This is a genomic window from Streptomyces sulphureus DSM 40104 (genome assembly GCF_000381025.1).
Lineage (GTDB): Bacteria > Actinomycetota > Actinomycetes > Streptomycetales > Streptomycetaceae > Streptomyces > Streptomyces sulphureus.
The window spans coordinates 229093-286763 of sequence record NZ_KB905818.1 but is presented as its reverse complement, the minus strand read 5'-3'; the positions used below and the strand labels follow the sequence as shown (position 1 = coordinate 286763).

At 71.7% G+C, this 57671-nt stretch carries 43 protein-coding genes and 2 pseudogenes (1 of these 45 running past the window's edge); 17 read left to right on the top strand and 28 right to left on the bottom strand.

Going from position 1 to position 57671, the window contains the following annotated elements; genetic code table 11:
- A protein-coding gene (hemG, locus tag F603_RS32365; protein WP_019547462.1) for a protoporphyrinogen oxidase crosses the window boundary here: on the bottom strand, window positions 1-57 show its 5' portion. It extends 1380 nt beyond the left edge of the window; only the first 57 of its 1437 coding nucleotides appear in the window; it begins with the start codon at window positions 55-57; its stop codon lies beyond the left edge, outside the window.
- 106 nt (window positions 58-163) lie between these two features.
- On the opposite strand from hemG, the gene F603_RS0118455 reads away from it, so the two are divergent.
- Window positions 164-1582 carry an FAD-dependent oxidoreductase gene (locus tag F603_RS0118455; protein ID WP_019547461.1) on the top strand — a complete coding sequence of 473 codons (1419 nt, stop codon included), beginning with the start codon at window positions 164-166 and terminating at the stop codon, window positions 1580-1582.
- A 6-nt stretch (window positions 1583-1588) separates the two neighbouring features.
- On the opposite strand, the gene hemE is transcribed toward F603_RS0118455, so the two are convergent.
- Window positions 1589-2665 carry a uroporphyrinogen decarboxylase gene (gene hemE / locus F603_RS0118450; RefSeq protein ID WP_026328531.1) on the bottom strand — a complete coding sequence of 359 codons (1077 nt, stop codon included), beginning with the start codon at window positions 2663-2665 and terminating at the stop codon, window positions 1589-1591.
- A gap of 106 nt (window positions 2666-2771) precedes the next feature.
- Here hemE and F603_RS0118445 point away from each other — a divergent pair, with 106 nt between their 5' ends.
- The 3 genes from F603_RS0118445 (at window position 2772) to F603_RS0118435 (ending at window position 5801) form a co-directional block, all read left to right on the top strand.
- Window positions 2772-3467 (top strand): DUF3000 domain-containing protein, encoded by a 696-nt coding sequence (locus F603_RS0118445; RefSeq protein ID WP_019547459.1) that lies wholly within the window; start codon window positions 2772-2774, stop codon window positions 3465-3467.
- A gap of 240 nt (window positions 3468-3707) precedes the next feature.
- Entirely contained in the window at window positions 3708-4385 is a 678-nt protein-coding gene (locus tag F603_RS0118440) for a response regulator transcription factor (protein ID WP_016908281.1), read from the top strand.
- Between the two features lie 153 nt (window positions 4386-4538).
- Entirely contained in the window at window positions 4539-5801 is a 1263-nt protein-coding gene (locus F603_RS0118435; protein WP_019547458.1) for a ribonuclease D, read from the top strand.
- A gap of 148 nt (window positions 5802-5949) precedes the next feature.
- Here F603_RS0118435 and F603_RS33520 read toward each other — a convergent pair whose 3' ends face one another.
- Both F603_RS33520 and F603_RS36570 read right to left on the bottom strand, forming a co-directional pair.
- The gene (locus tag F603_RS33520) at window positions 5950-6192 is read right to left on the bottom strand and encodes a BTAD domain-containing putative transcriptional regulator (protein WP_078503690.1); all 243 of its coding nucleotides are present in this window, start codon (window positions 6190-6192) and stop codon (window positions 5950-5952) included.
- Between the two features lie 311 nt (window positions 6193-6503).
- Window positions 6504-7172: pseudogene (locus F603_RS36570) on the bottom strand (NAD-dependent epimerase/dehydratase family protein); the annotation flags it as partial.
- 650 nt (window positions 7173-7822) lie between these two features.
- Between F603_RS36570 and F603_RS0118410 the strand changes: the two are divergent.
- From F603_RS0118410 to F603_RS0118395, 3 genes are all read left to right on the top strand, one after another.
- Window positions 7823-8128 (top strand): hypothetical protein, encoded by a 306-nt coding sequence (locus tag F603_RS0118410; RefSeq protein WP_019547454.1) that lies wholly within the window; start codon window positions 7823-7825, stop codon window positions 8126-8128.
- Between the two features lie 722 nt (window positions 8129-8850).
- Window positions 8851-10068, top strand: coding sequence for a thiolase family protein (locus F603_RS0118400; RefSeq protein WP_019547452.1), 1218 nt, complete (start codon window positions 8851-8853; stop codon window positions 10066-10068).
- Complete coding sequence (locus F603_RS0118395; protein WP_019547451.1) at window positions 10065-12194, top strand: 3-hydroxyacyl-CoA dehydrogenase NAD-binding domain-containing protein; 2130 nt, start codon at window positions 10065-10067, stop codon at window positions 12192-12194. The genes F603_RS0118400 and F603_RS0118395 overlap by 4 nt, the downstream gene beginning before the upstream one ends.
- 533 nt (window positions 12195-12727) lie before the next feature.
- On the opposite strand, the gene dxs is transcribed toward F603_RS0118395, so the two are convergent.
- The 14 genes from dxs to ngcE form a co-directional block, all read right to left on the bottom strand.
- On the bottom strand, window positions 12728-14689 hold the full coding sequence (dxs, locus tag F603_RS0118390) for a 1-deoxy-D-xylulose-5-phosphate synthase (protein WP_106431350.1): 1962 nt from the start codon (window positions 14687-14689) through the stop codon (window positions 12728-12730).
- A 208-nt stretch (window positions 14690-14897) separates the two neighbouring features.
- Window positions 14898-15233 (bottom strand): putative quinol monooxygenase, encoded by a 336-nt coding sequence (locus F603_RS0118385; protein ID WP_019547449.1) that lies wholly within the window; start codon window positions 15231-15233, stop codon window positions 14898-14900.
- Between the two features lie 230 nt (window positions 15234-15463).
- Window positions 15464-15694 (bottom strand): hypothetical protein, encoded by a 231-nt coding sequence (locus tag F603_RS0118380; RefSeq protein WP_019547448.1) that lies wholly within the window; start codon window positions 15692-15694, stop codon window positions 15464-15466.
- 43 nt (window positions 15695-15737) lie between these two features.
- Window positions 15738-16409 carry a haloacid dehalogenase type II gene (locus F603_RS0118375; RefSeq protein WP_019547447.1) on the bottom strand — a complete coding sequence of 224 codons (672 nt, stop codon included), beginning with the start codon at window positions 16407-16409 and terminating at the stop codon, window positions 15738-15740.
- 117 nt (window positions 16410-16526) lie between these two features.
- A complete protein-coding gene (locus tag F603_RS0118370; RefSeq protein WP_019547446.1) occupies window positions 16527-17894 on the bottom strand; it encodes a sugar ABC transporter permease in 1368 nt (455 codons plus the stop codon).
- Window positions 17891-18679, bottom strand: a complete 789-nt coding sequence (locus tag F603_RS0118365) for an ATP-binding cassette domain-containing protein (protein ID WP_078495669.1) — start codon at window positions 18677-18679, stop codon at window positions 17891-17893. The genes F603_RS0118370 and F603_RS0118365 overlap by 4 nt, the downstream gene beginning before the upstream one ends.
- A gap of 139 nt (window positions 18680-18818) precedes the next feature.
- Complete coding sequence (locus tag F603_RS0118360) at window positions 18819-19931, bottom strand: substrate-binding domain-containing protein (RefSeq protein WP_019547445.1); 1113 nt, start codon at window positions 19929-19931, stop codon at window positions 18819-18821.
- A gap of 292 nt (window positions 19932-20223) precedes the next feature.
- Window positions 20224-21504 (bottom strand): ROK family transcriptional regulator, encoded by a 1281-nt coding sequence (locus F603_RS0118355; protein ID WP_019547444.1) that lies wholly within the window; start codon window positions 21502-21504, stop codon window positions 20224-20226.
- 316 nt (window positions 21505-21820) lie between these two features.
- A complete protein-coding gene (locus F603_RS0118350; RefSeq protein WP_019547443.1) occupies window positions 21821-22705 on the bottom strand; it encodes a carbohydrate ABC transporter permease in 885 nt (294 codons plus the stop codon).
- Window positions 22702-23634 (bottom strand): carbohydrate ABC transporter permease, encoded by a 933-nt coding sequence (locus F603_RS0118345; RefSeq protein ID WP_019547442.1) that lies wholly within the window; start codon window positions 23632-23634, stop codon window positions 22702-22704. Before F603_RS0118345 ends, F603_RS0118350 begins: the two co-directional genes overlap by 4 nt.
- A gap of 54 nt (window positions 23635-23688) precedes the next feature.
- Entirely contained in the window at window positions 23689-24951 is a 1263-nt protein-coding gene (locus F603_RS0118340) for an extracellular solute-binding protein (RefSeq protein ID WP_019547441.1), read from the bottom strand.
- A gap of 167 nt (window positions 24952-25118) precedes the next feature.
- Window positions 25119-26033 (bottom strand): carbohydrate ABC transporter permease, encoded by a 915-nt coding sequence (locus F603_RS0118335; protein ID WP_019547440.1) that lies wholly within the window; start codon window positions 26031-26033, stop codon window positions 25119-25121.
- 22 nt (window positions 26034-26055) lie between these two features.
- Entirely contained in the window at window positions 26056-27060 is a 1005-nt protein-coding gene (locus tag F603_RS0118330; protein ID WP_019547439.1) for a carbohydrate ABC transporter permease, read from the bottom strand.
- Between the two features lie 127 nt (window positions 27061-27187).
- The gene (gene ngcE, locus F603_RS0118325) at window positions 27188-28615 is read right to left on the bottom strand and encodes an N-acetylglucosamine/diacetylchitobiose ABC transporter substrate-binding protein (RefSeq protein WP_019547438.1); all 1428 of its coding nucleotides are present in this window, start codon (window positions 28613-28615) and stop codon (window positions 27188-27190) included.
- A 647-nt stretch (window positions 28616-29262) separates the two neighbouring features.
- On the opposite strand from ngcE, the gene F603_RS0118320 reads away from it, so the two are divergent.
- The 3 genes from F603_RS0118320 (at window position 29263) to F603_RS0118310 (ending at window position 34423) form a co-directional block, all read left to right on the top strand.
- A complete protein-coding gene (locus F603_RS0118320; protein WP_019547437.1) occupies window positions 29263-32586 on the top strand; it encodes a GH92 family glycosyl hydrolase in 3324 nt (1107 codons plus the stop codon).
- 100 nt (window positions 32587-32686) lie between these two features.
- Window positions 32687-33127, top strand: a complete 441-nt coding sequence (locus F603_RS0118315; protein ID WP_019547436.1) for an RrF2 family transcriptional regulator — start codon at window positions 32687-32689, stop codon at window positions 33125-33127.
- Window positions 33128-33229: 102 nt separating this feature from the next.
- Window positions 33230-34423, top strand: a complete 1194-nt coding sequence (locus F603_RS0118310; protein WP_019547435.1) for a globin domain-containing protein — start codon at window positions 33230-33232, stop codon at window positions 34421-34423.
- A 276-nt stretch (window positions 34424-34699) separates the two neighbouring features.
- Here F603_RS0118310 and acnA read toward each other — a convergent pair whose 3' ends face one another.
- Window positions 34700-37426, bottom strand: a complete 2727-nt coding sequence (gene acnA, locus F603_RS0118305; protein ID WP_019547434.1) for an aconitate hydratase AcnA — start codon at window positions 37424-37426, stop codon at window positions 34700-34702.
- Window positions 37427-37719: 293 nt separating this feature from the next.
- Window positions 37720-38499 (bottom strand): class I SAM-dependent methyltransferase, encoded by a 780-nt coding sequence (locus F603_RS0118300; protein WP_019547433.1) that lies wholly within the window; start codon window positions 38497-38499, stop codon window positions 37720-37722.
- Window positions 38500-38652: 153 nt separating this feature from the next.
- On the opposite strand from F603_RS0118300, the gene F603_RS0118295 reads away from it, so the two are divergent.
- Complete coding sequence (locus F603_RS0118295; protein WP_019547432.1) at window positions 38653-40182, top strand: helix-turn-helix domain-containing protein; 1530 nt, start codon at window positions 38653-38655, stop codon at window positions 40180-40182.
- Window positions 40183-40706: 524 nt separating this feature from the next.
- On the opposite strand, the gene F603_RS0118290 is transcribed toward F603_RS0118295, so the two are convergent.
- Window positions 40707-41993, bottom strand: coding sequence for an MFS transporter (locus F603_RS0118290; protein WP_019547431.1), 1287 nt, complete (start codon window positions 41991-41993; stop codon window positions 40707-40709).
- A gap of 100 nt (window positions 41994-42093) precedes the next feature.
- Between F603_RS0118290 and F603_RS0118285 the strand changes: the two genes are divergently transcribed.
- Both F603_RS0118285 and F603_RS0118280 read left to right on the top strand, forming a co-directional pair.
- Window positions 42094-42699 (top strand): CGNR zinc finger domain-containing protein, encoded by a 606-nt coding sequence (locus tag F603_RS0118285; protein WP_026328526.1) that lies wholly within the window; start codon window positions 42094-42096, stop codon window positions 42697-42699.
- A 48-nt stretch (window positions 42700-42747) separates the two neighbouring features.
- The gene (locus tag F603_RS0118280) at window positions 42748-43650 is read left to right on the top strand and encodes an alpha/beta fold hydrolase (protein WP_019547429.1); all 903 of its coding nucleotides are present in this window, start codon (window positions 42748-42750) and stop codon (window positions 43648-43650) included.
- Here F603_RS0118280 and F603_RS0118275 read toward each other — a convergent pair.
- Entirely contained in the window at window positions 43647-44885 is a 1239-nt protein-coding gene (locus tag F603_RS0118275; RefSeq protein WP_019547428.1) for a PucR family transcriptional regulator, read from the bottom strand. The genes F603_RS0118280 and F603_RS0118275 overlap by 4 nt on opposite strands.
- A 61-nt stretch (window positions 44886-44946) precedes the next feature.
- Here F603_RS0118275 and F603_RS0118270 point away from each other — a divergent pair, with 61 nt between their 5' ends.
- On the top strand, window positions 44947-47070 hold the full coding sequence (locus F603_RS0118270) for a hypothetical protein (RefSeq protein WP_019547427.1): 2124 nt from the start codon (window positions 44947-44949) through the stop codon (window positions 47068-47070).
- A gap of 301 nt (window positions 47071-47371) precedes the next feature.
- On the opposite strand, the gene F603_RS36565 is transcribed toward F603_RS0118270, so the two are convergent.
- The 4 genes and pseudogenes from F603_RS36565 to F603_RS0118255 form a co-directional block, all read right to left on the bottom strand.
- Window positions 47372-47935 carry an ATP-binding cassette domain-containing protein gene (locus F603_RS36565; protein ID WP_425426995.1) on the bottom strand — a complete coding sequence of 188 codons (564 nt, stop codon included), beginning with the start codon at window positions 47933-47935 and terminating at the stop codon, window positions 47372-47374.
- A gap of 483 nt (window positions 47936-48418) precedes the next feature.
- A pseudogene (locus tag F603_RS36560) lies at window positions 48419-49024 on the bottom strand (ATP-binding cassette domain-containing protein); the annotation flags it as partial.
- A 326-nt stretch (window positions 49025-49350) separates the two neighbouring features.
- Window positions 49351-49749, bottom strand: coding sequence for a RidA family protein (locus tag F603_RS0118260; RefSeq protein WP_019547425.1), 399 nt, complete (start codon window positions 49747-49749; stop codon window positions 49351-49353).
- Window positions 49746-50903 carry an acyl-CoA dehydrogenase family protein gene (locus F603_RS0118255; RefSeq protein ID WP_019547424.1) on the bottom strand — a complete coding sequence of 386 codons (1158 nt, stop codon included), beginning with the start codon at window positions 50901-50903 and terminating at the stop codon, window positions 49746-49748. Before F603_RS0118255 ends, F603_RS0118260 begins: the two co-directional genes overlap by 4 nt.
- A gap of 292 nt (window positions 50904-51195) precedes the next feature.
- Between F603_RS0118255 and F603_RS0118250 the strand changes: the two genes are divergently transcribed.
- The 3 genes from F603_RS0118250 (at window position 51196) to F603_RS0118240 (ending at window position 54089) form a co-directional block, all read left to right on the top strand.
- A complete protein-coding gene (locus F603_RS0118250) occupies window positions 51196-52836 on the top strand; it encodes an AMP-binding protein (protein ID WP_019547423.1) in 1641 nt (546 codons plus the stop codon).
- Between the two features lie 39 nt (window positions 52837-52875).
- Window positions 52876-53724 (top strand): PaaX family transcriptional regulator, encoded by an 849-nt coding sequence (locus tag F603_RS0118245; RefSeq protein WP_019547422.1) that lies wholly within the window; start codon window positions 52876-52878, stop codon window positions 53722-53724.
- Between the two features lie 86 nt (window positions 53725-53810).
- Complete coding sequence (locus tag F603_RS0118240) at window positions 53811-54089, top strand: DUF3099 domain-containing protein (RefSeq protein WP_078503689.1); 279 nt, start codon at window positions 53811-53813, stop codon at window positions 54087-54089.
- A gap of 12 nt (window positions 54090-54101) precedes the next feature.
- On the opposite strand, the gene F603_RS0118235 is transcribed toward F603_RS0118240, so the two are convergent.
- Together F603_RS0118235 and F603_RS0118230 are read right to left on the bottom strand one after the other, a co-directional pair.
- Window positions 54102-56426, bottom strand: a complete 2325-nt coding sequence (locus F603_RS0118235; protein ID WP_019547420.1) for a bifunctional salicylyl-CoA 5-hydroxylase/oxidoreductase — start codon at window positions 56424-56426, stop codon at window positions 54102-54104.
- A gap of 1 nt (window position 56427) precedes the next feature.
- Window positions 56428-57255 (bottom strand): enoyl-CoA hydratase family protein, encoded by an 828-nt coding sequence (locus F603_RS0118230; protein WP_019547419.1) that lies wholly within the window; start codon window positions 57253-57255, stop codon window positions 56428-56430.
- Between the last annotated feature and the right edge of the window lie 416 nt (window positions 57256-57671).

Here is a 57671-nt window from a genome sequence, read left to right as displayed (position 1 = left end):
GAGTCTGTGGGCAGCGGCGAGGCCCGAAATGCCGCCTCCGATGACAAGAACGTGCATGTGCCGCAGTCTTCCAGACGCCGTCCCGCGCCCGGCGCCCGGCCTCCGCACGGCGCCCGTGAGGCAGACTCGCCCTACGGACACCCACGCGAAGGGAGCGCCCTCGATGGCGGGCAGGGAGCGGATGGTCGTCGTCGGCGGGGACGCCGCGGGCATGGCAGCGGCGTCGCAGGCCCGACGGCTGCGCGGCGAGGACGAGTTGGAGATCGTCGCGTTCGAGCGGGGACGGTTCACCTCGTACTCGGCCTGCGGCATCCCGTACTGGGCCGGAGGGCTCGTCGACGGACCGGACGCGCTCATCGCGCGGACCGCCGACGAGCACCGCGAGCGCGGCATCGACCTGCGCCTGCACACCGAGGTCACGGAGATCGACACCGACCGGCAGCGGGTGCGGACCGCCGCGCCCGGCACGGAAGGCGGCGCGTGGACGGAGTACGACGCGCTCGTGGTCGCGACCGGGGCCAGGCCCCTGCGCCCGCCGCTCGAGGGCATCGAGGCGCCCGGCGTCTTCGGCGTGCAGACGCTCGACGACGGGCAGGCGCTCCTCGACGGCCTGGAGCAGCAGGAGCGCAGGCCGCGTCCGGAGGGCGGGCGCCGTGCCGTGGTCGTCGGCGGCGGGTACATCGGCGTCGAGATGGCCGAGGCGATGGTCCACCGCGGGTACCGGGTGACGCTCGTCGACCGCAAGCCGCAGCCGATGGCGACCCTCGATCCGGACATGGGCGCACTCGTCGGCGAGGCGATGGAGGGCTTCGGCATCGAGACGGTCAGGGGTGCCGAGGTGACCGGCATCGTCACCGACGCGGAGGGGCGGGCGTGCGCCGTGGCCACCGCGGAGCGGGAGTACCCGGCCGACGTGGTCGTGCTGGGGCTCGGCGTACGGCCGGAGGCGGGGGTGGCGAAGCGCGCGGGCATGCCCGTCGGCGAGCACGGCGGCATCCTGACGGACCTGTCGATGCGGGTCGAGGGGTACGGGAACGTGTGGTCGGCCGGCGACTGCGTCGAGGTGCTCGACCTCGTCTCCGGACGCCAGCGTCACCTACCGCTCGGTACCCACGCCAACAAGCAGGGACAGGTCGTCGGCAGCAACGTCGGCGGCGACTACGCGACCTTCCCCGGCGTCGTCGGCACGGCGGTGAGCAAGGTCTGCGACCTGGAGATCGCGCGTACGGGGCTGCTGGAGCGCCAGGCGGCCGACGTCGGGCTTCAGTTCGAGACCGTGACGGTGGAGTCGACGAGCCGGGCCGGGTACTACCCCGGGGCACGCCCGATGCGCGTGAAGATGCTTGCCGAGCGGCGGTCGGGGCGGCTCCTCGGGGTGCAGATCGTCGGCAGGGAGGGCGCGGGCAAGCGCGTCGACGTCGCAGCCGTCGCGCTCACCGCGGGCATGACCGTCGAGCAGATGACCGCCCTCGACCTCGGCTATGCGCCGCCCTTCTCGCCCGTCTGGGACCCGGTGCTCATCGCGGCACGCAAGGCGACGGCGGCGGTGCGGGCCGGGCAGGCGCCCGGCCGCAGCGGGTAGGCGGCCTCAGGACGCCGAGCGCTCGTGCACGTGCTCGACGAGTCGGGTGAGCGCGTCCGGGTCCGTCTGCGGGAGGACGCCGTGGCCGAGGTTGAAGACGTGCCCCTCCAACCCGGCGGCCTCGGCGAGAATCCGGTCGGCCTGCTCCGCGACGACCTCGCCCGGCGCGAAGAGCACCGCGGGGTCGAGGTTGCCCTGCACCGCCTTGCCCGCGCCGATGCGCCGTGCCGCCTCGTCGAGCGGAACCCGCCAGTCGACCCCGACGAGGTCGGCCCCCGCCTCGCCCATCGCGCCGAGGAGTTCGCCGGTGCCGACACCGAAATGGATACGGGGGACCCCGTACTCGGCGACGGCCGAGAAGACCTGCGCCGAGTGCGGCTGGACGCGGCGGCGGTAGTCGTGCAGGGAGAGCGCGCCCACCCAGGAGTCGAAGAGCTGCACCGCGTCGGCGCCCGCCTCGATCTGGACGGAGAGGAAAGCGGAGGTGATCCCGGCGAGGCGGTCGAGAAGGTCGGCCCATAGCTGCGGGTCGCCGTACATCAGCGCCTTGGTGTGCTCGTGGTTGCGGGAGGGCCCGCCCTCGACGAGGTAGCTGGCGAGGGTGAACGGGGCGCCGGCGAAGCCGATCAGCGGCGTCGTGCCCAGCTCGCTCCGCAGGATGCGCACGGCTTCGGCGACGTAGGAGACGTCGTCGGGCTCGAGCGGACGGAGCCGCTCCAGGTCGGCCCGCGTCCTGATCGGCTGCTCGACGACGGGGCCGACGCCCGGCTTGATCTCGAGGTCGATGCCGATCGCCTTGAGCGGGACGACGATGTCACTGAAGTAGATCGCCGCGTCCACACCGTGCCGCCGCACGGGCTGGAGGGTGATCTCCGCAACGAGGTCGGGCCGCATGCACGCCTCCAGCATCGCCGTGCCCTCCCGGACCTTCCGGTACTCGGGGAGCGAGCGGCCTGCCTGCCGCATGAACCACACGGGGGTGTGCGGAACCGGCTCCCGCCGGCAGGCGCGCAGGAACGCGGAGTCCGCGGCGGGACTGGGTCGGAGGGACGGCGCGGCGCCGTCGGCGGGGTGGGAGTTCACGCCGGAAAGTCTCGCACGCGCGCCGCGCCGGACGACGGCCGAGTCCGGCATCGCGGCGGGGTGTCCTGCGGGCGCGGAGCGGCGCGGCCGCCTACTCTTTCGGCCTATGACAGCGGCTCAGGCATCGACGGCGGGGGGCGCCTCCGGCGCAGACGAGACCGGCAGCGAGGCCGTACCGCCCGCGTTCGCAGCGGCGGTCGGCGCGCTCCGGGACGCGGCACCGCGCGCGGGGGTGGCGTTCGCCCCGCTTCCGGCGCCGCGCCGACTCGCGCCGTACGCGCACGCGTTGGAGGCGTCGGTCACCGACCCGGACGGGGAGCCGGGCGAGGACGAGGAGCCGGCCGAGCTCGCGGACGGGAGGTTCGTCCTCCTCCACGACCCGGCCGGACGCGAGAGCTGGCAGGGCGGTTTCCGCGTCGTGACCCTGGCACGTGCCGAGCCCGAGCCGGAGATGGCGAGCGACCCGCTTCTCCCCGAGGTCACCTGGTCCTGGCTCACCGGAGCCCTGGAGGACCGCACGGCCGGCCACGCCGCGGCGAGCGGGACCGTCACCCGCTCCGACTCCGCCTTCTTCGGCGACCTCGCGGAGAAGCCGCAGCAGACGGCGCTGGAGATCCGCGCCAGTTGGACCCCGCTGCCCACAGGCGACGACGGCCCTCCCGACGTCGCGGCGCACCTCGCCGCCTGGTGCGAGCTGCTCGCCCAGTGCGCCGGCCTCCCCCCGGAGACCTCGGCGCCCGGCACCGACTGCGGCGCCTCCGTCGTGCAGCTCCCGCAGCGCCGCGGACCGCAGCGGCACTGACGGCTCACGTCAACTCCCTTTTCGGGCAAGGGGATCGGGCGACGGGCACGTCCCCGCGGCTCCCGCAGGGGATACGCACGCTCCCCGCAGAATTGCGCTCACCGAATCGTGATCTTCCTCTAAAGGCCACGAGGAGAGCTGCCGAAGGAGTCAGTGACCCTTCCGCACGGAGCACCGGCTCACCCCGAGACTGCCAGGAGCCGCGCCCCGTTCTCCCTCCACTCCCCCTCAGGAGGCCCGGTGTCTGTTCTCCTAGAGCACCCCACAAGCCTGGTCGCCTACCGTCCCAACAAGCCCACCGCCATGGTGGTCGTGGCCGATCCGCGCGTGCGGTCGACCGTGACGAGACACCTATGGGCGCTCGGCGTACGGGACGTGATCGAGGCCTCGTCCATCGCGGAGGCGCGTCCGCGCGTCTCCAATCCCCGCGACATCTGCGTCGCCGACGTACACCTCCCCGACGGCTCGGGGCTGACGCTCCTCTCCGAGACCCGCGCCGCCGGCTGGCCCAACGGCCTCGCCCTCTCCGCAGCCGACGACATCGGCGCCGTCCGCAACGCCCTCGCCGGGGGCGTCAAGGGCTACGTCGTCACCGGCACCCGTACCAACCTCGGCGGTGCGCTGCCCACCCGGCACGGTGCCGCGCCCATCGGCGCGGCGGCGGCCCGGATGCACCGGCGGCCCGGAGGCGGACCCGGCGGGCCCGGACACCCGGGCGGGCAGCGCGAGCTGTCCGGGCGGGAGGTCGAGGTGCTGCGGCTGGTCGCCGAGGGCCAGTCGAACAAGGCGATCGGCGTCTCCATGGGGCTCTCGGCGCTCACGGTCAAGAGCCACCTCGCGCGGATCGCGCGGAAGCTCGGCACGGGTGACCGGGCCGGCATGGTCGCGGTGGCGCTCCGTACCGGCATCATTCACTGAGGCACCCGCCTCGCCGTCCGCTCTCCCCTTCCGCAAAGCATCCTCCGCCCAACGAAGAGGCCGTGCGCCAGCGCCGCGGCCGCACGGCGCCCGTCGAGGTAACGTTCCGTCGGCGGGCGCTTCGCATTGTGTGTACGCGGATACCCTTTACAGGTGACCGACGCCCAAGAGACCGCATCAACGAAGGCAGCTCAAGCCACCTCCGAGGCACCGGGCTCCGGTCCCGTCCCCCTGCTGGCGCCGCGCGAGGGCGTTCCCCCCGTGACCACCACCGCCGAGGGTCTGGCCGAAGCAACCGGTTCGTTCGCAGAAGCATCTGGCCCCGTCGCCGTCGACGCCGAGCGCGCCTCCGGCTACCGCTACGGGCAGCGCGCCTACCTCGTCCAGTTGAGACGCGGGGGCGCGGGCACCGCACTCATCGACCCCGTCGCCTGTCCCGACCTCTCGCACCTCGGCGAGGTGCTCGCCCCTGCCGAGTGGGTGCTCCACGCCGCGACGCAGGACATCCCCTGCCTGCGCGAGATAGGCATGCTCCCGCACCGGATCTTCGACACCGAGCTCGCCGGGCGCCTCGCCGGCTTTCCCCGCGTGGGGCTCGGCGCCATGGTGGAGAGCGTCCTCGGCTACACGCTGGAGAAGGGCCATTCGGCGGTCGACTGGTCGACGCGCCCGCTCCCCGAGCCGTGGCTGCGGTACGCCGCGCTCGACGTCGAACTCCTCGTGGACCTGCGCGACGCGCTGGAGAGCGAGCTGGCGCAGCAGGGCAAACTCGACTGGGCGCGGCAGGAGTTCGCGGCGATCGTCGCGGCGCCCGTGCCGCCGCCGCGCAAGGACCCGTGGCGGCGTACGTCCGGCATGCACAAGGTGCGGCGGCGCCGTCAGCTCGCCGCGGTCCGCGAACTCTGGTCGGCGCGGGACACCGTCGCACGCCAGCGGGACCTCTCGCCCGGCAAGGTGCTCACGGACGCGGCGATCGTCGAGGCGGCGCTCGCGATGCCGACGAGCATGCGTGCCCTTTCGGCGCTGCCCGGGTTCGGGCAGCGGATGGGGCGCCGTCAGCTCGAGGAGTGGTACGCGGCCGTCGAGCGCGCGCGGGGTATGGCGGAGGGCGAACTCCCGCAGCAGGCGCAGCCGTCGGGCGGTCCGCCGCCGCCGCGGGCGTGGGCCGACAAGGACCCGGTGGCGGCGGCCCGGCTGACCGCCGCGCGGACGGCCGTCAGTGCGCGGGCCGAGGAACTGGGCATGCCGCAGGAGAACCTGCTGACGCCCGACACCGTGCGCCGGCTGTGCTGGGAGCCGCCCTCCGAGGGCTCGGCCGAGGCGGTCGGCGCCTTCCTGCGGGAGCACGGTGCCCGCGAGTGGCAGGTCGAGCAGACCACGCCCCTGCTCGTCGAGGCGCTCCAGCACCGCGAGTGAGCCCGGCTGCCGCGCGGCGCTTCGGGAGACGGCGCGCGGCGCCCCTCGCTCCCTCCGTACGGCACACCGACTCGACGCGCACGCAAGGGCGTTGGCGCCCTCGAGGAAGGGCTCTCCCTGCCGTGTCGGACGGAGAGAGCCCTGGCGGTTACGGCACCTCGATGGACGAGTTGGAGGCGAGGACCGCCTGATGCAGGGTGTGGACCCAGGGCGAGGTCTCCAGGCCGAGGTCGCGCCGCAGGGCGCGGTGCAGTTGCTGTAGGACGTCGAGTGCCTGCACCCGGCGTCCGGAACGGTAGAGGGCGAGCGTGAGCTTGGCGTGGAGCTGCTCGCGCGTCGGGTGTTCCTCCGCCAACGCGCTGAGTTCGCCGACCGGACGACGACTTCCCACCGCACGGGGCCCGGTTCGCCCGCAGGCGGTTCAGCGCGCGCTGAGTTCCGCCGCGAAGCCCTCGCGCCAACTCGCGTACGACGGCTTCCAGTCGAGCTGCTGCGCCGCCAACGCGCGTTGCTCGCGCCCTGGAGTTCGTTCATGAAGGCCACCCCGTAGGGCCCGACCACGGGGCGCACCAGCCAGGGGGGCACGCGCATCGGTGCCTTGGCACCGATGAGGCGCGCGAGTTCGGGCAGCCAGACCGACACCGGCGAGGGATCGTCGTCGACGATGTTGTAGGCGCTGCCCCGCACCGTGTTCGCGTCCGCCTCCAGAGCCTTGGCGACGGCCGCGGCTGCGTCCCTGGCGTGGACGAACGAGAAGACGGCCGCGCCTTCGCCGACCTGGGGCAGCACCCGCTTGCGGATCTGCTGGACGAAGTTGCCCCGATGGCCGAAGGCGGACCCGGGGCCGTAGAGGTGGCCGAAGCGCAGCACGCTGCCGCCCTCGCCCGTCGTCCGCTCCTCCAGTTCCCGCAACGCTTCGACGACGGGGCGGAACTGCACGGGCCCGTCGGTCCACCAGGGGGCGCTCTCGTCGGCGAGCGAACCGTCGGACGTCGGCCGGTACCCGAACGCGACGCTCTCACCGACGAGTTGGCTCGCACCGGCCTCCTTCGCCGCCTCGACGAGATTGCGGGTGCCCCGGGTGCGCAAAAGGTTGGTCGCCGCGAAGCTCCGGTCGAGCCGGCGGCTGTCGACCCGCTGCGGGATCGCGGTGAGCAGGTTGACCACCGCCTCCGGCTCCGCCTGGGCGACCGCGCGGGACAGCCCCTCGGCGTCGAGGGCGTCGGCGCGGACGTACCGCACGCCGATGCCCGAGGCACCCGCGCGTTCCGGGCTGCGGGAAAGGGCGATCACCTCGTGACCCTTCTCGGCCAGCAGCCCGACGAGTTGCCGGCCGATCACGCCGGTGGCACCGGCGATCAGAACGCGCATGTCTCTCCTTCACCTCGTGCATTCAGGCTCGGGAAGCGTTCACCACACGGGGGCGAAGCCACGTTCCGACGGCTCCGGTCACACCCACCGGAGCAACAGTCCGGCGCCTCCTGGGCTCTCTTACCAGTAGAACAGCCGCGGCCCACGGCTTTCTCGGACGTCTCACCGTTTCGAGCCGTTCTTCAGGGCATCGTCCAGCGAGTCTCCAGCGGACCGGTCACCCCGCGGCCGAGGACCGCAAGGAGCTGGAGGAGCTGCTCGACCTGGCGCTGCCCGGATGGCAACGCCACCTGCTCGGGGGACGGTTCATGCCCCGGATGCGGACGACGAGCGCGCTGCCGCACCCGTCCACGGGCGGTCTGCACGGCAGGCCGGGCCCCGCGACCGGCGTGCCAGGCGTCTTCCGCACAGGCGACTGGATCGGGACCGAAGGGATTCTGCTGGACGGCGTCGCCGCGAGCGTGCGGCAGGCACTCGCCGACTGCCGTTCCCCCTGCACGGCCGGGAGTGAGACTTCCGGCCAATGTGCGCGACCCGCACCACCGAGGACTGTCCGTTCAGGAACCTGGGAACGCCCAACCTCACTCAACGAAGGGGCAGTTGTAAGGTTCGCCGCACTCGCACAGCTTCACCGCCGACGCCGACGGGCGGTGCTCCTGCTTGCGCTGGTCGTCGCCGCGCTCGCCGGGTCCTTCTCGTGGGACGTGACCACCAGGATGTCCAACGAGACGACGATCTCCGAGGATGCCGCACGCCCCGGCGTCACCGCTCGCCACGCCATCAGCGAGGCCACGGGGGCCGACCCCTCGCAGGGCTACGTCATCGAGGTCCGCACCGAACGGGCGCTGACGGCCCAGGACCCCGCGCCCCCGCCGTCGAGAAGGCGCGCGCGGTGCTGCGCGAGCGCCCCGAGACCGTGGCCGTGTCCGACTACACCACGCGCGGCCCCGGTCTGATCTCCGACGACGGCCGCGGAACCGTCGTCGTCGCGGCGTTGAAGCCCCTGACGGTGTTGCTCGTCGCGTGGATGACGAAGAGCGAGCCGGAGCCCGCGGCGAGGGCGATGAGGCCGCGTCGCGGAAAGACCTTCTCGCCGCGCGGCCGGTCCGGGGAGGAACACCGGGCCCGTGAGATCCGCAGGCGGTCGTGCTCGCGTCGGCAGTCGGGAGGCCCTTCCCGCAGGCCGCGGCGTGAGAAGCAGGCCGCAACCACCGGACGGGGCGCCAGAACGGCACCCGCACCACGCCGACGAGCGCCGTACGCACGGGAGTTCGGCCTTCCCTCGGCGCCGCGACCGGCCCGGGGCGCGGCGGCTCGGCACCCTGCGTGCGGGCTGGTCCGCATCGGACCACCACGGGCGCGCCTCACCGCCGACTTCAACGCCCCCTGGGAGGCCGAGAGTGACACGAAAACGGACCCCGCCGGCCACGCCCAGGCACCGGTAAGCCCGCCTGCGTCGCCGAGCGGCCGACGGAGCGCGCACCGGGCGCCCGCACTCCACCGGCAGCCCTCCGGAAGGCGCTCCGGTGTGACGTGCGCCGCCTCGGGGAGGCGGCTCTTGCCTCGTGGTTACCCACAAGTAGCATGAACGGTGGGAAGCGCACCGTCCGGCGGCGGGCTGCTTTCTTCCGGGGAGAGACTCCCCCGGACCCCCGGCCGCACCTGGAGGAGAGCCAACGTGCCTCGTACCGCTAGGGACGTCGTCTTCGTCGACGGCGTCCGCACCCCGTTCGGCAAGGCGGGCCCCAAGGGCATCTACCACGAGACGCGCGCCGACGACCTCGTCGTCAAGTGCATCCGTGAGCTGCTGCGCCGCAACCCTTCGCTCCCGCCCGAGCGGGTCGACGAGGTCGCCCTCGCCGCGACCACCCAGATCGGCGACCAGGGCCTGACGCTCGGCCGTACCGCCGGCATCCTCGCCGGGCTGCCGAAGTCGGTGCCCGGTTACTCGATCGACCGGATGTGCGCCGGTGCGATGACCGCCGTCACCACCACCGCGGGCTCGATCGCCTTCGGCGCGTACGACCTCGTCGTCGCCGGCGGTGTGGAGCACATGGGCAGGCACCCGATGGGCGAGGCCGTCGACCCGAACCCGCGCTTCGTCTCGGAGAAGCTCGTCGACCAGTCGGCGCTCTTCATGGGGATGACGGCGGAGAATCTCCACGACAGGTTCCCCCACCTCAGCAAGGAGCGCGCGGACAAGTTCGCCGTCGCCAGCCAGGAGAAGGCGGCGAAGGCGTACGCCAACGGGAAGATCCAGGAGGACCTCGTCCCGGTCTCGATCCGGCGCACCAACCCCGAAGGCGGGGAGACCGGTTGGGGCCTCGCGACGGAGGACGAGCCGATGCGGCCCGGCACCACACTGGAGAGCCTCGCCGCCCTCAAGACACCGTTCCGTGCGCACGGCCGCGTCACGCCCGGCAACGCCGCCGGCCTCAACGACGGCGCCACCGCCTCGCTCCTCGCCGCCGAGGACGTGGCGGGGGAGCTCGGCCTCCCGGTAAAGATGCGGCTCGTCTCCTACGCTTTCGCCGGTGTGGAACCGGAGGTCATGGGCGTCGGACCGGTGCCGGCGACCGAGAAGGCGCTGCGCCAGGCCGGGCTCTCCATCGACGACATCGGCCTCTTCGAGGTCAACGAGGCGTTCGCGGTGCAGGTGCTCGCGCTCCTCGACCACTACGGCATCGCCGACGACGACCCGCGGGTCAACCAGTACGGCGGCGCCATCGCCTTCGGGCACCCGCTGGCCTCCTCCGGCGTCCGGCTGATGAACCAGCTTGCGCGCCAGTTCGAGGAGCAGCCCCACGTCCGCTACGGCCTGACGACGATGTGCGTCGGCTTCGGCATGGGCGGGACCGTCATCTGGGAGAACCCCCACTGGGAGGGCAACAAGTGAGCAAGACCGCAGAGCTGCTGAACGGGGCGGCCGAGCTGTTCCCGGACGAGGTCGTCACCGAGGCGCACGTACGCCACCTCGATCTGCCCGGCAACGCCGGGCGGTTCGCGCTGATCACGCTCGACAACGGGCACGACCACAAGAAGCCGTCGACCTTCGGGCCGCAGTCGCTCGCCCGGCTCGACGGCGCGATCGACCAGGTGGAGCGGGAGGCGGCGGCCGGCGAGATCGTCGGCGTCGGCATCACGGGCAAGCCGTTCGTCTTCGCCGTCGGCGCCGACCTCAAGGGCGTCGAGGCGCTCAAGGAGCACGACCAGGCGCTGGTGATCGGCAGGGGCGGGCACGACGTCTTCAGCCGGCTCGGCGCCCTCGGCGTGCCGACGTTCGCCTACTACAACGGTGCCGCCATGGGCGGCGGCGTCGAGGTCGGCCTGCACTGCACCTACCGCACGGCCTCGGCGGCACTGCCCGCCTTCTCGCTCCCCGAGGTCTTCCTCGGCCTGGTGCCCGGCTGGGGCGGCTGCACGCTGCTGCCGAACCTGATCGGCGCCGAGCGCGCGGTCTCCGTGATCATCGAGAACTCGCTCAACCAGAACCGCCAGCTCAAGGGCGCGCAGGTCTACGAACTCGGCATCGCGGACGCGCTCTTCGAGGGCGCCGACTTCCTGGAGGAGTCGCTGCGCTGGACCGCATCCGTCCTCAAGGGCGAGATCGAGGTCGTACGCGCCGAGGTCGACCGCGGCGAGGCGTGGGACGAGGCCGTCGCGCGCGGCAAGGAGATCGCGGACGGCAAGGTGCACGGCGCTGCACCCGCGCCCTACCGTGCGCTCGACATCATCGCCGCGGCCCGCACCGGCGACCTGCGCCAGGGCTTCGAGGCCGAGGACAACGCGCTCGCCGACCTGATCATGAGCGGTGAACTCCGCAGCGGGCTCTACGCGTTCGACCTCGTGAACAAGCGGGCCAAGCGGCCCGCCGGCGCGCCGGACAAGCAACTGGCGCGGCCCGTCGGCAAGGTCGGCGTCGTCGGTGCCGGGCTGATGGCCTCGCAGCTCGCGCTGCTCTTCGCGCGGCGCCTCGAGGTGCCGGTCGTCCTCACCGACATCGACCAGGAGCGCATCGACAAGGGCGTGGCCTACTGCCACGAGGAGATCGACAAGCTGCTGCTGAAGGGCCGCGTCAACCAGGACAAGGCCAACCGGCTCAAGGCGCTCGTCACGGGCTCCCTGGACAAGGCCGGCGCCTTCGGGGACGCGGACTTCGTGATCGAGGCCGTCTTCGAGGAGATGGGCGTCAAGCAGCAGGTCTTCGCCGAGGTCGAGGCCGTGGTGCCGGAGACGGCGATCCTCGCGACCAACACCTCCTCGCTCTCGGTCTCCGAGATGGCGTCGAAGCTGAGCCACCCGGAGCGGGTCGTCGGCTTCCACTTCTTCAACCCCGTGGCGATCCTGCCGCTGCTGGAGATCGTCCGCGGCGAGCGGACCGACGACGCGTCGCTGGCCACCGCCTTCGCCACCGCCAAGCAGCTCAAGAAGAGCGCGGTACTGGTCAAGGACGCGCCGGCGTTCGTCGTCAACCGTGTGCTCACCCGATTCCTCGGCGAGGTGCTCGGCTCGATCGACGAGGGCACCCCCGTCGACGTCGCCGACCGCGCGCTCGCCCCGCTCGGCCTGCCGATGTCGCCGATCCAGTTGCTGGAGCTCGTCGGCCCTGCCGTCGCGCACCACGTCTCCGGGACGCTGCACGCCGCGTTCCCCGACCGGTTCGAGGTCTCGGCGAACCTCGGGCGGATCGTCGAGGCGGGCAAGAAGAACCTCTACACCTACGAGACGGGCAAGCCCGAGCTCGACCCGGAGGTCGCGACGCTCTTCGAGGTCGGCGGCACCGTCCTCACCGAGGAGCAGGTGCGCACCCGCGCACTCGACGCGATCGCCCAGGAGATCCGCCTCATGCTCGACGAGGGCGTGGTCGCCGAGCCGCAGGACGTCGACCTGTGCCTCATCACCGGCGCCGGCTGGCCCTTCCACCTCGGCGGCGTCACGCCGTACCTCGACCGCGAGGGCGTCAGCGAGCGGGCAGCGGGCGGCCGCTTCCTCGCACAGGGCGTGGCGAGCGTACCGGCCTGACGCGATACGCACCGCGAACGGCGGTGGCTCCGGCGCGAGTTCGGCGCCTGGAGCCACCGCCGTTCCGCGTGGGTGCGGAGACGTGCGGACGTACGCCGCCGACGCCGCGGTGCGCGTGGGCAGCGCACCACCCGGTGTTCCTCACCGCCCCTCCCCCGGAGCTCAGTGTCCGCGCACCGAGCGACCCTGCTGCTCGACGAGGAGGAAGCGAGGAGGCCCTGCGGCGTTGCCAACACACTTCTGCTCATCGCCGGTTGCGGAGTGCTGATGGTCGGACGGCAGTGCGGGAAAGCCGGTGCAAGGACGTGCACAGGGCTGCGGCGCACAAGGCGCGGAAAGAAACGGGTGGCAGAGCCTGACCGGGTGCAGGCCGCTCGACGGTGACGCGGGTGTAGCGAGGACGGGTGCTGCACGCATCCGCCCAGAGCGTCGCCCTTCCGCACTCGCTCGTGCCCACTCGGCCGCGACCGACCCGGGCAACGCGGAGCGCCCCCGAACCGCAGTCCGGGGGCGCCGCGTCGGGTCGACCGCCGTCAGTCCCGGGCCGGTTCGGTCGCCTTTGCCGCGTCGTAGCGGCCGTCGAGCTTGGCGACGAGGCCCGTGATCTGGCGGGCGATGTCCGGGGCCGTCAGGCCGATCTCGGTCAGGATCTCGCCCCGGGAGCCGTGGTCGAGGAAGCGCTCGGGGATGCCGAAGTCCCGCAGCGGGACGTCGACCCCGGCGTCGCGGAGGGCCTGCGAGACGGCCGAACCCACGCCGCCCGCGCGGCTGTTGTCCTCGACCGTGGCGACGACCCGGTGCTGCTCGGCAAGGGGCGGCAGCTCCTCGTCGACCGGCTTCACCCAGCGCGGGTCGACGACGGTGGCGGAGATGCCCTGCTTGTTGAGGAGGTCGGCGGCCTCCAGGCAGACCGGCGCCAGGGCGCCGACCGACACCAGGAGGACGTCGGTGAGCCCGTCCGCGGCGTCCGGCTCGCGGAGGACGTCCATGCCGCCGATCCTGCGCACCGCGGGGACGGCGGGGCCGACCTTGCCCTTGCTGTAGCGGACGACGGTGGGCGCGTCGTCGACGCAGACCGCCTCACGGAGCTGCGCGCGCACCTGCTCGGCGTCGCGCGGGGCCGCGATCCGCAGTCCGGGGACGCACTGGAGGACGGACATGTCCCACATGCCGTTGTGCGAGGGCCCGTCGGTGCCGGTGACGCCCGCGCGGTCGAGGACGAAGGTGACGCCGCACTTGTGGAGCGCGACGTCCATCAGAAGCTGGTCGAACGCGCGGTTGAGGAAGGTCGCGTAGACCGCGAAGACGGGGTGCAGCCCGCCCGTCGCGAGGCCGGCGGCCGAGACCGCGCCGTGCTGCTCCGCGATGCCGACGTCGTAGACGCGGTCGGGGAAGCTCTGCGCGAAGGCGTGCAGGCCGACGGGGCGCATCATCGCCGCCGTGATCGCGACGATGTCCCTGCGCTCCCGGCCGAGCCTGACCATCTCGTCGCTGAAGACCGAGGTCCAGTCGGCGCCCGAGCTGGAGACGGGGAGCCCCGTGTCCGGGTGGATGACGGGGACGCTGTGGAACTGGTCGGCCTCGTCGAGCCGGGCCGGCTGGTATCCCTTGCCCTTCTCCGTGAGGCAGTGCACCAGCACCGGGCCGCCGAACCGCTTGGCGCGCTGGAGCGCGGACTCGACGGCGGCGACGTCGTGCCCGTCGATCGGCCCCACGTACTTCAGGCCGAGGTCCTCGAACATGCCCTGGGGCGCGATGAAGTCCTTGAGGCCCTTCTTCGCGCCGTGCAGCGTCTCGTAGAGAGGACGGCCGACGACCGGCGTCCGGTTGAGCACCTCCTTGCCGCGGGCGAGGAAGCGCTCGTAGCCGTCGGTGGTGCGCAGGGTTGCGAGGTGGTCGGCGAGGCCGCCGATGGTGGGCTCGTAGGAGCGCTCGTTGTCGTTGACGACGATGACGAGCGGGCGGTCCTTCGCGGCGGCGATGTTGTTGAGGGCCTCCCAGGCCATGCCGCCGGTGAGGGCGCCGTCCCCGATCACCGCGACGACGTGGTCGTCCCTCTCCTTGACCTGGTTCGCCTTGGCGAGACCGTCGGCCCAGCCGAGGACGGTGGAGGCGTGGGAGTTCTCGATGACGTCGTGCTCGGACTCGGCACGGGACGGGTAGCCCGCGAGCCCGCCGCGGGCGCGGAGCTTGGAGAAGTCGGTGCGCCCGGTGAGGAGCTTGTGGACGTACGACTGGTGTCCGGTGTCGAAGAGGATGCGGTCCCTCGGGGACTCGAAGACCCGGTGCAGGGCGAGGGTCAGTTCGACCACGCCGAGGTTGGGCCCGAGGTGGCCACCGGTCTTGGCTACGGCGTCGATGAGGAATGTGCGGATCTCCTCCGCCAGTCCCTCCAGCTCCTCCGGGCTCAGCCCGTCCAGATCGCGCGGACCCTTGATGCGGGCGAGCGTCTCTGGGCGGTCTTCCGCTCCGGAGCGGCGCGCGTCGCGCGGCACCTTCTCCACTGTGCCTCCTTGCTGTCGGACTGGTCGAGCCGATGAGCCCCGCGGCTGCCGGCGCGGACGAAGCCGTGCGGGCTGATCCGGCTGTGCCGATTCCGTGAGTCTAGTGTTCCGCTCCCCGCGGGGCTCGCCCGCGGGTGCGAAATGCGTCACGCGAACGGCCCGGCTGCACGGTCCCGTTCGGAACGCGCCGGACGGGGAATCAGCCCTCGCCGCCCGGTACGGCCATCTCGCCGAGCTCGGACCAACCCTCCTGCTCCAGCGAGACGTTGACGACCTTCGGCGTACGCACCAGGTACGGCGGCAGCTTCTCCTGCGCCGCGCGGAAGTGGGCCGAGTTGACGTGCGCACCGCCGGCCTCGTCGTCCCTGAACGCCTCCAGGAGTACGTACTCCGAGGGGTTCTCCAGACTCCTCGACCAGTCGAACCAGAGACACCCGGGCTCGGCGCGGGTGGCCTCCGTGAACTCCGCGGCGATCCGCGGCCACTCCTCGGCGTGCTCGGCCCTGACTTCGAACTTGGCGGTGATGAAGATCATCGGCGCTCCTGGTCGTACGTGGACTCCCGTCTCTCCCGCGATGGTGCGTGCGGGGCACCGTGCCGCAGACGACGGGGAACGGGCAAGCCTTCCGCTCCGCTCGGCGGCAACCCTAGCCACAGGCGGCGTGCTCCGCCCGGCCGGGGATCACAGCGGAGCGGACGGCCCGGTACGTGCGCAGGCGCCGGCCATCCGTCCCTCCGGGCGATCGGCCCGGCTCCGGAGAGCAGCTATCCCTGCTTCTCTTCCTCGGTACCGCCGCCCTCCTCGGGCTCCTCGTCGGCATGCAGCCCGGCGAGCGGATCGCCGGCGCCCGTGCCGCCCTTCGAGTAGCCCTCGGCTGCGCTGTGGGTACCGCGGACGACGCGCTCGTGCGCCTGGGACTCGGAGTGCGCGCGGTCCCGCGTGCGCTCCTCGTCCCCGCGGCCGGCCCGCTCGTTCTCGTCCTTGTGCTCCGCCATCGCACCTCTCCTTACTCCCCCGCGGGCCCGAACGGCCCGCGGTTCACGCGACGAGGAGGTCCACCAGCCCGTCCGCGACGCGGACGAGGTCGCCGCCCGTCACGTCGGGCGGCGCGAAAACCTCGCCGAACTCTCCCTCCAGACGGGAGCACCAACCCGTCGGGCAGCCCGCGCGTGTGGCCCCGTGGCAGTCCCAGGCGTGGACGGCGACGACGGCCATCCGCTCCGGGGTTGTCTCCATCGCCTCGGCGGCCGCGTGGTAGACGGCGGGCGCCGGCTTCCAGCTTCCGACCTGCCGGGCCGTGACGATCCGGTCGACGAACGGGGCGAGCCCCGCGCGATCGAGCGCCTCGCGGGTGCTCGCCGCCTCGCCCACCGTGAGCCCGGCCACGGCGAAGCCCGCGTCGGTGAGCCGGCGCAGCGCCGGCTCGGCGTCCGGGTGGGCGGGGAGCGTACGGAAGGCGTCGAGCAGCCCGTCGGCCTGCTCGTCCGGGACGGCGCGCCCGCTCTCGGTGCGCAGCGCCTGGCGCGCCACGCGCCGGAACTCGGGGCTCCCGCCGGCGAGCACGAGCGCCATGCTGTCCCGCTGCACGCGCAGGAACCAGGGGTGGACGAGTTCCGCCGGCAGCCCGGCCGAGGAGAAACGGTCGCGCAACGGCGCGAGGTCGAGGACGGTCTCCAGCAGGTCGAACGCGACGACGGGTCGTGGCTCCACTCGGCCTCCCGCGCGGTAGGGCTGCTCGTTCCTCCACCACGCTGCACGGACCGGGCCCGGTGCGCACCCCGAAGCCGCGTCCGGGGCGCCCGCACGCGGCGCGCGCCCCGGAGTGCGTCAGGCGCGTCCTGCCGTCTTCTGCGTGCGCCGGGAGACGGAGTCGATCACGACGGCGGCGAGGAGCACCGCGCCCGTGATCATGTACTGCACCGCGGAGCTGATCGCGAGGAGCGCCATCCCGGAGGCGATCGACTGGATGACGAGCGCACCGAGCAGCGCCGACCACGTCTTGCCGCGCCCGCCGAAGAGGCTCGTCCCGCCGATGACGGCGGCGGCGATGCAGTTCATCAGGAGGCTGCCGGCGCCCGACGCCTGGTTCGCCGCGTTGATCAGCGAGGCGAGGAACATGCCGCCGACGGCCGCCATCGTGCCGGCGATCGCGAAGACCGAGATCCGGATCAGCGGAACGTTGATGCCGGCGCGGCCCGCCGCCTCACTGCTGCCGCCGACCGCGAACACCTTCCGGCCGTAGACGGTGCGCCGCAGGACGAAGTCGCCGACGACGACGACCGCCACGAAGATCAGCACCGCCAGCGGCAGCCCCTTGTACTGGTTGAAGACCGCGGCGGCCGCGAAGACGGGGATCGCCAGCAGCACGGTACGCAGCACGACCTCGCTGAGCGGACGACTCGGCACCCCGGCCGCCTTGCGGCGCCGCGAGTCGAGGAGCGAGGCGCCGAGGAAGACGACGACGCTGAGGAGCGCGAGCCCGTACGCGGCGGCGACGTCGCTGAAGTAGTAGTTGGTGAGCTTCGCGACGAGTCCGTCGGCGTCGAGGTTGATCGTGCCGTTGTCACCGAGGATGTAGAGCATCAGGCCGTTCCAGCCCAGCAGCCCCGCGAGGGTGACGACGAAGGCGGGCACTCCGACCCTGGCGAAGAAGAAGCCGTGGAGCGCACCGGCCGCCGCGCCGGTGACGATCGCCAGCACCAGCGCCAGCGGTTCGCTCATGCCGTTGTTGATGTTGAGCACAGCGAAGACCGCGGCCGACATCCCGCTCACCGAGCCGACGGAGAGGTCGATCTCGCCGAGGATCAGCACGAAGACGATGCCGACGGCGATCAGCCCGGTGCCGGCGCTCTGGACGAAGAGGTCGCTGAGGTTGTTGGCGCTCAGGAAGGCCGAGTCCATCGACTGGAAGACGATCGCGATCACGATCAGGCCGATGATGACCGGCATCGAACCGAGGTCGCCGCTGCGGACCTTGCGCCCGAACTCCTCCAGGTACCCCTTGAAGCCGCGCTGCCGGACGAGCAGCCTGGGGTCGATGACGTCGAGCGCGTTCTGCTCCTCGGCGCCGCCCTCTCCGACGGAAGACTCCTCTTCCGCCGGCGGCTTGGCGACGGCGACCGATTCGCCGCCGTCGGCCTGCTGCGGGACCGTGTCCTTGCCGGCCTCCGACTCAGAGGCGTTGCCGCTGCTCACTGCCCCACCTCCGTGGTGCGCGCCTCACGGCGGGTCACGGCGTTCTGCGTGGCACCGGTGATGGCGGAGACGATCTCTTCCTGCGAGGTGTCGGCCACCTCGAACGTGCCGTTGTTCCTTCCGAGCCGCAGCACCGCGACGCGGTCGCTCACGGCGCGCACCTCCTCCATGTTGTGGCTGATGAGGATGGTGCCGAGGCCGCGGTCCCGGAGGCGCTCGACGAGGTCGAGCACCTGCGCGGTCTGTTCGACGCCGAGGGCCGCGGTCGGCTCGTCGAGGATCACCACCTTCGGCTCGCCGAGCAGCGAGCGGGCGATGGCGACGGTCTGCCGCTGACCGCCGGAGAGCGAGGCGACCGGTATCCGGACGCTGGGGATGCGGATGGACAGGGTGGAGAGGAGTTCGCGTGCCTTGCGCTCCATCTCCACCTCGTCGAGGAGGCCCCCGTTGCGGAGTTCGGCGCCGAGGAAGAGGTTGCCGACGACGTCGAGGTTGTCGCAGAGAGCGAGGTCCTGGTAGACGGTGGCGATCCCCAACTGCTGCGCGTCGTGCGGCCGGCCGATCTGCACCGGCCTGCCCTCCCACTCGACGGTCCCCTCGTCGGCCGGGCCGACGCCGGCGATCGCCTTGACGAGGGTGGACTTGCCGGCGCCGTTGTCGCCCACGAGAGCGACCACCTCGCCGGGATGGATCTCCAACTCCACGTCGGTGAGCGCCTGTACGGCACCGAACCGCTTGGAGACTCCGCGCAACGCCAGCACGGGCGTAGCGGACACGTGCATCAACTCCTTCGCCGCCTGGCCGGCGGGGCGTGCTGTCCCGCACCCCGCACCCGCGGCGGGTTGGAGGCGGGTGCGAGGTGCGGGACGGTACCGGGCGGCTCCCGTGGGAGCCGGTGTGCGGCTCGGGGCCGCAACGGACGCGTCAGATGCCGGCCTTCTCGCAGGCGTCGGCGAACTTGTCGGTGCAGATCTCCTTCTTGGTGAAGAAGCCGGGCTTGCCGACATACTTCTTCACGTCGTCCTTGGTGAGCGGCAGCGGCTTGACGATCTTCGTCGGCACGCCCTTCTCGGACTCGCTGTCGGTCTTCGACGTGGCCACCGTCTCGGCCTTCTTGCCCTGCGCGAGCGCGACCGCGAACTCGGCCGCCGCGTTGGCCTCGGGCACGTACGGCTTGTAGACGCTCATGAACTGCTCGTCGGCGAGGAGGCGCTGCACGGCGTTGAGTTCGGCGTCCTGACCGGTGACCGGCGGCATCTCGTCCTTGGCGTAGCCGGCGCCCTTGAGTGCGGTGATGACGCCGCCCGCCATGCCGTCGTTGGCCGAGTAGACGCCGACGATCTTGTCCTTGCCGAGTGCGGCGAGGGCGCCCTTCATGTTCTCGTTGGCGTTGGCCGGCGCCCACTCCTTGGTGTCGTAGGACTTGCCGATCTTGACCTTGCCCTTGAGGACGGAGAGCGCACCGTCCTTGTACATCTTGGCGTTGGGGTCGGTGACGGCGCCGTTCATCATGACGATCTGGCCCTTGTCGGCCTTGTCGCCGAGCTCGTCGAGGAGCGCCTGGCCCTGGATCTTGCCGACCTTGGCGTTGTCCACCGAGGTGTACGCGCTGATCGGGCCCTCCGCGAGGCGGTCGAAGGCGACGACGGGGATGCCGCTGTCGTCGGCCTTCTTCACCGAGGCGGCGATCGACTTGGCGTCGACCGCGTCGACGATGAGCGAGTCGACCTTCTTGGCGATCATCGTGTCCGCCTGCTGCTGCTGGACGGAGGCGTCCTGCTTGGCGTTGGTGTAGAGGATCTTGGTGTCGTCGCCCGCGAGTTCCTTGATCTTCTTCTCCATCAGCGGGCGGTCGAACCGCTCGTAGCGTGCCGTCTGGTTCTCCGGCAGCAGCAGACCGATGGTGAGCGGGCCCTTCTTCTCGCCCTTGTCGTCCGAACCGTCGCCGGACTCGGCGGCGCTCCCGCACGCCGCGGTGGCGAGCGCGAGCGAGACGGCTACCGAACCGAGGGCGACATGACGCAGCTTTGCGTTCACTGGGGTACCTCCCTGACGGGGCCGTCGTTGCGGCCGAGGTGGCCAGAAGTCAACTCGCACCGGAGGCAGCCGTCAATAAGTAAATCATTAACGAGACGGCAACGATGCCATTCGTTATGGCTGTGAAGACACGCAACTCCCTTGCCTGCGACGGCAGTACGGGCCGCGCCAGACCCCGCGGACCGGCATCGCCCGCCGGCTTCCCCGGGGCCCGACGCCCCCGGCGCGCACGGCGGCCGGGCGCGCGAAACCGCCCTCCGACGCGGCGCCGGAGGGCGGGTGGCGGTGGTTCTCAGACCGCGGCGGCGTCCCGCCCCCCGAGGGGGGCAGTGCCCGACCGGGACGCGGCGTCGTCGGCCGCGGCGGCGTCGTCCCGCGGCCCCCGTGCCGCGGGGAGTCCTGCCGCCGCGTCGAGGAGCGTCGCGTCACCCATCTCGTTGAGCACCAGCGCGAGCGCCCCCAGCACCTCGGCGCGACCGCCCAAGGTCCCTGCGGCAACCTGGAGTTGACGAGCCGCGCTCGGGATGGCGTAGCGCGCGACCGAGTCGCGCACCGGGTCGAGGACCAGCTCGCCGGCCTCCGCGAGGTCGCCGCCCAGCACTACGACCGCCGGGTTGAGGAGGTTGCAGAGGTTCGCCACGCCGCTGCCGATGTGCCGCCCGATGTCGCCGACGACGCGGCGGCAACCCGGGTCGCCCTCGCGTGCGAGCTGCACGACGCGCGGCATCGTCAGGTCGGTGCCGTGGCTGGAGTGGAGGAGCGGCAGGACGTACCGGGCCGCGGTGAAGGTCTCCAGGCAGCCGCGGTTGCCGCAGCGACAGACGGGGCCCGACTCGTCGAGCGTGATGTGCCCGATCTCGCCCGCCGTTCCGCCGGGGCCGCGGTAGATCTGGCCGTTGATGACGAGGCCGGCGCCCACGCCGCTCGCCACCTTGATGTAGGCGAGGTCCGCGGCGCCCTTGCCGTTCCCCCAGACCTGCTCGCCGAGGGCGCCGAGGTTGGCGTCGTTGTCGACGTAGACGGGGACGCCGAGCCGCGCGGACAGCTCCTCGCGCGGGTTGGTGCCGTGCCAGCCGGGCAGTATGGCGGTCGAGCCGAGGACGCCCGTGGCGATGTCGATCGGGCCCGGGACGCCGAGCCCGACGCCGATCACCTTCCACGGGGGGACGCCGGTGTCGGCGACGAGCCGCTGCACGAGGCGTTCGGCGCGGTCGAAGCCCTGCGCGGCGGAGGCGTCGACGTCGATCGGGGCCGACTCCTCCGCGAGCACCTGGTGCGCCAAGTTGCCGACGGCGACGCGCAGATGGCTGTGCCCGAAGTCGACGCCGACGACGATGCCCGCGTCGCCGCTGAGCGAGACCGCGCGTGCCCGCCGACCGCCCGAGGAGGTCGGCGTCACGGTGACCGTGCCGCCGTCCTTCAACTCCCGCACGATGTTGGAGACCGTGGCGGCGGAGAGCCCCGTCCTTCTGGCGATCTCGGCCTGCGTGAGCGAGCCCGACATCCGCACCGCCCGGATCACCCGCTCAAGGTTGGCCCGGTGCAGCGAGGACTGCGAGCCCGGCGTCTCCACCACTGATCCACTCCCGCCTGAAGGTCGACGTACGCGCACCGCGAACCGCCCCCGCCGACGCGGCCCGGCGCGCGGGGCGGTCCACGCCTCCGGACGGGACGGGCTCGCATCAAGGGACTGTGTCCACTAGTTGAACTCTAAGAAGAGCCTGAGCCGCACCGCCCGTCAAGGGCTTGAGCACAAGGGAACCACAACAGGTCGGGTCCCGGTGCTCATCAGGGCGGATTCTACGGAAGATGAGCACACCGCTCCGGGCCGCCCCGCGCGTATGGGACGGCCCGGAGCGGTCCTGGAAGCAACTGCGCCGCGGTGGCCGCTACTTCACCGATCCGGCGGTGAGTCCGGAGACCACGTGCCGCTCGATGAAGGCGAAGAGGATGATGACCGGGACGATCGCCACCACCGAAGCGGCGAAGAGGTAGTTCCACTGCACGGTGTAGTTGCCGATGAAGTTGTTGATGCCCACGGTGAGCGGCTGCTTGTCCGCCTCGGTCATGAGCGTCAGACCCATGACGAACTCGTTCCACGAAGTGATGAAGGTGAAGATCACCGCCGTCACCACGCCCGGGAGCGCGAGCGGCAGCGTCACTCGCGTCATGGCGCCGAAGCGGTTGAGCCCGTCGACCATCGCCGCCTCCTCCAACTGCACCGGGATGGACCCGATGTAGGCGGTGAGAATCCAGACCGCGAAGGCGAGGTTGAAGGCGGCGTTGGTGAGGATCAGCGTCCAGACCGAGTTGAGCATGTCGAGCTGGTGGAACTGGCGGTAGAGCCCGACGAGGAGCGCCGTCGGCTGGAACATCTGCGTGACGAGCACCAGCAGCAGGAACGCCTTGCGCCCGCGGTACTTCATCCGCGCCGTGTAGTAGGCGGCCGGCAGCGAGACGAGGAGCACCAGCAGCGTCGCGCCTCCCGCGACGAGCAGCGTCACCCGCAGGTTGTCGGCGAGCGCCGACTCCTTCCAGACGTCGATGAAGTTCATCCACTCGAAGTCGGAAGGGAGGTAGGTGCGGTCCCGCAGTTCGTCGGAGGGCCGCAGCGCGGTGACGATCATCTCCAGGTACGGAGCGAGGAAGACCGCAGCGAGCAGCCAGGCGCACGCGGCGATCACCAGCGTGCGGGGCCTGAACTTCCGCTTGGGCGGGGGCAGTCGGCGCGGCCGGCTCGGGGCCTCCGGCTTGGTCGCGGTCGCCGTCGTCACGCGTCCTCCTCCTTGTTCCATCCGCTGACCTTGAGGAAGACCAGCACGAGCACGACGACCATGCCGAAGTTGACCACCGACATCGCAGCGGACTCCGCGATGTCCGTCTCCTTGAGCTGGAACATGAAGACGGTGGTCGTCGCGGTGTCGCTGCCCGGGCCTCCCCTGGTCATCGCCCAGATGATCGGGAAGGAGTTGAAGACGTTGATGAGGTTGATCACCACGCCGACGAGGAAGGCCGGCCTGAGCATCGGCAGGGTGATGCCCGTGTACGTCTGCCAGGACCCGGCACCGTCGATGCGCGCGGCCTCGTAGACGTCCTCGGGGATCGTCTGGAGCCCCGCGAGCAGCGTGTACGTGGTGAACGGCAACGAGACGAAGACGGCGACCACCATCATCCACGGCCAGGCGGTGCCCGGGGTGCCGAGCCAGTCTTTCGAGTGGTCGATGAGGCCGAGGTCGAGCATGAGCGTGTTGAGGACGCCGGCGGTCTGGTTGAGCATCCACTTGAAGCCGACGGCGGTCATCAGGACGGAGGCCGCCCAGGGGGCGATCAGCGCCCAGCGGGCGATCCTCCGCCCGGGGAAGCGCTGGTTGAAGAGCTGCGCCAGCGCGAGCGAGATCAGCATCGTCGCCGAGACGACCACGAGCGTCCAGACCACTGTCCAGATCAGAACCCCGGCGAAACTGGAATCGTCGAAGAGCTTGCTGTACTTGTCGAATCCCGCACTGCCGCGGACGACACCGGCGATGCTGATGTTGAGGAACGACGTCCGGATCAACTCGACGATGGGCCAGATGACGACCGCGAAGATGAGCAGGACGGCAGGGGCGATCCACGGAAGCGGGCCGAGGCCGGCCGGGCCGCGACGGCGGCCCGGCGCCCCGCGGCGCCCGCCCGGCCCCCGGCTCCTGCTGGCCGGGGACACCGGGGCCTGATCAGGCACGTTTTCTCCTTGCGGTGCACAGGGTGCGCGGAACGGTCACTTGTTGGCTGCCGCGTCCTCGGCCTTCTTCTGCAACTCGCCCAGCACCTTCGCGGGGTTCTCCTTGATCGCGTTGCCGCCGCTCTTCTTGATCTCGGCGGAGACGACGTCCCAGGCCGGGTCGCCGAGCGGGTAGAACTTGGCGTTGGGCAGCGCCTCGAAGAAGGGCTCCAGGTCCTTGTGCTTCCCGCTGCTCTCCATCTCGGCGAGGGTGTCCTTGGTGACGGGCATCAGGTTGTACATCTCGTCGAACTTGAGCATGTTCTTCTTGCTGAACGCGAAGTCGAGGAACTTCTTGATCTGTTCCTGCTTGCCGTTGTCCTTGAAGGCCATCATCCAGTCGGCGACGCCGAGCGTGGACTTCAGCGGGCCGTTCTTGCCCGGGATCGGCGCGACGCCGTAGTCGACCTTGCCGTCCTTCGCCATGTCGATGAGCGTCGGGTGCCCGTTGAGCATCCCCGCCTTGCCCGCCGCGAAGTCGGCGAACGCCGTCTTGCGGTCGGTGGAGGCCGGGTTGGAGTAGGTGAGCCCCGGCTCCACGAGGTTCTTCCGCAGCCAGGTGAAGGTCTCGACGTTGGCCTTCGCGTCGAGGGTGTACTTGCCGGAGGCGTCGGTGTAGGTGCCGCCGTTGCCGAGCTCCCACATCATCGTCTCGCCCTGCGCCTCCTCGGGGCCGAGCGGCAGCGCGTACGGAGTGTCCGCGGCGCCCGAGGATTTGATCTTCTTTGCGGCGTCGGCGACCTCGTCCCAGGTCTTCGGGGGCTCCTTGATACCGGCCTTCTCGAAGATCTCCTTGTTGTAGAAGAGGTTCCGGGTCGAGGAGACGAAGGGTATGCCGTACTGGTCGCCGTCGACCTCGCCGGCCTTCGCGAAGGTCTGGATGAAGTTCTTGCGCGTCTTCGGGGAGAGGACCTCGTCCGCCTTGTACAGCAGGTCGTCCGCGACCTTGTCGGCGTAGCCGCCGGTCTGGAGGATGTCCGGAACGTTGCCGCTCTGGATCATCGTCTTGACCTTGCTGTCGATCTCGTTCCAGTTGATGACGTCGACCTCGACCTTGAGGTCCTTGTTCTGCTTCTCGAAGTCCTTGGCGACGGCGTTCCAGTACTTCTTCGACGCGTTGGACGCCTTGTCGCCGTAGTCGGCGGCCACCAGCTTCAGCGTGTTCTCGTCCGAACCGCCTCCGCTGTCACCGCCGCACGCGGTCAGCCCCAGCGCCATTGCGAGCGCCGTCGCACCGGTGACCGCTACTCGTCTGTTCATGGTGGTTCAACCCTTCGACCTCGGTGTCGACTTGCCCGGAATGCGCGACCTCCGCTTCCGCGTCGGCGCCGACACTACAGACGCGGAAAACGACTTCAACAGGTCTAGGCCACTTTCGTGGCCAAGCTGAAATAGCCTTCTGTCAGCGAGACTTGACTATCCCAAGGTCACTTCAGCGCTCCCGCGGTCAGACCCGCCTGCACCTGCCGCTGGAAGACGATGTAGACGACGAGGACGGGCACCATCGCGATCGTCAGGCCGGCGAAGAGCGCTCCCCAGTCGCCCCCGTACCCCTGCGAGATGGCCAGCGTGGCGAGCCCCTGCGGCAGCACGTAGCTGCTCTCGTTCTCGTTGTTGAGCAGCAGCGGGAGGAGGTACTGGTTCCACTGGCCGAGGAAGTTGAAGATGCCGATGCTCACCAGCCCGGGCTTCGCCATCGGCAACATCACCTGGAAGAACGTCCGCACGTGCGAGGCGCCGTCGATCTGCGCCGCCTCCTGGACGCCCGAGGGGAGCGTCTGGAAGAAGGAGGTGAGGAAGAAGGTGGTGAACGGCAACGAGTAGGCGATGTACGCGACGATCAGTCCCGGACGCGTGTCGAGCAGCGACAGGTTGTCCATGATCGTGAAGAGCGGCACCAGCGCGAGGATGATCGGGAACATCATCCCGCCGGCGAAGAGCAGGAAGACGGCCCGGTTGCCCGGGAAGGTGAACCGGGCGATCACGTACGCCGCCATCGCGCCCAGGAGCATCGTGCCGGTGAGCGAACCGGCGAGGATTATCAGGGAGTTGAGCGCGTACCTGCCGATGTTGGCGTCGAGCCACGCGTTGGTGAAGTTCTCCCACTGGAGCGAGGTGGGGAAGCCCATGGGGTCGCCGAGGATCTCCCCCGACGACCGGAAGGCGGTGATCACCACCCACAGCAGAGGACCCGCCGCCATCACGACCCACACCACGAGGAAGGCGTGCGAGAAGACGTTGAGAACGCGGCCGTGCGCGGGCCGCTCCCCCTCGACGCCCGAACTCCCGGCCCCGTGGGGGCTGTCGGCTCCGTCCGGTGCGACCTGGACCTGTGCGCTCATCTCTGCCGCTCCCCGCTGTCGTTCAGTACTCGATGCGCTCACGCCGCCCCACCCGCATGACCAGCAGGGAGAAGACCATGCTCAGCACCAGCAGCACCACGCCGATGGCGGTGGCGTAACCGAGCTGGCCCTCCTGGAACTTGTTGTAGAGGTAGACGGGGGTCACCTTCAGCGCATGCTTCGGGACCATGATCAGGGTCACCGCGAAGGCGTCGAGCGCCTGAATTCCCATGTAGATCCAGCCCGTTCGGACGGTGTCCCAGATCAGGGGAAGGGTGACCTTGAAGAAGGTGGTGGCGCGCCCGGCGCCGTCGAGCAGGGCGGCCTCGTAGATGTCGTTGGGGATGGCGCCCATCGCCGCGGAGAAGAGCACCACGTAGAAGCCCACGAAGCTCCAGGAGAGCACGACGAGGGTGGCGACGAGGGCGAGCTTGTAGTCACCGCCGAGCCAGCTCTGCTCGGCTCCCTCCAGCCCCACACCGCCCAACACGCCGTTGAGCAGGCCGCTTCGGGAGCTGAAGACCCGCTGCCAGATCACCGCGATGATGGCGATCGAGAGCACCTGGGGGAAGAAGTAGACCACCTTGTAGAAGGAGGAGCCGACGACCCCGGAGATCGCCTGGTTCCTGCGGTGGCGCCCGCCCGCGGTGATCATGTAGGCGAAGAAGATGCCGAGCGCCAACGTCACGACGGGCGCGATGACGAGCAGCGTGAGGCTGGTGACGAGCGAGTCCCAGAACTTCTCGTCCGACCAGAGCTTGGTGTAGTTGTCCAGCCCGACGAAGTTGGCGGTCGCGCCACCCGTCCAGTCGGTGAACGAGTACCAAATCGCCTGGAGGAACGGCGAGATGACGAATATCGCGTAGAAGATGAGCGGCAGCAGCAAGAACCACGCCACGAAGCGGTACTTGTCGATCGTGCGGTACCTGCGGTCGTACCTCACCCGCTCAGGGGTGAACCGCGGAGGCACCAACACGGAGACGACGAACTGAAGTTGCTCGCCGAGGGAAAGCCGGCGCCACCGCACGTACGGCTGCGCCTCCGGCCGCCGTGCAGCCGGTCGCTCCTTAGTGTTCACGACGCTCCGATCCCCGCTGCTGCCGCTCTTTATCCCTCTCCGCGCGGACGTTGCCCGGAGGGGGGAAGGTACGCCGTCAGTCGGCGTGCTTGACCTTGGTGACGTCCGGGTCCTTGGCGACCCGGTCGAAAGCCTTCTGCAACTCGGACGTCGCCTGCTTCGGGGAGAGTTCGCCCTTCATGAACTTCCCGGCCACGGCGTTGAAGTCGTCGTCGAAGAGCGTGCGGTACCACTCGCGGAAGAAGGCGATCACGACGTTGTCGCCCGCCGCCTCGATCGCCTTCTGCGAACTCTCCACGCCGGGCGACAGGTCGAGCCCGTCGATGGCCCCCTTGACGGCGGGGATCGAGGAGACCTCCTTGAAGAAGTTGCGCGCCGCCTGCTTGCTGAACATGGCGCGCATGAACTCCAGCCCGCCCTGGAGGTTCTGCGCCTTCGCCGGGACGACGAACGGCTCTCCCGGAGGCGCGTAGAGCGTGGTGGCCGGCAGCTTCCCCTTGGCGTCGATCCCGGGGGGTGCGGCGACGGTCATCCGGAAGTCCTTGGGCGTCGTGTCCTTCGCCTCGTTCTCCACCCAGGAACCGTTGGGGATGAAGACGGCGTTCCCCTTCGTCCACTCGGTCTGGGACTCCACGTGGTCGAGGCCGTCCGACTTGGCGAGGATGTACTTCTTCGCGATCAGCTCCTCGTACGCCTCGAAGACGGAGAGGACGGCGTCGTCCTTCCAGGCGTTCGGCTCCAGGTTGTCGATCGCCTTGATGACCTTCTGCCCGCCGGCCTGGGCGATCATCGAGTACATGCCGAAGAAGACGTACCGCGGGTGCTGCCCCGCGTACGTCCAGCCGGCGATCCCCTTGGACTTCGCCTTCTTGCAGAGGGCGAGCATCTCGTCCCACGTCTTGGGGTACTCGGCCTCCAGCGTCTCCGAAAGCATCTTCTCCGAGTACCAGAGCCCGTAGACGGTGGAGGCGATGTTGAGCTGGTAGCACGCCTTCCCGCCGAACTGGCCCATCTCCACGACGCCGGGCACGAGGGTGTCGCGGACCTTGACCTTCGGGTCGTCCCAACTCGGCGCGTCCAGCAGCTCGGAGACGTCGGCGACCTGCTTGTTCTTGACGAGGGTGCCGATCTCCATGTTGTCGGCACCGGAGTTGTTGACGACGTCGGGCGGGTCGCCCTTCACCAGGCGGGGCTGGATCTGGGTGGCGATCTTCTCGGTGGCCTTGTGGTCCACCTTCGCCTCGGGGTGCGCCTTCGAGTACATCTTCTCGACGTACTTGGCGTACTCGTCGTCGTATCCACCGTTGAAGATGTAGACGGAGAGCGGGGCGTCCTCCTTGACGCCGAGCGGGTTCTGCGCCGACTTCTCGCCCTTCTCCGCCTTGTTCTCGTCGCCGCCCCCGGTCGCACAGGAGGTGAGTGCTCCGACGGCGGGCACCGTCAACAGGCCCGCGGCGCCGGCGCGTTTGATGAGGGCACGCCGGTTGACGCTGATCGATCCCATGCTCAAGTCCTCGCCTTCTGTAGGACTCAGGCGGTGTACCGGTCTCCCGTCGATCGCCCACCGGCGAAGGGCCCGACACCGCGGGTCAGTTGGGGCGCGGGCGGTGCAGGTGCCGTCCCGTGCGTCCTCGTACGGATGGTGCAGGTCGTGCAGTGGCCTCGTGGTGCGCCCCTACGGGCGGCCGTGCGGTCCGCGCGGGCCCGTCCGGGGTGCGGACAGGTATAGTCCACTCTGCTCCACTCCGGCAAGATCGAATGCCTGATTGCCCGGCACTCTTTCCCGAGTTGAGACCTGCGCTGCCCGAAAAAGCGAACTTCCCCTCGTCCGCGGGGTGTTCGCGGAGCCGGCACAGGTCCCGCACACACTCTCCCTCCACCCCGTACCGTGCCGCCACAGAAGTGGTGCCACGCATCCTGGAGAGCTTCCACGCGCCACGCAACCCCGGTACCGCGCGCGCGGTAGGACACCTTGACAACCTCACCGCGACGCACGTTACTTGGGCGTTGCGCTCCCCCAACTGACAACGTTGTCGGACATCTTGAGAGGCTCGCGTGCGACTCAGACCCACAACGCCACGCCCCCGAAGCCCGATCCCCCTCCGCCACCGCCGCACAGGGGCCGCAGGCCCCCGGCGGCCACTTCGCGCGGTGGCGCTCCTCGCCGTCGCGGCCGTCGCGCTCACCACGCAGGGCACCGCCGCCGTTGCGGCGCCGGAGCCGCAGAACCAACCCACCCGATTCCACTCGTCGTTCGAGGCCGACGACCCCGCGCCCGACTGGCGCGACACCCCGGAGGAGGGCCCCGACGGCACCCCGCGCACCGGCGGCCTCAGCGGTCCGATGCACACCCGCGTCGGCGACGGGCCCAGCGAGTCCCCCACCGCCAAGACCGGCGCCGGCTTCACCGGCAAGCACGCACTGCGCTACGCAGGCAACCACACGGCGGCCAAACGCGGTTGGGCCTACAACAAGGTCTTCGACACCCGCGTACGCGTCACCCCGCGCACCGTCCTCAGCTACCGCCTCTTCCCCGAGATGCCGGAGCGGGACGGGCGCTACCCCGCCACCCACGCCGCCGTCGACCTCGCCTTCACCGACGGCACCTACCTCAGCGAGCTCGGCGCGACCGACCAGCACGGCGCCGGGCTCAGCCCGCGCGGGCAGGCGAAGTCGAAGACGCTCTACGTCAACCAGTGGAACCACAAGGAGGCCGCCCTCGGCCAGGTGGCGGCCGGCAAGACCGTCGAGCGCGTCCTGGTGGCGTACGACTCGCCCAAGGGCACGGCGGAGTTCGGCGGCTGGGTCGACGACATCGCGCTCGCGCCGGAGCCTCCGGCGCAGACCAAGAAGCACCCGAGCGACCACGTCGTCACCACCCGCGGCACCAACTCCAGCGGCTCGTTCTCGCGCGGCAACAACATCCCGGCGACGGCCGTCCCCAACGGCTTCAACTTCTGGACGCCGGTCACCAAGGCCGACTCGACCGACTGGCTCTACGAGTACGCGGCAGGCAACAACGACGACAACCTGCCCAGCCTCCAGGCGTTCGGCGCCAGCCACGAGCCGAGCCCGTGGATGGGCGACCGCCAGACGTTCCAGGTCATGCCGAGCGCGGAGAGCGGCGCACCGCCGGCCGATCCCGAGAAGCGGGCGCTCCCCTTCCGCCACGAGAAGGAGAAAGCCGGACCGCACCACTACGGCGTCACCTTCGAGAACGGCCTGCGCTCCGACGTCGCCCCGACCGACCACGGCGCGATGATGCGCTTCCGCTTCCCCGCGGGCGACGCCTCGCTGATCTTCGACAACGTCGACGACCGCAGCGGCCTCACCCTCGACACCGAACGCGGCGTCGTCACCGGCTACTCCGACGTGAAGAGCGGCCTCTCCACCGGCGCCACCCGGATGTTCGTCTACGCCGTCTTCGACTCCCCCACGACGGGCGGCGGTTCGCTCAAGGGAGGCGGCAGCCCCGACGCCGGGTACCTGCGCTTCGACGCGGGCGCCGACCGGACCGTCACCATGCGCATCGCCACCTCCCTCATCAGCGTCGAGCAGGCGAAGGCGAACCTCCACGACGAGCTCCCCGCCTCCGCGACGCTGCGCGGGACCGCGCACAAGGCGCAGCAGGAGTGGGACGACATCCTCGGCCGCGTCGAGGTCGAGGGCGCCACCGAGGACCAGCTCACCACCCTCTACTCCAACCTCTACCGGCTCTACCTCTACCCCAACTCCGGCTTCGAGAAGGTCGGTTCGCGCTCGCAGTACGCGAGCCCGTTCGCCAAGGCGGAGAAGCCGGACACGCCCACCGAGACGGGTTCGAAGATCGTCGACGGCGAGGTCTACGTCAACAACGGCTTCTGGGACACCTACCGCACCACCTGGCCCGCCTACTCGCTGCTCACGCCCAAGCGCGCCGGGCGCATGGTCGACGGCTTCGTCCAGCAGTACAAGGACGGCGGCTGGATCTCCCGCTGGTCCTCGCCCGGCTACGCCGACCTGATGACCGGCACCAGCTCCGACGTCGCCTTCGCCGACGCGTACGCCAAGGGCGTCGACTTCGACGCCGAGGCGGCGTACGAGGCAGCCCTGAAGAACGCCACCGTCGCACCGCCCGACTCCGGCGTCGGCCGCAAGGGCATGGAGACCTCGCCGTTCCTCGGCTACACCTCGACGGAGACGGGCGAGGGCATGTCCTGGGCGCTGGAGGGCTACCTCAACGACGCCGGTATCGCCCGTATGGGCAAGGCGCTCCACGAGAAGACCGGCAAGAAGCGGTACCTGGAGGAGTCCCGCTACTTCCGCAACCGTGCGCAGAACTACGTCGAACTCTTCGACGAGCGCGTCGGGTTCTTCCAGGGACGCGACGCGAAGGGCGAGTGGCGCCTCTCCCCCGACGAGTACGACCCGCGCGTGTGGGGCTACGACTACACGGAGACCAACGGCTGGAACTTCGCGTTCACCGCACCGCAGGACACGCGCGGCCTCGCCAACCTCTACGGCGGCCGGGAAGGACTCGCGAACAAGCTCGACGAGTACTTCCGCACCCCGGAGACGGGCGAGGAGAAGTACTCCGGCTCCTACGAGGGCATCATCCACGAGATGACCGAGGCCCGCGACGTCCGCATGGGCATGTACGCGCACAGCAACCAGCCGGCGCACCACATCGCCTACACCTACAACGCGGCGGGCAAGCCGTGGAAGACCCAGGAGAAGGTCCGCGAGGCCCTCTCCCGTCTCTACCTGGGCAGCGAGATCGGCCAGGGATACGCGGGGGACGAGGACAACGGCGAGATGTCCGCCTGGCACCTCTTCTCCGCGCTCGGCTTCTATCCGCTCGTCATGGGTGAGCCCGAGTACGCCGTCGGCTCACCGCTCTTCACCAAGGCGACCGTCCACCTCGAGAACGGCCGCGACCTCGTCGTCGAGGCGCCGAAGAACAGCGCGAAGAACGTCTACGTACAGGGCCTGAAGGTCAACGGAAAGAAGTGGAGCTCGACGGCGCTCCCGCACGATCTCCTCGCGCGCGGCGGCAAGTTGGAGTTCGACATGGGCGCGAAGCCCTCGCGCTGGGGCACGGGCAAGAACGCCGGACCCACCTCGCTCACCAAGGGCGACGAGGTACCGAAGCCGCGCGCCGACGTCACCAAGCCGGACGGCGGCCCCCTCCTCGACGACACCTCGAAGTCGTCGGGCCGGCTCGACGGGACGCCGATGCGCGTCGCCGACGGCGCCGAGGTGGACTCGTACACGCTCACCTCGTCCGACGCCGGCAAGGCTCCGGACGGCTGGGTGCTCCAGGGCTCGGACGACGGGAAGGAGTGGACGACGGTCGACCGGCGCGAGCACGAGTCGTTCGCCTGGGACCACCAGACCCGCGCCTTCACCCTGCCGCACGGGGCAGAGCACAAGCGCTACCGCCTCGTCCCCACGGGCGGCGGCCGAACCCTCGCCGAGGTCGAACTCCTCGGCTGACCGTACCGGAGGGCGGCGTCCCCTTGGGGCGCCGCCCTTCGGCGTGCGGTGGACCACCCCCTAATGCGAGTCCAGAAATCGCATTAGATAGGTTGTTCTTGTGCGCCTGACGAAGAGCACCGACATGGCACTGCGCATCCTGATGCGCCTCGCCGTGGCGGACGGAGACGAGTCGACCACCCGGGAGGTGGCCGAGGCCGTCGCCGTCCCCTACACCCACGCGGCGAAGGTCGTCACCCGCCTCCGGCACCTCGGCGTCATCGAGGCCCGACGCGGCAGAGGCGGGGGGCTCAGCCTCACCCAGGTCGGGCGGACCGGCTCGCTCGGCCGGCTCGTCCGCCAACTGGAGGGCCAGGGCGACGTCGTCGGCTGCGAGGACGACCCGCCCTGCCCGCTGCGCTCCGCCTGCCGGCTCCGGTCGGCGCTGCGCGGCGCCCAGGACGCGTTCTTCGCCGCGCTCGACCCCCTCACGATCGAGGAGCTCGTAGCCGCTCCGACCGGACCCGTGCTCCTCGGCCTTCCGCTCCGCTCGCCAAGCTGAAGGTTCGGGCACACCGCACCCGCACGGCGGACCGCACCCCGACCCCACGCCCGACCGACCGACCGCTAAAAGAAGAATCCAAGACTCTGATTTGAGGTCCTCGTGCTCTCACCGAAATCCACCGAGACCGTCCGCGCCACCCTCCCCGCGGTGGGCGCCGCCATAGGCGACGTCGCCCCGCTCTTCTACCGCAAGCTCTTCGCCGCCCACCCCGAGCTGCTGCGCGACCTCTTCAACCGGGGCAACCAGGCGACGGGCGAGCAGCAGCAGGCGCTCGCCGGTTCGATAGTCGCCTTCGCCACCGCCCTCCTCCGCCACCCCGACTCCACCCCGGAGGCGCTCCTTTCGCGCATCGCGCACAAGCACGCCTCGCTCGGCATCGCGCCCGCGCAGTACGAGATCGTGTACACACACCTCTTCGCCGCCCTCGCCGAAGTGCTCGGCGACGCCGTCACCGACGAGGTGGCCGAGGCCTGGACCGAGGTGTACTGGCTCATGGCCGACTCCCTCATCGCCATGGAGTCGCGCCTCTACGCGGAGTCCGGCACCACCCCCGAGACCGTGCTCCGCGACCACATCGTGGTGGCACGGCGCTCCGAGACGGAGACGGTCGCCGTCTTCACCGTCCGCCCCTCGGACGGCAGCGCCCCCGCAGCGGCCAGGCCCGGCCAGTACGTCTCCGTGCAGGTCCAACTCCCCGATGGGGCCCGGCAGATCAGGCAGTACAGCCTGGTCTCGGCGCCCGGGGCCGACGGCAGCCTGCACTTCGCCGTCAAGTGCCTCGCCGACGAGCCGGCGGGCGAGGTCTCCACGCACCTTCACGACCACGTCGCCACCGGGGACGTCCTCCGCGTGAGCGCGCCCTTCGGCGACTCCGTCCTGGAGGAGGGCGACGCGCCGCTCCTGCTCGCCTCGGCGGGGATCGGCTGCACCCCGCTCACCGGCATGCTCAGCCGGCTCGCCAGTACGGGCACCACGCGGCCCGTCACGGTCGTACACGCCGACCGCAGCCCGGCCACCCACGCCTTCCGCGCCGAACTGGAGCGTTACGTGGACGAGTTGCCCCACGCCGACGCGCACATCTGGTACGAGGTTCCCGGACCCGACTGGCCCGCGGAGCGCACCGGCTACGCCGACCTCGCGGCCCTCGACGTCCCCCAGGGGACCACCGCGTACCTGTGCGGCCCGCTCCCCTTCATGCGGCGGGCGCGCGGGCAACTCCTCGCCGCCGGCGTACGGGCCGCCGACATCCACCACGAGGTCTTCGGCCCCGACCTCTGGCGCGGCGAGGAGTGACCCGAAGGGCGGGGCGGCACCTGGCGCCCCGCCGCCGGTCCGCACCATCCGTCGGCACCACGACGGAGCAACGCCCCTGTGCCGCCGGCGAGTTCCACAGACCGTGCACCGGTGACCACACGGCGGCACCGGCCTCGCCGAGCACCCACCCGGCCGGACGGCGGACAGGGCCGAGCCCCCGCGGACCCCGCACCGCCACCCCGGCACGTACGAGGGCCGCACCCCGAAGGATGCGGCCCTCGTACGGCCGAGGGCGGAACTACCGCCCTCGCGGGCTCACTTGCGCAGCAGCGAGCGGAGCACGTACTGCATGATGCCGCCGTTGCGGTAGTAGTCCGCCTCGCCGGGTGTGTCGATGCGGACCTTCGCGTCGAACTCCACGCCGGTGTCGGTGGAGACCTTGACCGTCTCCGGGACGCCGCCGTCGTTGAGGGCGGTGACGCCGGTGATCGAGAAGGTCTCCTCGCCGCTGAGGCCGAGGGCCTCGGCGGAGCCGCCCTCCGGGAACTGCAGGGGCAGGACGCCCATGCCGATCAGGTTGGAGCGGTGGATGCGCTCGTACGACTCGGCGATGACGGCGCGCACCCCGAGGAGCGCGGTGCCCTTCGCCGCCCAGTCGCGGGACGAGCCGGAGCCGTACTCCTTGCCCGCGAGGACGACGAGCGGGGTGCCCTGCGCCTGGTAGTTCTGCGACGCGTCGTAGATGTACGAGACGGGGCCGCCGTCCTGGGTGAAGTCCCGGGTGAAGCCGCCCTCGGTGCCGGGGGCGATCTGGTTGCGGAGCCGGATGTTGGCGAAGGTGCCCCGGATCATCACCTCGTGGTTGCCGCGGCGGGAGCCGTAGCTGTTGAAGTCCCGGCGCGCGACCCCGTGTTCGGTGAGGTACTTGCCGGCGGGGGTGTCCGCCTTGATCGCACCGGCCGGGGAGATGTGGTCCGTGGTGACCGAGTCGCCGAGCTTCGCGAGCACACGGGCACCGGTGATGTCGGTGACCGGCTCCGGCTCCATGCCCATGCCCTCGAAGTACGGAGGCTTGCGGACGTAGGTGGACTCCGGGTCCCACTCGAAGGTGTTGCCCGTGGGCACCTGGAGCGCCTGCCACTGGGCGTCGCCGGCGAAGACGTCGGAGTACGACTTCGTGTACATCTCCTGGCCGATGGCCCCGGCGACGACCTCCTCGACCTCCTGCTCGGAGGGCCAGAGGTCCTTGAGGTAGACGGGGTTGCCCTCCTGGTCGATCCCGAGCGCCTCGGTCGTGATGTCGACCTTCATCGAGCCCGCGATGGCGTACGCGACGACGAGCGGCGGCGAGGCGAGGTAGTTCATCTTGACGTCGGGGTTGATCCGACCCTCGAAGTTCCGGTTGCCGGAGAGGACCGAAGTCACCGCGAGGTCGTTGTCGTTGACGGCCTGGGAGACCTCGTCCGGCAGCGGCCCCGAGTTGCCGATGCAGGTGGTGCAGCCGTACCCGACGAGGTTGAAGCCGAGCTTGTCGAGGTACGGGGTGAGCCCCGCGCGGTCGTAGTAGTCCATGACGACCTGGGAGCCGGGCGCGAGGGTCGTCTTCACCCACGGCTTGCGGCTGAGGCCCTTCTCGACCGCCTTCTTGGCGACGAGCGCGGCGGCGACCATCACGAAGGGGTTGGAGGTGTTGGTGCAGGAGGTGATGGCGGCGACGGCCACGGCGCCGTGGTCGATCTCGTACGTCTTGCCGTCCGCGCCCGTGACCTGGGTCGGCTTCGTCGGCACCCCGTCGGAGATCGCGGGCGCGTCGGAGGCGGGGAAGGACTCCTTGCCCGCCTCGTCGACGTCGACCTCGGTCTCCGGGACGTAGTTGCGTACGTCGTTGCTGAACTGCGTCTTGGCGTCGGAGAGCGCGATGCGGTCCTGCGGGCGCTTGGGGCCTGCGATCGAGGAGACGACCTGGGAGAGGTCGAGCTCCAGGTACTCGCTGTAGACCGGCTCGTGCGCCGCGTCGTGCCAGAGGCCCTGCTCCTTGGCGTACGCCTCGACGAGCGCGAGCTGCTCGGCGGTGCGCCCGGTGAGCTTCAGGTAGTTGATGGTCTCCGCGTCGATCGGGAAGATCGCGGCCGTGGAGCCGAACTCCGGCGACATGTTGCCGATGGTGGCGCGGTTGGCGAGCGGCACCGAGGCGACGCCGTCGCCGTAGAACTCCACGAACTTGCCGACCACGCCGTGCTTCCGGAGCATCTCGGTGATGGTGAGCACCAGGTCGGTCGCGGTGGTACCGGCCGGCAGCTCACCGGTGAGCTTGAAGCCGACGACCCGCGGAACCAGCATCGAGACGGGCTGCCCGAGCATCGCGGCCTCGGCCTCGATGCCGCCGACGCCCCAGCCGAGGACGCCGAGGCCGTTGACCATCGTGGTGTGCGAGTCGGTGCCGACCAGGGTGTCGGGGTACGCCTGGCCGTTGCGGACCATCACGGTGCGCGCCAGGTGCTCGATGTTCACCTGGTGGACGATGCCGGTGCCGGGCGGGACGACCTTGAACTCGTCGAACGCCGTCTGACCCCAGCGCAGGAACTGGTAGCGCTCCTTGTTGCGGCCGTACTCCAGCTCGACGTTCTGGCTGAAGGCGTTGGCGCTGCCGAACTTGTCGGCGACGACCGAGTGGTCGATGACCAGCTCGGCGGGGGCGAGGGGGTTGATCTTCGAGGCGTCGCCGCCGAGCTCCTTCACGGCCTCGCGCATCGTGGCGAGGTCGACGACGCACGGGACGCCGGTGAAGTCCTGCATGATCACGCGCGCGGGCGTGAACTGGATCTCCTGACTCGGCTCCGCGTTCGGGTCCCAGCCGCCGACGGCCCGGATGTGGTCGGCGGTGATGTTGGCGCCGTCCTCGGTACGCAGCAGGTTCTCCAGCAGCACCTTCAGGCTGTACGGCAGCCGGGCGGAACCCTCGACCTTGTCCAGCTTGAAGATCTCGTACGACTCGCCGCTCACCTCAAGGGTGCTGCGGGCGTCGAAGCTGTTCGCCGACACGACAGTCTCCTTCATGCATGAAATTGCGCGTACCACCGCAATCCTGCCGAAACTGCCCCTTCGATCGACCACCCAGGCCCAGTGTGGTTAGGGTAGCCTTACCCGGTGGCGATCGACCCGGCAGTCGCAGTACGCCTCCGACAGATATCTCGATGTCGAGATAACTCTAGTACACGTCCGGGGAACGGTCATGCCTGCCCTCGGCTCCCATCCCCGGTACCTGGCACACGCGCACCCGAAACCCCGCCGCGGGCACCCCGGCAAGACGCCCCGCACCGGCCCGGGTTGGAGGCTCACGGCCTCCTCGCCTCGACGAGCAGTCGGCGCGAGTACGCCACGAAGGGGCCGTGCCGCTCCATGAACCCGTGCAGGACGGCGAGCCGCTCGCGATAACGCTCGACGGTGAAGTCCGGCACGATCCAGACCACCTTGCGCAGGAAGTGGACGACGGCCGCCACGTCGTGGAACTCCATCCGGAGCGCCTCCTCCCGCAGGTCGACGACGTCGAGCCCGGCAGCCTCCGCGGCGAGGGAGACCTCGACCGCATCCGCGCCCGCCGTGGTCGCCGCCGGCCCCGGATGCGGGTGCCCCTCGGGCGGCCGCTCCCTCATGAACTCCATCAACTCCCGTACGGAGCCCGGCCCCACCTGCTGCGAGAGGCAGGTGCCGCCGGGGCGCAGCACCCGGTGCACCTCCCCCCAGCGCGTGACGACCGGGTGCCGAGCGGTCACGAGGTCGAAGCGGCCCGAGGGCAGCGGGAGGTCGGCCGCGGCGTCCGCCTCGAACACCTCGGCGTCGAACCGGGCGAGGTTCCGTCGGGCGAGCGCGACGTTCGGAGGCCAGGACTCCGTGGCCGCGAGGACCGGCGGCACCGCGGGAAGCGCGGCCAGCACCTCTCCCCCGCCCGTCTGCAGGTCGAGCGCCGCCTCGGACGCGGCCATCCGCTCCGCGAGGAGGCCGGCGTAACCCCAGGAGGGTCGCTCCTCGGTCGCCCGCCCGCGGAACCACGAGAAGTCCCAGCCCTCCGTGGGAACGGCTGCACCCTCGCTGAGCAGGTCGTCGAAATGTGACATCGGGCGATGCTTTCAGAGCGGGCCGAAGAGGGCACCCGGTCGCCCGGGAACCGGAGGCTCCGCTCCCCGCGTTCTTGCCGGAGGGACCGGCCCGCCTCACCCGTTCGGCCCCCCAAGTTCACCTCTATCTCACAACTGAGATAGCGTCGACGTATGACCGACGACTACCTCGTACGTATCGGGCAGTTGATCCGTGACGCCCGTCAGCACCGCGGCTGGACCCAGTCGCAGCTTGCCGAAGCCCTGGCCACAAGTCAGAGTGCGGTCAACCGCATTGAGCGCGGCAACCAGAACATCAGCCTTGAGATGATCGCGCGCATCTCCGAGGCCCTCGACAGCGAGATCGTCTCGCTCGGGTACTCGGGTCCCATGCACCTTCGCGTGGTCGGCGGGCGGCGCCTCTCCGGCGCGATCGACGTGAAGACGAGCAAGAACGCCTGCGTCGCGCTGCTGTGCGCCTCGCTCGTCAACTCCGGGCGTACGGTGCTGCGTCGGGTCGCGCGGATCGAGGAGGTCTACCGCATCCTGGAGGTCCTCACCTCCGTCGGCGTCCGCTGCCGGTGGGTCAACTCCGGTGCCGACCTGGAGATCGTTCCGCCGGCCGAGCTGGAGCTCGACTCCATGGACCAGGACGCGGCGCGCCGTACGCGCAGCATCATCATGCTGCTCGGGCCGCTGCTGCACCGCTTCGATCACTTCAAGATCCCGTACGCGGGCGGCTGCGACCTCGGTACCCGCACCGTCGAGCCGCACATGAGCGCCCTGCGCCACTTCGGCCTCGACGTCACCGCGACCGAGGGGATCTACCACGCCGAGGTAGAGAGCGACGTGCGCCCGCAGCGCCCGATCGTCCTCACCGAACGCGGGGACACCGTCACCGAGAACGCGCTCCTCGCCGCCGCCCGGCACGAGGGCACGACGGTGATCAGGAACGCCTCCTCCAACTACATGGTCCAGGACCTCTGCTTCTTCCTGGAGGAGCTGGGCGTACGGGTCGAGGGCGTGGGGACGACGACGCTGACGGTGCACGGCGTCCGGGAGATCGACGTCGACGTCGACTACTCGCCCTCCGAGGACCCGGTGGAGGCGATGAGCCTCGTCGCCGCCGCGGTGGTCACCGAGTCCGAACTCACCGTGCGCCGCGTGCCGGTGGAGTTCATGGAGATCGAGCTCGCCGTCCTGGAGGAGATGGGGCTCGACTTCGACCGCTCCGCCGAGTACGCCGCCGACAACGGACGCACCCGGCTCACCGACCTCACGGTCCGCCCCTCCAAGCTGGAGGCGCCGATCGACAAGATCCACCCGATGCCCTTCCCCGGGCTCAACATCGACAACGTCCCGTTCTTCGCGGCGATCGCCGCGTCGGCGCAGGGCAAGACGCTGATCCACGACTGGGTCTACGACAACCGCGCCATCTACCTCACCGACCTGAACCGCCTCGGCGGGAGGCTCCAACTCCTCGACCCCCACCGGGTCCTGGTGGAGGGCCCGACGCGCTGGCGCGCCTCGGAGATGATGTGCCCGCCGGCGCTGCGACCGGCGGTCGTCGTCCTGCTCGCGATGATGGCTGCGGAGGGCACGTCGGTGCTCCGCAACGTCTACGTCATCAACCGGGGTTACGAGGACCTCGCCGAGCGCCTCAACGAGGTCGGCGCGCAGATCGAGACGTTCAGGGACATCTGACGCGGCGCCGCCCCGGCCGGGACGGTCGGGGCGGCGCGGCAGGGCTCCTGCCTCGCCCGGGTTGCGGACGTGGCCGGTGCAGCACGCACACGAGAGCGGTCCTTCCGGTTCCGGACGCGGTGGGGCCGCGGATCGGTCGTGGCGGGCCGTACCCACGCGCACCGCGCAGGACGACTGATGTTTTCTTGGCCAAATGGCGTGTGTTGTTCTGGGGGAGTTGAGGAGCTGACCACCTGGGAGGGTTTCGGCTCCTCCCCCATCTTGTCGGGCCACCCCCTGTAGGTGTGGTCGGCGCCGAAGAGAAAACCGGCGGCAAGCTGGCTCGGGGTGTCGTGCAGGCGTAGGTGGACCAGAGCAACCAACGCCCACAGGCACGGGAGGAGTCCGCGCCGGCGAACATGAGCGAGCCATCGCGAGGGGCCATCCGCCCGGCGGGGAGTCCCGTGCCGAGCCGCGGGACACCCGCAAGCTCCGGGCGGGCGAGGAGGCGACCAGCAACTTCTCTGCGGTGACGGCGAGTTCGGTCAGGGGGATACGGCCGAGGGCGCCTCCGGTGCGGGGTCCCGCGGGTGCGGGCACAGGAGCGGGAGCAGGAGGGCGGCCGCGAGTTGGAGGGCCGCGATGGCGAGGAGGTGCGGGACGGGGCCGAAGGGGAGGGTGCCGGCGAGGGCGGCTCCGGCTGCCGCGGCCGAGACCTTGAGTCCGGCTCCGAGGGTGAAGACCTGGGTGCGGGCCGACGCGGGGGCGTGGTCGGCGCGCAGGCGCAGGGTGGCGGCCATCAGGGGGCCGTCGCAGAGGCCGGCTGCGGCGAAGGCGGCGACGGCCGCGGGGAACCACGGCACGAGCGCGGCGACGGCGAGCGCGGCACCGGTGCCGAACAGGGCGCAGGCCGCGAGGTGTTGCGCGTGCGGGCGGCGTCCGAGTCGAGCGGTGCCCAGCGCGCCGAGAAGGCCGCCGACGGCGAACGCCGTCACCGGGGCCCCTTCGGCGCCGGGGTGGCCGGAAGCGGCGGCGAGGAGCACGGCCGTGACGGCGAGGCCGCCGATGCCGAGGAAGGAGACAACGGTCGCCGCGGTGATGGCGCGGAGTTCGGGGACGCGCCACAGCGCGGCGAGGCCGGCGGCGACGGTGGCCGCGGGCGGACTCGTCCGGGACGCAGGCGAGTCGGCGGGTTGTGCTGCCTCGGCCTCCGGCTCCTCGGGCAGGGCGGGCCGCCGCTCGGCCGTCGGCTCGGAGGCGGTGTCCCCGTTCGCCGGGGGCACGGGGATACGGAGGGCGAGGACGGCTGCCGCGGTGGCGGCGCCGGCGAGGAGGGCGGTGGCCGGCGTCGCGGAGAGGGCGCCGGCCGTGACGCTCACCGCGGCCGGCGCGAGGACCGAGGCGGCGTTGTAGGTGGCGGCGTCGAGCGCGTAGGCGCGGGTGCGGGTGCGCGCGTCGGGCACGAGCCGGGCGAGCAGGCTGGAGAGGCCGCCGGTGACGACGGGACCGCAGGCGCCGCCGAGGACGGCGCAGCCGAGCGAGGCGGCGAGCGGTGCGCGCCCGAGGACGGCGGTGAGGGCGGCGAGCGAGACGGCGAAGACGGAGAAGGCGAGCACGTGGAACGCCCGTGGGGAGCGGGCGCGTTCGGCGAGTGCGCCGACGAAGGGGGCGGCGAGTGCGTGCGGCGCCATCCATGCCGTGAGCGCGAGAGCCCCCTGGGTGGGGCTCCCGGTGCGCTCCAGTGCGAGGAGGGCGAGCGCGAGGGCGACGCCTTCGTCGGCGAACCTCGCGAAGGAGGCCGTCGCCAGGTATGCGGGGAGCGGCCTGGTCACGGGCACGGTGCTCCTACGGTCGGCGGGGCTGCTGGCGTTCACCGGCGACCGGCGTAACGCCTTATTATGGCAACACGTTACATCGAAGGAGATGCTCGCCATGACACGGCAGACGCACCCGCAGCCGGAATCGGCCGCCGGACGGTTCCACCCGGCACGTCGCCTGGTGGAGATCGCCAACGCGGTCCGCAGCGATCCGGAGGTGCCCCGCGCAGAGCTGGCGCGGCACCTGGAGCGCCACGGCGAGCGGGCGGAGGACGTCGGCCCGGCGGGTTTCACCGAGCGCGACGCCGCCGAACTCCGGGAAGCGGCGGCGGAGTTGACGGAGATCCTCACCGAGGACGATCCGGACTCCGTGGCACGCGCACTCAACGCGCTCCTCGCCGAGCACGCAGGTCCGCCCCGCCTCTCCCAGCACGACGGCCATCCGTGGCACCTCCACAGCGACCGCAGTGACGACGCGAGTTGGCGCGCGTGGTTCCTCTGCTCCGGGGCTCTCGCCCTCGCCCGGGTGTTCAGCGAATACGGGCGTCCTGCCTGGGGCGAGTGCGAAGCGGACGACTGCACCGCCCTCTTCCTCGGCACCGGACCCGGCGGCACGAGACGCTACTGCTCACCGCGGTGCGCCGGCCGTTCCAGGGTGGCGGCGCACCGGCGCAGGAAGTCGGGCGAGCACCCCAACCGCGCACCTCAGCAAGGCCGTTGAGAGGCTGGGCGTGCGGCGTGGGGACCGTGCACGCGGAAGGGGCGTGGGATGACGGGCAGACCGGGAGAGTTCCGCAACGAAGCGGCACGCGCGCGGTTCTTCGCCGCGTACGAGAAGGCGCTGGCGAGGTGGCCCGAGGGTCGCGAAGCGTCCGACGTGGCAACGGAGTTCGGCACCACCCGCGTGCACCGCCACGGCAGCGGCGCGCGCACCCCGCTCGTGCTGCTCCACGGACAGAACGCGACGTCGTCCATCTGGGCGCCGAACATCGCTCGACTCGCCGAGGAGCGCACCGTCTTCGCCGTCGACCACGTCGGCGAGGCGGGGCCCGGGACGCAGACGCGGCCGATACGTACGGGCGAGGAGACCTCCGCCTGGCTGGAACAGGTCCTCGAAGGGCTCGGGTTGGCCGAGGTGCACCTCGGCGGCTTCTCCTACGGCGCCTGGATCGCCCTCACCCACACGGTGCTGCGCCCCGGGCGCGTCGTCTCGCTGCCGCTCGTGGAGCCGCCGCGGGCGCTGGCACCGCTGCCGCTCGAGTTCGTCCCCGGCACCCTCGCCGTCCTCCTCAGCGGCTCCGAGCGGCTGCAACGCCGGTGGTTCCAGAGGCTTGCGGGGCCACCGCAGGAGGAACCGGCCGACGCCGAGGCGCAGTCGGAGGTCGGTCTCCAGGCGATGCGCACCTTCCGTCTCCGGCTGCCGCAGCCGAGCCGGATCGACGATGCGGCACTCGCCGGGATCGAGCGTCCCGTCCTGCTCTTCTTCGGCGCCGAGAGCCACGCCGTCGATCCGAAGCGCGCCGCGGCCAGGGCCCGCTCGCTCCTCCCCGACGTCCGCACCGAGGTGGTCGAGGGGGTGGGGCACGGCATCCCCGTCGCGCGGTTCAACGAGGCCGTCCCCGAGTTCCTCCGGGAGGCGGACGCGCAGAAGGGCGGCACCTGGACCGGCTAGGCTTCCGTGCCCGAACTCCGCGCCAGTAGCGCCGCGTTGAGGTACGGGAGGTCGACGGCGCGCGCGGGGTGGAGGCCCGTGAGGGACTCGATGCGGCGTACGCGGTAGTCGACGGTGTTGGGGTGGATGTGGAGCGACTCGGCCGTCCTGCGGCGGTCGAGGCCGAGGGCGAGGTAGGACTCCAGGGTGCGCAGGAGGTCGGGGCGGTCGGCGAGCGGTGCGAGGAGGCTCGCGAGGCCCTCGCGGGCCGGTCCCGGGCGGCTTAGCTGGTACTCCAGGAGCACGTCGGCGAGCCGGTAGAGCCCCGGGGGTCTGCCCGTGCGCCGTACCACCTCGACGACCTCCGCATTCTGCGCCACCGCCGCGGGGACCGCCCGGCGCTCCGCGGTCGCTCCCGCCGCGGTGATCGCGGTGCCCGCCGAGAGGGACGCGCGCGCGACGAGCGCGCAGAGTTCCTCCCACGGCGGCGGGGCGGCCACCGGCAGGAGCGCCGTCCCGCCCGACGCGTCGAGCGAAACCAGCGCCGACTCCCGCACGTACGCGTTGAGTTCGGACTGGACGCGCCGTACCTTGCGCCGGGCCGCGACGCTGCCGCCGGGCCCGCTCTCGTCCGGGTGCGGGGCGAGCGCAAGCGTGAGGACCGCATACCGTTCGGCGGGCCGCAGGCCGGCCGAGCGCTGCGCCTCCTCGTCCGCGGTCCCGGCGAGGAGCGAGGCCAACAGCGCGTGCCTGCCTGCGTGTTCCTGGCTGTCCAGCACCTGCCGCACCTCCAGGTAGGCCGCGCTCACCGTCGAGGTGAGCGTGCGGTGGAAGGCCATCATGAGCGAGAGGGCGTCCTGCACGTCGATGAGGTCGCCGGGACGCGCGTCCCGCGTGATCTCCTGCCAGCCGCTCTCCATGCCGAGGTGGTACGCGGAGAGGATGGCGTCCAACGGGACGCCCTCCTCGGCGCGTTGGGCCGCCGAGTCGCGCTGCTCCGCGAGGTCCGCGGCGGTGGCGGGGGCCCGGCGTTCCAGCACGCGCGCGAAGACACGCAGATTGTGGCGGACGATTCCGGCGATGTCCCCGACGACCTCCTCCCGCGGAAGCCGTGCGTAGACGGGGAGTTCGGAGAGGAGGCGGTCGACGACGCGGCGGGTGAGGGCCGGCACCCGGGCATGCAGGTGCGCGGCGACGGGTCGGCCGGCGATGAGCAGTGGGCGTGTGCGGACGGTGGCGCCATTGTCACCGGTCACAAAGTCCCCCGGGGAAGTCTGCGTTACTCACCAGTTAAAGGGTCGGGGACGAGTCTGCATCATGGTGGGGACATCCTCCACGGCCCCGGGGGTCACCGTGCGCTCTTCGCTGCACTGCCAGTCCCGGCCGCGTAGCGGGCTGGGCACTCGGATCACCGCACTGCGCAGACCGCGTCGCCGTCCTCTGCCGGGCGTCGTCGTCCTACTCACGGCGGTGCTCGTCGCGCTGCTGCCGCCGGGCGCGCACGCTGCGGGCTCGAGCCAGGCGAAGCTCAACGCGCCCGGACAGCCGGGGAGTTGCGACCCGCTCGCGGGCGGCTCGTGCCTGCTGCCGTTCCCCAACGACTGGTACACGGCGGCCGACCCGTCGAGCGGGACGGGACGGCGCGTCGACTTCGCGGACGGTGCGCTCCCCCGGCCGCTGCTGGGCCCGAAGATCGACCCGACCCCGTGGAACCGCTCCGACGGCTTCTCGCCGGGCTCGACGCTCGTCGCCCAGGTGCCGCGGCTGGACCTGGAGAAGACCGGTGCGGCTCCGCTCACCGACATCGGTGCGTCCCTCGCCGAGGACGCGCCCGTCGTCCTGCTCGACACCACCACCGGCGAACGGCTCCCGTACTGGGCGGAGTTGGACTCCCGCCCCCGACTCGACGCCCGCCGGGCTCTCCTCGTCCACCCGGCACGCAACCTCACCGAGGGCCACCACTACGCCGTCGCGCTGCGCAACCTGAAGGACTCCGAGAGCCGCACGCTCACCGCGCCCGCGCACTTCGCCACTGCCGCGGCCGAGGCGCCGCTGCCCGACGGACATCCGCTCAGGGAACGGCAGTCGCGGCTCGCGCCGGTGCTGGAGCAGCTCTCCGCCGCGGGCGTGGAGCGTGAAGAGCTCCATCTTGCCTGGGACTTCACAGTCGCGAGCACCGGGAACCTTACCGGCGACCTCTACGGCATCAGGGACGACGCCTTCGACGCCCTCGGCGACGCCGCGCCCGACACCGAGGTCACCGGCGTGGAGGAGTTCACCGCGGAGGAGAACCCGCGGATCGCCCGCGAGGTCACGGGTACCGTGGCGCTCCCCGGATACCTCGACAAGCAGGGCGGGCCGACGGGTTCGGTCCTCAACCGGGGGCCCGACGGACGCCCCGAGCGGCAGCCCGGCAACGTCCAGGAAGCAGCGTTCACCTGTCAGGTACCGCGCTCGGCGTGGGAGAAGCCCTCGCATCCGGCCCTCTACGGGCACGGGCTCCTCGGCGGGCAGAGCGAGGTGCGTGCCGGCAACGTCCAGGCGATGGCGCAGGAGGGCGGGTTCACCTTCTGCGCGACCGACTGGATCGGCATGGCGGAGGAGGACGTCCCGACGGTGCTCGGCGCGCTCCTCGACCTCAACCGCTTCCCCACCGTGCCCGAGCGCTCCGAACAGGGCATGCTCAACGCGCTCTTCCTCGGCCGCGCCCTCGTCCACCCCGAAGGCCTCGGCACGGAACCGGCGTTCCGCACCGAGGACGGCCGCCCGCTCCTCGACCCGGAGGCGGAGCTCGGCTACGACGGGAACAGCCAGGGCGGCATCCTCGGCGGATCGCTCGTCGCCGCCTCGCCCGACACCGAGCGCGGCGTACTCGGCGTCACCGGCATGAACTACGGCGGGCTCCTCCTCCAACGCAGTGCGGCCTTCGACCGGTTCCAGCCCGTCCTCGACACCTCGTACCCCGACAGGCTGCGCCAGCAGGTCGTCCTCCAGCTCCTCCAGATGCTCTGGGACCGCGGCGAGACCAACGGTTACACCGGCGACCTCGCGGCGAGCGACAAGCGGGTGCTGATGCACCTCGCCTACGGCGACCACCAGGTCGCCAACGCCGCTGCCGACGTGGAGGCACGTTCCCTCGGCGCACGCCTCGTCACCCCGGCGCTCGCCGACGGGCGCAGCCCGGACAAGGAGCCCTACTGGGGCATCGAGCCCACCGGCCAACTGCCGTACGCGGGCACGGGGATGGTCGTCTGGGACTCCGGTACGCCGACGCCGCCGACCGGCAACACACCGCCGCAAGACGGCAGTTACGGCGAGGACCCGCACTCCGACCCGCGCAACTCGGCCGACGCGAGGCGGCAGAAGGCGGAGTTCCTGAAGACCGGCGACATCGTGGACGTCTGCGGTGGGACACCCTGTCGGGCGGAACCCGCCGGTTAGCAGGGTCCCGCCCGGCGACGCTCCGGACGACGGGGCCGTGGGGCTGCTGCGCTGCCGGGAGTCCCCGACCGCGCGGACGGGTAGCGAACCCGGTCCTTTCTCGCTGCATCCCCTACGAGAGTTCCGCACGCCTTCAACCGGCCGCGGCGGCCCGCCAGTTGGGCGCCGTCGCAGGTCGGCCCCGTTCCGGGGCGCACGCCCCGACGGCACCACGGCGACGCGCTCACGGACGCGGCTCCGTCGACGAGCCCGCCCCGTCCGTGCCGAGGCAGCCTACCGACGGACCTGCAGCCACACGCCCTCACTCGGCGCCGGCGTCGAGCAGCGCCCGCACCTCCTCCCCGTCGATCTCGCGGAGCCCGTCCTCGGCGAGCAACCACCGTGTGACACCGATCGATTCGAGGAACGCCAAGTCGTGCGCGGCGACGACGAGGGCGCCCCGGTACGAGTCGAGGGCGGTAGCGAGCTGGCGGACGCTGGCGACGTCGAGGTTGTTGGTGGGCTCGTCGAGGAGGAGGAGCTGCGGCGCGGGCGACGCGAGGAGCGTCGCGGCGAGGGCGGCGCGGAAGCGCTCGCCGCCCGAGAGAGTGCCGGCGAGCTGCTCCGCGCGGGCGCCCTTGAAGAGGAAGCGGGCGAGCTGGGCGCGGATGCGGTTCTCGGGGACGTCGGGGGCGGCGCGTGCGACGTTGGCGGCGAGGCTCGCGGCGTCGTCGAGGACGTCGAGCCGCTGCGGCAGGAACCGCAACGGGACGAGCGTCTCCACCGTCCCTGCGAGCGGGGGGAGTTCGCCCGTGAGCGTGCGCAGGAGCGTCGTCTTCCCCGCTCCGTTGCGGCCGACGAGCGCGAGGCGTTCGGGCCCCCGCACCGTGAGGTCGATCCCGTCGGCGCTGCCGAACTGCGGCTGCACACCGTCGAGTCGGAGCACGGTGCGTCCGGAGGGCACGACCGTGCTCGGCAGGCTGACGCGGATCTCGTCGTCGCTGCGGACGGCTCCCGCCGCCTCCTCGCGGCGCTCCTCCGCGTCCTTGAGCCGGCTCTCCTGGAGGCCGCGCAGCTTCCCCGCCGACTCCTGTCCGGCCCGCTTCTTCTCCCCCGCGGCGATCCGCGGGGCCCGCCGCTGCGCGTCGAGCTTCTTGCTCTGCCGCTGCCGCCGCGCCGACTTCACCTGCGCCTCCTCCAGTTCGCGCTTCTGCCGGCGTACGTCGGCCTCTGCGGCGCGCAACGTGCGGCCCGCGGCGGCCTGTTGGGTCGCGAGCGCCTCCTGGTACGCCGTCCAGCCGCCGCCGTACCAGTGCACGGAGCCGGTGCGGAGCTCCGCGATGCGGTCCACGCGCTCCAGCAGCTCGCGGTCGTGGCTGACGACGACGAGCACGCCGGAGCGCCAGGACTCCACCGCCTCGTGGAGCCGACGCCTGGCGAAGAGATCGAGGTTGTTGGTCGGCTCGTCGAGGAGCAGGACGTCCGGGCGTGCGAGGAGCAGCGCGGCGAGGCGCAGGAGCACGGTCTCACCGCCCGACATCTTCCCCACTGAGCGGTCGAGTTGCAGGTGGTCGAGGCCGAGGGAGCCGAGCGTCGCCAGCGCCCGCTCCTCGACGTCCCAGTCGTCGCCGACGGTCTCGAAGTGGGCCTCGTCGACGTCGCCCGCCTCGATCGCACGGAGCGCGGCCCGGCGCTCGGCGACGCCGAGCGCCTCGTCGACGCGGAGCCCGGTGTCGAGCGTCACGTGCTGCGGCAGGTAGGCGAGGCTGCCGCCGACGGTCACCGAGCCGCCGGCCGGCCGGAGTTCACCGGCGAAGAGGCGCAACAGGGTCGACTTGCCCGAGCCGTTGGCGCCGACGAGCCCGGTGCGGCCGCGGTCCACGGTGAGGGAGAGGTCCTCCAGGACGCCGGTGCCGTCGGGCCAGCGGAAGGTGAGCGCGGAGCAGGTCAGGGAGGGGTTCGGGGCGGTGTTCATGGGTTCTCGCAGTCGCGTGCGCGGTGGGCGGGGGGCTACGTGTGCGAGCACCGCTGGGTGACGGCGAAGGACGCGGGAGCGCTGACGGCCCTGCGAAGGCGAGGGGCGGCATGCACCGAGGTCGCATCTGCGCGGCGCCGCGACGGGTCGGATGCCGACCGGCGGCGTACGGCTGTGCCGTACCGCGCGATGTTCGCGGACCTCAGATGCGCAACGTCCACCTCATTCGGAGACAACAGGACCTGGGCAGGGTACCTGAGCCCCCTCCCGCGGCGGCGAGGCGGCCGGTTTTCCGGTGCGCTGTGCAGTGCCCTGCGTACGGAACGTCAGGGAAGCACGGCCACCCCGTCGATCTCCACGAGCGCCTCGGGGTCCCAGAGCGCCGCTACGCCTAGCACCGCCATGGCCGGGTACTCGCGGCCCGCCAGCCGGTGCCAGATCAGGCCCAACTCCCGTGCATGCGAGCGGTATCGGGGCACGTCGACGGTGTAGACGGTGACGCGCGCCAGGTGGCCGGCCTCGCCTCCGGCTGCGCGGAGCGCGGTGAGCAGGTTGCCGAGGGACTGCTCGAACTGCTCGGGGAGCGTCTCGCCGACGATCCGGCCTTCCGGGTCGAGCGCCGTCTGGCCGGCGAGGTGCACGGTCCGGGTGCCGGTCGTGGTGACGGCGTGCGAGAAGCCCTTGGGCGGGGAGAGCTCGGTCGGGTTGGTGCGGAGGGGCCTCATCGGTAGAGCTCCTTGGCGATCAGGGTGCGCTGCACCTCGGTCGCCCCCTCGTAGATCCGCGGTGCGCGCACCTCCCTGTAGAGGTGTTCGAGGAGGTGCCCGCGGCGGAGTGCGGAGGCGCCGTGGAGCTGGACGGCGGAGTCGACGACGTACTGCGCCGTCTCGGTGGCGAAGAGCTTCGCCATCGCCGAGCGGCGCGCGGTGTCCGGGTCGCCGCGGTCGCAGGCGGCGGCAGCGGCGTAGACGAGCGTCCTCGCGGCCTCGGTGCGCGTGGCCATCTCCGCCAACGTGTGGGCGACGGACTGCTGTTGACGCAGCGGGCCGCCGAACGCGCGCCGCTCGTCGGCGTGGTGGAGCGTCACGTCGAGAGCGGCCCGTGCCATGCCGACGGCGAAGGCGCCGACGCTGGGGCGGAAGCGGTTGAGCGTGCGCATCGCCAGCCGGAACCCCTCGCCGGCCGGGCCGATCCGGTCGTCGTCCGTGACGGGGACGCCCTCGAACTCCAGGGTGCCGATGGGATGCGGCGAGAGCATGTCGAGCGGCTCGCCCCGCAGCCCCGGACGGTCGGCGGGGACGAGGTAGGCCGTGATCCCGTGCGCACCCGGCGCCTCTCCCGTGCGCGCGAAGACGGTGTAGACGTCCGCCTCGGGAGCGTTGGAGATCCATGTCTTGGTGCCGTTGAGCCGGTGTCCGCCGGCACCGTCGGGCTCGGCGGTGAGCGTGAGCGCCGCCGCATCGCTGCCGGCCTGCGGCTCGCTCAGCGCGAAAGCGGCGACGGCGGCGCCGGAGGCGAGCGGCGGGAGCCACCGGGCGCGCTGCGGTGTCGTGCCGGCCTCGACGAGCGGTCCGGCGCCGAGCCCCTGGAGCGCGAGCGCGGTCTCCGCCTCGGTGGTGACCCGGGCGAGGGACTCGCGCAGTATGCAGAGGTCGACGGTGGAGACGGAGTCCGGGCCCTTGCCGTCCGGAACGGGCTCGGGCACGGGTGCGGGGACGACGCGCGCGAGGAGGCCGAGGCGGCCCAACTCGGCGACGAGCGGGCGGTTAAGGCGTCCGGGCGCGGCCTCGCCCGCCAGCGGGGCGAGGCGCTCGGCCGCGAGTCCGCGCAACTCCTCGCTCCAGCGCTGCTGTTCGGGTTCGAGCGCGTAGACCGGCATCGCCGCTCCCTCCGTCCGACGGCCCGCGGCACGGGGCCGCGCGCGGAACGTCCCGTATATCGCGAGGCATTGACTGCCGTCACCATATCGCTACGCTCAACCCACCACAGCAGGTTCCCGCCACCGCGCACCGGCGTACGGCGGGCGCCCGGACCGGCACCACGCACGCACGAGCACACACGTCGAGCGGCCCCGGCCACGACGGGGTTCGGCCGACCACGCAAGACCCGGGCCACGCACGGCGACCCGGCTCAGCCGACCGCGCGCGAACCGCCGAGGGGGCGTCACGGCAATGGAGTTGAGCCCGTCCGCACATGCCGACACCTTCGCCAGGGACCACCTCCCGCCCGCCGAGGAGTGGCCCTCGCTCGACCTGGAGGGCGCCGGGCTCGCCTACCCGCCACGCCTCAACTGCGGCGCCGAACTCCTCGACACGACCCTCGCCCGTCACGGCCCCGACCGCCCGGCGCTGCGCGGCCCCTCCGCCGACCCGGAAGCCCCCGACATCGACTGGACGTACGGGGAACTGCGCGCCCACGTCGATCGGTTGGCGCACACGCTCACCGAAGACCTGGAGGTGCGCCCCGGCAACCGGGTGCTCTTACGCGGCCCCAACAGCCCTGAAATGGCTGCGTGTTGGCTCGCCGTGATGAAGGCGGGCGGCGTCGCGGTCACCGTCCTCGCCGGGCAGCGCCCCGGAGAGCTGGCCACCATCTGCCGGCTCGCCCGCATCGGGCACGCCGTCTGCTCGGCCGACTCGCTCGACGGGCTCACCGCGGCCGGCGTCCCCGGCCTGCGCACCGCCGTCTTCGGCGACGGAAGACCCGACGAACTCTTCCGACGCGCCGCACGGAAGCCGCCCGTGTACGAGGCCGTACCGACCGCCGCCGACGACGTCGCGCTCCTCGCCTACACCTCGGGCACCACAGGCGACCCCAAGGGCTGCGCACACTTCCACCGGGACGTGCTCGCCATCGCCGACACGTTCTCGGCCCGCGTGCTGCGCCCCTGCGCCGACGACCTCTTCGCCGGAAGCCCCCCGCTCGGCTTCACGTTCGGCCTCGGCGGCCTCCTCGTCTTCCCGCTGCGCGCCGGAGCCGCCTCCCTTCTCGGGCACTGGTCGGGGCCCGCGGAGATGCTGGAGGCGATCGCGCGCCACCGGGTCTCCGTGTTCTTCACCGCGCCGACCGCGTACCGCGGGATGCTCGCCGCCCTCCGCGACGCGCCGTACGACCTGACCTCACTGCGCCGGTGCGTCTCCGCGGGCGAGCACCTGCCGGCCGGAACCTGGCACGCATGGCACCGGCACACCGGCCTCCGCCTCATCGACGGCATCGGCGCGACGGAGATGCTCCACATCTTCCTCTCCGCCGCCGACGAGGACATACGTCCCGGCACCACGGGGCTGCCCGTGCCGGGCTTCCGCGCCCGCGTCGTCGCCGACGACGGCATCACGCCCGTACCGGACGGCGAGCCCGGACTGCTCGCGGTCCGCGGTCCCGTCGGCTGCCGGTACCTCGCGGACGAGCGGCAGCGCTCCTACGTACGCGGCGGCTGGAACCTCACGGGCGACACGTACGTGCGGGAGCCCGACGGCCGCTTCCGGTACGTGGCACGCGCGGACGACATGATCATCACCTCCGGGTACAACGTGCCGGGTCCCGAGGTGGAAGAGGCGCTGCTGCGCCATCCCGACGTCGCCGAGGCCGCCGTCGTCGGGCGGGCGGACGCGCGGCGCGGACAGGTCGTCGTCGCGCACCTCGTCCTCGCCGAGGACGTGCCGCGCGACGACGAAACCGCCGCGCGGCTGCGGGAGTTCACGGCGGGCGAGCTCGTCCCCTACAAGGTGCCGCGCGAGTTCGTCTTCGCCGACGTGCTGCCGCGCACCCCGACGGGGAAGCTCCAGCGGTTCCGGCTGCGCAGCGGGACATGAGCCCCGGGACGGCGCCGACGGACCTCTAGAGTTGTCGCCGTGGCGGCAGACTCCAGCAAGGGCACGCGGCGCTCGCCCGGCTCGTTGATCCTCACCTTCTACGGCGCGTACGGAAGGGAGTTCGGCGGCGCGGGGAGCGTGCCCGTCGCCGCGCTGATCCGGCTCCTCGGTGCGCTCGGCGTCGACCCTCCGGCGGTGCGCTCGGCCGTCTCGCGGCTCAAGCGCCGCGGACTGCTCACCGCCGACCGGCCCGGCAGCAAGGCGGCGGCGTACGCCCCGTCGCAGGCGGCAAGGGAGCTTCTCGCCGACGGCGACCGGCGAATCTACGCACGCCCCGAGCCGGGCGACGACTGGCTCCTCGCCGTCTTCTCCGTCCCGGAGGAGCTCCGCACGCAGCGCCACCTGCTCCGCTCGCGGCTCGCACGGCTCGGCTTCGGCAACGCGGCCCCCGGCGTCTGGATCGCCCCCGCCCGCCTGGAGGACGAGGCCCGACACACCCTGGAGCGGCTGGAGTTGGAGCAGTACGTCGACCTCTTCCGCGGCACGCACACCGGGTTCGCGCCGACGCCCGAAGCCGTCTCGCGATGGTGGGACCTGGAGGGGATCGCCGCACTCCACCGTGCTTTCCTCGACGAGCAGCAGCCCGTCCTGCGGGCCTGGCGGCGCCGCCGCACCCGGCCGCCCGAGTGCGCCTACCGGGACTACCTGCTCGCCCTCGACTCCTGGCGCCGCCTGCCCTACGCCGACCCCGGCCTGCCCGCCGCGCTACTGCCCGCCGGCTGGCCGGGCCGGCGCTCGGCGGAGGTCTTCACCGGTCTCCACGAGCTGCTCGGCGCGGCCGCAGCGGAGTTCGTCGCGGAGGTGAGAGGAGCCGAAGAGGTGCGGTGACGGGCTCCTCGCAACCGCCCGCACACGTACCGTGGCCGCGCGGCGCTCGACATGTGCGCCCCGGTACTCCGCCGTACGCTGGGAGCATGCCACGCGACGCCGGCGATCCGGCCGGGAGCGGCCGAGGATCTCGCGGACGGCCCACGAGGAAACGGTGGGTCTACGGCGTGCTGATGGCGTGCTGCCTGGTGCTCTTCGTCTGCGCCTGGGCTTTCGTGCGCCTCTGGTCGGTGCCGGCGGCGATCGGCATGTGCGTGGTCGCCATGGTCATCCCGCCGACCGCCGTCATCATCGCCAACCTCGGTGAGCCGGGCGCGAGTTGGCCGGAGGACGAGGAGGACGACGGGCGCTCGGACGAGCGTTGAGCCGCCTTTCCCTCAACTCCCCAGCGTGAGACGCGGCCTGGGCCGCCCCTCCCTCCCCGCCGGCGGACGCCTGCTCCCCGCGCGGTACGGCTCGGGCCACGGCGCCCCCGGACCCTCGTACCCCTGGTCGGCGGCGGCGTGGAGGGTCCAGTGCGGGTCCCACAGGTGCGGCCTCGCGAGGGCGCAGAGGTCGGCGCGGCCGGCGAGGAGGAGCGAGTTGACGTCGTCCCAGGACGAGAGGGCTCCGACTGCGATCACCGGGACGCCGAGCTCGTTGCGGATCAGGTCGGCGTACGGGGTCTGGTACGAGCGCCCGAAGTCGGGACGCTCCTCCGGGACCACCTGGCCCGTCGAGACGTCGACCGCGTCGGCGCCGTGCGCGGCGAAGGCGGCCGAGATGCGGACGGCGTCCCCGGTCGTGGTGCCGCCGGGCGCCCAGTCCGTCGCCGAGATGCGCACCGTCATCGGGCGGTCGGCCGGCCAGACCGCGCGCACCGCGTCGAAGACTTCCAGCGGGTAGCGCAGGCGGCCCGCGAGGTCCCCTCCGTAGGCGTCGGTGCGCCGGTTGGTGAGCGGGGAGAGGAAGGAGGAGAGGAGGTAGCCGTGTGCGCAGTGGAGTTCGAGGAGGTCGAATCCTGCCGCTGCCGCGCGCTCCGTCGCCGACGTGAACTCCTCGCGGATCGCCGCCAGTTCGGACGCGTCGAGGGCATGCGGCGTCTGGCTGGTGCCGCGGAGGTACGGCAGCGGGGACGGGGCGACGAGCGGCCAGTTGCCTTCGGGGAGCGGCTGGTCGATGCCTTCCCACATGACCCGTGTCGACCCCTTGCGGCCCGAGTGGCCGAGCTGCACACCGATCGCCGCCGTCGGCGACTCCCGGTGCACGGCGGCGACGATGCGCCGCCAGGCAGCGCCCTGCGCGGCGTTCCAGAGCCCGGTGCAGCCCGGCGTGATCCTGCCGCGCGGTGAGACGCAGACCATCTCCGTCATGGTGAGCCCCGCCCCGCCGAGCGCCCGCGAGGCGAGGTGGACGAGGTGGAAGTCGCCCGGCACGCCCTCCTGCGCGCGGTACATGTCCATCGAGGAGACGACGACGCGGTTGCGCAGCCGCAGCCCGCGGAGCCGGAAGGGGGTGAACATCGCGGGTGTGTCCGCCGGTTGGCCCGCCTCGCGCTCCACGGCCGCGGTGAACGCCGGGTCGCGCAGGCGCAGGTTCTCGTGCGTGACGCGGCGGCTGCGGGTGAGGAGGTTGAAGGCGAACCGGTACGGCGGCTGCTCCGTGTAGCGGCGCAGCTCCTCGAACCACTCCAGGCTCGCGCGCGCCGCACGCTGCGTCGACGTGACGACGGGGCGGCGCTCCTCCTCGTACGCGGCGAACGCCCCCTGGAGATCGTCGTGTTCGCGGAGGCAGGCGGCGAGCGCGAGCGCGTCCTCCATGGCGAGCTTGGTCCCCGAGCCGATGGAGAAGTGCGCAGTGTGCGCGGCGTCCCCGATGAGGACCGTGTTCCCGTACGACCAGCGGCCGTTGACGAGGGTGCGGAAGACGCTGCCCCGCTGCTGGTCGCCGCGCGGGAGCGCGCCGTCGAGGGTGTGCGGGAAGAGCCGGGAGCACCGCTCGGCGCGTGCCTGCTCGCCCGGCCGGTCGAGTCCGAGTGCCTCCCACACCTCGTCGCGCGCCTCGACGAGGACGGTCGCGGCGGGCGCGCGTCCGTCGGCCGCCTCGGCGGTGCGGTACGGGTAGGCGTGGAGTTGGACGACGCCGTGCGGCGTCTCCGCCGTCTCGAAGTGGAAGGCGTCGAGGGGAAGTTCGGCGGTCATCCAGAGGTACCGGCTCCGGTGCGCGACGGTGTGCGGCGCGAAGTGCGCGGCGGCGGCCGTGCGGACGGCGCTGTGCACGCCGTCCGCTGCGACGACCAGGTCGTACTCGGCCGCGAGCCGCGCGTGCGGCGGGGCCACGGCCTCGAAGCGCAGGTCGACGCCGAGGGCGCGGCAGTGGCGCTGGAGCAGCGCGAGGAGACGCCGGCGCTCCAGCGCGGCGAAGGCGTGGCCCGAGGAGCGGAGCGTGCGTCCGCGGTGCGTCACGGCGATGTCGTCCCAGCGCACCAGCTCTCGTTGCAGCGCGGCGTGGAACTCGGGGTCGGCCGAGGCGATGCCGCCTAGCGTCTCGTCGGAGAGGACGATCCCGTAGCCGAAAGTGTGCTCCGGCGGGTTGCGCTCCCAGACGGTGACCTGGCGCGCCGGGTCGAGCCGCTTCAGGAGTGCGGCGGCGTAGAGCCCGCCGGGACCGCCGCCGGCGACGGCGATCCGCCGCGGCCCGCGGCGCTCCGCCGCGCCGCCCACCTCAGCGCCCCTCCCACTCGGGTTCGCGGCGGCCCGTGAACGCGGCGTGGAACTCCCGGTAGTCGGCGCTGTGCATGAGCAACGCCTGCGTCGCGGCGTCGAGTTCGACGGCGCCGGAGAGGGTGAGGTCGAGCTCGGCTGTGAGGAGCGCCTTGGTCTGCGCGTAGGCGAGGGCAGGCCCGGCGGCGAGCCGCCCGGCGAGGGCCGCGGCGGCGGCGTCGGCGCCCGCCTCCGCGGTCAACTCGCTGAGCAGCCCTATGCGTTCGGCCTCGGGCGCGCGCACCTGGTCGCCGAGGAGCAGGATGCGGGTGGCGTGGCCGAGGCCGACGAGGCGCGGCAGCAGGTAGGCGGCGCCCATGTCGCCGCCGGAGAGGCCGACCTTGGTGAAGAGGAAGGAGAACCGCGCGGTCGGGTCGGCGATGCGGAAGTCCGAGGCGAGCGCGAGCACCGCGCCGGCTCCGGCGGCGGCGCCGTGGACGGCGGCGACGACGGGGAAGGGCGCCTCACGCAGCGCCCGTACCACCTGTCCCGTCATCCTGTTGAAGTCGAGGAGTTGGGAGGTCTCCATACCGAGGGTGGCGCCGATGATCTCGTCGACGTCGCCTCCCGAGCAGAAGCCGCCCCCCTCCCCCGCGAGGACGAGGACGCGCGTGCGGTTCTCCCGCGAGAGCTGCGCGAGGAGGTCGCGGAGGTCGGCGTAGGCGCCGAAGGTGAGCGCGTTGAGGCGCTCGGGGCGCGCCAGGGTGACCGTGACGACGCCGCCCTCCTCCTCGACCCTCAGGTGCCGCCAGTCGTCGGTCCGGTGTGCGCTTCCGGTGAACGGGCTCAACGTCGGCCTCCCGCACGGGGGTTGGAGTGAGGGGACGCGCCGGGCAGTCTTGCGAAGTCCTGCGAACGTATCACCAGTTTCTTACTTCCGTCACGAGTACGCGATAGACGGAAGGGCGGCTCCGCGGCTGCCGCAGTCACCATCTCCTCACCCGTTCGGGGGAGTTCGCGTCCGGTGGAACGGTTCGCCAACCCGGCCCGTGCATACGGTCCCTGCCATGGAAGCCGCCTTCCCGCCGACCACGGAGCGCCGCCTCCCCTCCGTCAGAGGGCCCTCCACACCCCCGCCGCAACGGCACCGCACCGTCGAACCCGGAGCCGCCGACCCGTGATCCGCCACCGCCCGTTCCCCCACGCCCCGCGTGCGGCCCGTGGCACGCGCTGCGCCGCGCATGCCCCGCGCCTCCCGAGGACACC

What these genes read in the sequence shown, in the direction of transcription:
- F603_RS0118455 (WP_019547461.1), top strand. Translation starts at nt 164, where the DNA reads ATGGCGGGCAGGGAGCGGATGGTCGTCGTCGGCGGGGACGCCGCGGGC.
- F603_RS0118445 (WP_019547459.1), top strand. Translation starts at nt 2,772, where the DNA reads ATGACAGCGGCTCAGGCATCGACGGCGGGGGGCGCCTCCGGCGCAGAC.
- F603_RS0118385 (WP_019547449.1), bottom strand. Translation starts at nt 15,233, where the DNA reads ATGATCTTCATCACCGCCAAGTTCGAAGTCAGGGCCGAGCACGCCGAG.
- F603_RS0118380 (WP_019547448.1), bottom strand. Translation starts at nt 15,694, where the DNA reads ATGGCGGAGCACAAGGACGAGAACGAGCGGGCCGGCCGCGGGGACGAG.
- F603_RS0118340 (WP_019547441.1), bottom strand. Translation starts at nt 24,951, where the DNA reads ATGAACAGACGAGTAGCGGTCACCGGTGCGACGGCGCTCGCAATGGCG.
- F603_RS0118335 (WP_019547440.1), bottom strand. Translation starts at nt 26,033, where the DNA reads ATGAGCGCACAGGTCCAGGTCGCACCGGACGGAGCCGACAGCCCCCAC.
- ngcE (WP_019547438.1), bottom strand. Translation starts at nt 28,615, where the DNA reads ATGGGATCGATCAGCGTCAACCGGCGTGCCCTCATCAAACGCGCCGGC.
- F603_RS0118300 (WP_019547433.1), bottom strand. Translation starts at nt 38,499, where the DNA reads ATGTCACATTTCGACGACCTGCTCAGCGAGGGTGCAGCCGTTCCCACG.
- F603_RS0118295 (WP_019547432.1), top strand. Translation starts at nt 38,653, where the DNA reads ATGACCGACGACTACCTCGTACGTATCGGGCAGTTGATCCGTGACGCC.
- F603_RS0118285 (WP_026328526.1), top strand. Translation starts at nt 42,094, where the DNA reads ATGACACGGCAGACGCACCCGCAGCCGGAATCGGCCGCCGGACGGTTC.
- F603_RS0118280 (WP_019547429.1), top strand. Translation starts at nt 42,748, where the DNA reads ATGACGGGCAGACCGGGAGAGTTCCGCAACGAAGCGGCACGCGCGCGG.
- F603_RS0118270 (WP_019547427.1), top strand. Translation starts at nt 44,947, where the DNA reads ATGGTGGGGACATCCTCCACGGCCCCGGGGGTCACCGTGCGCTCTTCG.
- F603_RS0118260 (WP_019547425.1), bottom strand. Translation starts at nt 49,749, where the DNA reads ATGAGGCCCCTCCGCACCAACCCGACCGAGCTCTCCCCGCCCAAGGGC.
- F603_RS0118255 (WP_019547424.1), bottom strand. Translation starts at nt 50,903, where the DNA reads ATGCCGGTCTACGCGCTCGAACCCGAACAGCAGCGCTGGAGCGAGGAG.
- F603_RS0118250 (WP_019547423.1), top strand. Translation starts at nt 51,196, where the DNA reads ATGGAGTTGAGCCCGTCCGCACATGCCGACACCTTCGCCAGGGACCAC.
- F603_RS0118240 (WP_078503689.1), top strand. Translation starts at nt 53,811, where the DNA reads ATGCCACGCGACGCCGGCGATCCGGCCGGGAGCGGCCGAGGATCTCGC.